Origin of the sequence: Desulfobulbus oligotrophicus, from assembly GCF_016446285.1 — a bacterium.
Classification (GTDB): Bacteria; Desulfobacterota; Desulfobulbia; order Desulfobulbales; family Desulfobulbaceae; genus Desulfobulbus; species Desulfobulbus oligotrophicus.
The window spans coordinates 339,549-397,219 of the sequence record NZ_CP054140.1; the positions used below are offsets into that span (position 1 = coordinate 339,549).

Here is a 57,671-nt window from a genome sequence, read left to right on the forward strand (position 1 = left end):
ACGCTCAAGAAACGAAGAAAACCCAGCAACGCAAACGGCTGCTCCGACCATAACGGTTGGGCAGCCGTTTTTTGTTTCCGTCTTAACGGGTCAAGAAAGGCAAGAAACAGGGCCTTCGGCAAGAAAGAAGAAACGGCGTGATGGAAGAAACGAAGAAACAGGTTGCTGAAGACAAGGTCTCCTGGAGATATCATGAAAAACGGTGGGCCTCAGGTACACGAGCGCAGTGAGTGTCCATCTACAGATCATGGTTGGTCACCCGACTCGGGTTCCCAGTAAGGGAGCGTGGATTTCCCTGGTTTGTCAATAATGAACGCTACACTTTGTGCAGCCCTAGTCACCGCCACATATAACTTCGCTGCCGGGATCGGATCCAGGTATGTGCCGGTCTGCACGAAATACGTGATGCCAGAGGTCGGTGCGATCAAAACTCGATTGAAGGTCATCCCCTTCGCGAGTCGGAAATTTATGTACTCAAGGTCGAAAGCCTTCCCAGAGTTAGCACTGTCCCGCAGGCACTGCGGACGGAATCGCCTCAAATACTCGCCGACATGTGCGTGACGGAGGAGGAATACGCCGTCATGCCCGGTTACTTTCTCATTCACCGACTTTGTACATGGAAATGACCAACTGGCGTCGAAGATTGTGTCAGAGAACTCTGCGATCTTGGGATGGCAACGCCACGTGGTTGTATTCTCGGTGATCGACAGCACGCCGAGCGCCTCGCGTTCCCGAAACCAATTCACGGCCTCAGCATATGCGTACTTTTTGTTCTTGCCGCTTCGTGGATTTGTGGAGAGCACTGCCTGTCGGATATCCCCGACCATCCGTACCTCCGCCGCCGAGCTGAGAAGTACATCTACAATTTCCCAATCGTGGCCACTCAGGTCTTGAACTTCGTCGATGAGAATTTCGTCGTAAATACACTCAATCCTGCGCAAGAGCGCGCCCTTGCTGGCTCCGACCAATTCATGCGCCAAGCGTCCCAGCTCGGATCTGTAGACACACCCGTGCGCGTCAAGAAAACGATTTCGACCCTTGGCCATCCGGTGTGGTTCGCCTTCAAAGTTAAAGCCGCAAACCCTCTCGCCGGCGAACATAAAGGGCAAAAATGGCCGCGCAAACTCGCGCAGCAGAAAAGTAAACCAACCCATGACGACAATGTTTGGGCGATCACCCGCGTACTTCGCAAGACGGCTGCGCAATTCGGACTGGTTGGCTTGCGTGTACGTTAAGACCAGTGCACGTCGATCGTGTGGTAGTGAGGCACAGTGTTCGACGATGCCCTGCGTCTTGCGAGACCCAGCAACTGCGAGCATGATGAAGTTAGCCATGGATAAACGTCGCCGCGTCGTCCATATACTTTGGAGGAATTATTTGCTGTTGAGCGCTGGCGATGCGAAGTGCTGTCTCCGTCTTTTCTCGCTTCATCCATACTGCCAAGTTGGCCGCATCGCTAACGCCAAGAACCCTCCTGAGCACCTCCTCTTCATTATGGTAGAGCAACTGCGGTTCGAGGGTGTGCCCACGAGACGGGACGCCAATGAAGAGTTCGCGTCTCCCTGCGACCAACCATGTCTGAAGTGAGGTACGCAAATCATCCGGTTCAGCGCCGTCATTGTCCCGAATGGCTGCTACAGTCTTGTCGAGCGCAGCACACAGCTCCAAGCAACGGCCTAGCGACAGTCCGCGCATACTGAGCACATCGATGCCCAGCGCCATCGGGCGCTTTCCGTATTTGTCTTCAAAGATACGCTCAAAAAGGATCTCGTCGGAAGGGCCTTCGACTAGCACGATCTTGTTCGCCAAGACCATTCGAAGTGTGTCGTATCCGGGAAGTTTCTGAAAATAGCCGACCGTGCCTGAATCCAATTCTGACAGCTTGCGGGGGATATCGCCTCCGAGCAACTGGAGGAAGTCTAGCCCGAGGCGATTGAGCACGAATGAACTGTGGGTTGTAACAAATAGTTGCTGATGTTCGCCGGCAAGCGACTCGATGCGAGAGAGGAGAGTCGTGAGGCTCGTATGGGACAGATGGTTTTCGGGCTCCTCGACCATGACGAAGGACGCGCGCTCGGAATGACGGCTCATGGCTAGAGAAATCTTGATTGCCGCCTGCTGACCCTGCCCTGACATCGAAAACGGCACGTTGCTAACGTGTGGTATTATCGCCCCTTCCCAGGATGTTCGCGTGCTTTGATCCATCTCGAGGGTGATCGGCTGGTTATGCAGACCTGCGTGCGTTTTAGTCATTCGATCGTTGACACTCTTCAAAGCACCAGCGGACATTGACGCCTTGATTTCGCGATATGCGACGGATATCGCGGCGCGTTCGTCTGGCTGAAGGCCATCGTTTAGAATGTGTCTCATGTGGTAGTCGACACCGCTAGATGATCGAACCGTCCGCGAGTCTATTATCGCTGTCGCTAACTGCTTTGGCCGACTTGTAATGACGCAATCGGCGAACGAGCGCCAATCGATCATGTAGTACTCAACAGGCAGGATATTTGACGCCCTCTTTATCCATTCTTCAAGTTCAGCACCATAGTCAGGGTTTGGCAGCACGCGCATCGTTATGCCTGGGCATGCGTTAGTTGGCACTTCGCTATTGATCGCACCGCATAACTGCTGCAGTTCATTACGATTATCAAGGTACAGTTCAATGCGAATCTCAGGCCACGGAGCTCGTTTACCAGCGGCCCGATTCCGGACGAAGTCCTTGATTAGTTCAGTGTTGAACCAATACGGGTTGAGCTCTTCGGTGGCTGTACGCCCATTAATGCGCCCAGTCAAGGCAAGGGCGATTGCCTCCATCAAAGTTGACTTGCCGCTCTCATTGGCGCCAACAATGAGATTAAGGCGTTGATTTGGCTCGAAGATGAGATTCTTGTATATCCGGTAGCCTTGAATCTTTACTTTTGTAATCAAGGTATACCTCCAATGTCTAGATCCACTACTTGAATCTGAAGTTAATAGTTATGGGGCAAAACCGGCCCAAGTGATGTTCGACCAACTTTCCGAACATTTGACCAGCAGGAGCCAACAAAAAAATAATATAATATCAAAATGATGTCTGGTTGAGAAACAAGGATTCCGCCTAAATGACAAAGTCAAAAGACAAACCGCTCTTTTCTGCCGAGCGGTGAGCTGCGTTTCGGAGTCTAGTCCCTCGACGAGCTGCTCGAGATCCGCTGTGGTCATGGGTTTTATCCGAGCTCCTTCCGCATCATCGCTTTTCGCGTTGTTGCTCCTGGTTACTCCACCAATTCATGGACAAAGACACCCTTCTCCGTCCCAAGAGCACGGGCGGCCTGTGCAACCATCGAGTGATGGGTAAAGACCAACACCTGAGTTTTCTGCGCAAAGTCGGCGAGGACCTCGAGACAGGCCTTGCTGCGCTTGTCATCGAAACCGACCATGATGTCATCGACCACGAAAGGCACAGGATCCTGATGGTCCCGTTGCAGTTCCATGGTGGCGAGTCGCAAGGCCAGGAAGAGCTGGTCACGGGTGCCATCGCTCATGCCATCGACACTCACCTCGGCCTTGTCGGCGCGAACGCCGAGTAGCACTGGCTTGCCGTTGTCATCGACCTCATCGCGAAGGCGCGAAAAGGAGCCCAGGGTGAGCTTTGCGAACAACTCGCCGGCTCGCCTGAGAACCGGCGTTTGATTATTCTGGCGGTGGCGTTCCATCTGCTCCTCGAGAATGAGGCGAGCTATAGTGAGCCGCAGATACTGCTCCGCATTGGGGACGATACCGGCTAGCAACTGCTCGGCTCGTTCCGCGGCCTCGGCAGCTTTCGACGAGCCATCCAGAGCCTGGATCTGGACGAGCAGAGCCTGCCTCTGGTCCCGCTTGGCATCTCGCCGGCTCGCCAGGTCGGACAGTCTGGCATCGAGCTGCGACAGATCGTCGCCCACCTGGTCCACGTCTAATTCTTGGGCTTCTTTTTCCAACTCATCGATGCTGTGCCCCTCACCTGACTGATGGAGCTGCTGCTGAAGAGTCTCGAGACGAGAGATCAGCTGGCGTTTCTGGCACGAGTGCTCCTCGACTGGAGCCAACTCCTCATCGGACGAAACTCCTGCTTCGATCCGCAGGGCGGCAAGATTCTGCTCGGCAAGCAGGATGTCCTGGTGAGCCTCGGCGACCTCCTCTTCCAGCTCGCTAATCTGAGCTCGAAGTTTCTGCAAGCTGGCGGCATCGGCCTGAGCCTTGCCAAGTCGCTTGACCAGACTCTGGGTTAATTCCGCTGGAGTTTGTTTTCCCACCTCGAGGCAAATCCGCTGCACAAGCTGGGCCACTGCTGCAGTAAAGCGCTCCTCGTCTTTGTCCATGCCATAGATTCGCTTGTGGGCGGTGTCGGCATCTTTGAGCTCCCTGAACAGCTCCTCGAGCTTCTCAATTGTCGCGAGGGCAAGCTCAGGATGAGGTTTTGTCCCAAGCCCCAGCCCTTCGACAGCCTCGGCCCAAGTTGCTCCCCAGCTTTGCAGGTCGTCATCGGCAAGGCGCAGAGTATCCGTCGCACCCTTGAGCTGTACCTCGAGCTTTTGCAACGAAGCCTTGAGTTCACCTTTACGCCTAATTGCAGTTTCCTGCTGGCTGACGAACTGCTCGCATCGGGCAAGGAGCGACTCGAGTTCGTCCGCCTTAGATTCTTGCTGCTGGCCGAGCTTCTCAAGTTCGGCAGAGAGTGCCTCGATGTGTGAAGTCAGAATGGCTTCCAGCGACCGGACTTCTGCCCTTGCCCTGTCAAGCTGTTCAGCCTTCTGCAGAAGCTGCTCCACACGCTGCAGCCACTCCTTCATTTCCTTGGGAGTACCGACCTTGTCTGCGATCCCGCTCCACACAGCTTGCCAGGCGTTCTCGAGCTGGGCACGGGCGGTTACCAATTCACTCAGCTTGCCGTTGAGCCCGGAAAGAACCTCTGTCCTGGTTTGGATTTGGGTCTCCAGCGATGCCCGTTCGTGAACTCTCTGGGCATCATGTCGAAGCCTGTCACCGACGTCGTCGGCTGCCAACACGGCCTGCTCGTAGGCGTCTGGGAGATTCTTGCTCCCCGCGTACTTCACAGCAGCATCCCCCGGGTCCACCACCCCGTCCACGTACGTACCTCGAATGAGCCTCCATCCCTGCTCCCGGTGACCGCGGGCTGCAAGGAGATCTTCGAGGGAGGGGACTTCGCTTGAGCGAAGCAATATCTTCAGACTCTCCTGGTGATGGTCTAGCTCCTGTTCGGCCTCGACCTTCCGACGGGTGGTCTCGCGAGTCTGCTCGTCCAGTTGATCGAACTTTTTCTCGAAACTATCCAAAACAGCCTTCTCAGGCATGGCTCGCCTGGCCAGCGCTTCGAGAGTGCCGTCGAACCTGCCCAAACGGGACAGCTCGACGGAGCAAGCATCTTCCTGCTGATCCGCCGCATCGCGGGCCTTGCGGAGCATCTGCGCCAGATCACCTGACTTGCGGGCAGCCAGGACAGCGGCCTTGAGCGAGGCCACGTCCTTGCCAGCTCCGGGCACGGCCTCGAGTTGCTGCAGAAGACTGGTCTTTTCATCGGCCAGCTCGCGCTGCTTGGCCACGATCTGGCTAGCCTTTTGCTTCAAAAGGCTCCATTCCTGCGCAAGCCCAACGATCAATTTCTTTTTGTTGAGAAGTGGTTTCATGGTCTCGACGGATTCGAGGTCGAGGTCTGGGCGGATGCTCGTGAGCATGGCTTGGGCCGCGTTGCGGTGCTCGCGACGCTTGGCATCCTGTACTGGTTTGTCTTTGACCGACTTTTGAAAAGCGCCAAGCTGAAGCTGCAGATCCTCGATGGCCTCTTGATTCTCTAGCAATCCCTGAGGAACTTCAAGCCCTTCAGCCTCCTGTCTCACCCTGTCGAGCTTGGAGCTCGCCTTCTGTAGCCGCTCCCTGGCCAGGGACCGCTTATCCAGGGATGCTTGTCGACGGGAAGCGAAGTCTTCGGGGAGCAGCACCACGTCACCCAGGGCGGCCTGGCGATCGAGCAAATCGCGGCGCTCGGCCAGGGGACCAGTCACCCTTCTGAAGCGCTCGAGCTTGCTCTTGCTGCGTCGTGCCTCGGCGATCTCTTCGTCGATATTGGCAACGATCTCCTCTGCTTCCTTCAAAGACTTCTGAAGTTCCTTCCACTCCCTCACAGAGACCGATTCGTGCTTTTCCTCTCGCCTGGCTTCCTTCAGCTTCACGGCGGCGTCGTTGATGATCTGGTTCTGGCCCCTGGATTTGAACAGTTTGTCCGCTTCGGAAGCCAGTTCGCCGAGCAGGTCGGTCTTCCCCTGGGTGCCCAGCGCGGCACCGAACAGGGACTTTCCGAGATCGCCGCTCTGTTCGAGGATGGCCTGGCCACCCTGCACGAGCCCAGCGTGATCGATGCCGTGAAGCTGAGAGAAGAGTTTCTCATCAAGCCCCGGCAACAGCCTGCTCAAAGTATCGTCGCCAATGGGCTGTTCGGTATCGGCACTGAGCAGGGTACCCTTGTTGCCCTTGCGCCTCACGCAGGCGATTTCCTTACCGTCCGAGGTCTCGAGTACACCGCCCACCCGAAGCTGCTTGTGGTCGTGAACAAAATTATCCGTAGAACGGGCGTCGATGCCAAATAGCCAGGCCTTGAGCGCCCGCAGTGTTGAGCTCTTGCCCGCCTCGTTGGGGCCATGAACCACGTGCAGACCGGGCTTGCCGTCGCTCAGGTCGAGGGACTTTTTCGTGAATGGACCAAAGGCCAGCAAGTCGAGGCGCTTAATTTTCATGATTCACTCCCTGTCTCCAGAAGTTTGCCAAGGAGCAACTCCTTAGCTTCTTGGATAAGCCTCGCAATGACCTCCTGGTCGTCAATTCGCAGCCCGTCCTCCGCGAGAAACACCTCTGCAGGGAGCTTTTCCCTGAAAGCGGTCAGGACTGTGTCGAGACCTCGCACTGCGCTTGGCACCTCCTTGACCTCCATAATGCTCTTCGCCAGCCCTCCCAGGGCTCCGTCTCCCGTGAGCACTGCCTCCCGGTCCAGCTTACTGATGGTGGCCACCACCACTTTTTCGATCCACAGACCCTCTCCATGCACTTCGGCGAAAAGCTCCATGAGCTTCTGCCGCAACCATTGGGTCCTACCTTGGAGTTCTGCGTGAACCGGACTTGATCCCACGAAGCGTATCCGGGTGGCAACAATACGATCTTCGGCACTATCAAGAACCTCCTGCAGGGCCTTGCTGGCGCTATCCAGCACGCCCTGCATGCTGCTCACTGTGCCAAGGTCCACATCACAGTTTGCCCAGCGAACCACGTCCAGCGTCCGATGCTCGACGCTTTTGACCCGACCGTCCTCGACGGAAACCAGGCAGCAACCCTTGGGGCCGGTCTCACGAACATGACGCCCTTGAAGGCTACCAGGAAAGACAATCCAAGGTTCTGTCGAAACCTCCTCGCGTGCGTGTACGTGGCCGAGAGCCCAATACTGGTAATCCCTGGCCCGCAGATCGTCGAGTTTGCACGGGGCGTAGGCCGCATGGCCCTCGCGGCCATCGAGGCTCGTGTGCAAGAGGCCGATGTTGAACATCCCTGGCTTTGCCGCGGGGAAGCCAACGGCAAGGTTCTCTTCGACGTGCTGCTGGCTAAAACTTTGGCCGTGTATGGCGACCTCGAGGTCGTCAAGAAATTCTGTTTGGGGTTTGTTCGCCGGAAACAGGGTCAGGTTCTTCGGTTTCTCTAACGCTTTGGTGAGCTTGCTCTGGGCGTCGTGATTACCGAGGACGCCAAAGACCCGGATGCCTGCCCGGTCCAGCTCGCCCAGCTTCGTTGCCAAGAAGATCGCGGTGCTGAAGTCCTGCCAGGTGCCGTCGTAAAGGTCGCCTGCGAGTAGCACGAAGGCCACTTTCTCTTCGATGGCCAGTTCCACCAAGTTGTTGAAGGCCGCGCGGGTGGCGCCTCGGAGATCGTTGACGGGTGCTTCTTCATACCTGGCCAGCCCCCGCAAGGGACTGTCGAGGTGTAGGTCGGCGGCGTGCAGGAATTTCATATTGGGCTCCGTTTTATTACTTGATTACGTCCATATCTGGTCTCGCACATATCAACCATGAGCCAGCCTGCCTGCATTTCCGCGGTTCGTTTGGCCCTCAAGAGCAGTCTGGCCGAGAATATTCTTCGGAACAAACCCTGTGATGCTCCGCTGGATGGCCCATTCGATAGTTTTCGGGTCCCTCGCCGCCTCGGTGCAGAGAAATCTCGGGTCTGGTATTTTGCCAACGCGAGCGAGATCAAGCCGATCCCCGTCAAAACAGGTTTGCACCGTGCTGTCGACGTGAGTTTTGGCTTGGGTGTGCAGGCTGCACGCCGTGAAGAGCAGGTCGAACTCGTCATCCGGCAGTTGGTAGTATTTTCCCCGGTACAACTTGGCCAGTTGCGCGCCTCGAGGACCATGTTCCAGATCCTGTCCTTCGGAGAACCTTCGGCTATCATGAAACACCGCAAAGAGCCGTACCACCTGTTTGTTCGCACCTGTGGATTCCGCTAGATGGAGGCCATTTTCGTAGACCCTGGCCCAATGGCTGACGCCGTGGATACCGTTCCAATCCACCTGGAACTGATACTGCACCGCTGTGATGAGTTCGTTTGAGACAATATTGACCATGGAAATCAGACCTGTTGAAGGATGTTGATGGCAATTGGTTAACCAGTCCTGGGGATCTTCCCCTGGTGAAGATGTTTCAGAGAAGTTGCGCCACAAAATAGATGCCTGCGATTGGCAGTATAAATAAAGCCACCATACCCAGGCAGCCTGGATGATTGCCCGGCCTCGTACTCTCCCTTTTCATTTCCTCAAAAAGGATGCAATCCAAGGCAGGGTCGTCATCGAGTAGCCCGTTTGGCTCCTCATACTCATCGTTCATCGAATCCTCCGTGGCAGTTTTGGAATGGCAACCTATCAATTCCCGGTGAAATCATGCTGGGGGTCTGCCGATAACATTTCCCGGTTCAGTGCCCTTCAAATACGCGCTGCGGCCATCATCGCCCATTGCTATCCAGGAGCATGGTCGTGTCGGGCCTCCAAAGAGTGATTCTATCACACAACAATCTTTCCAGAAAAGCTGCCCATCAGTTTTCTCGGTTGGCTCAAACCCCAAGGCAGTCCACTCTTCCAAGAGGGACTTGATATCCAAGGGGTTCATGGCGCCGTCCCGGAAGAGGTGGGCATCGAACCAGACCCGACCGCCGATCAATTGCCGGTGATCCTTCAGGCACTGCTCCCAACCTTCCGGATATTTTTCCCTGATAACAGAAATCGGCACAACAAAATCGATGAATTCAAGGGCGATGGCCATAATCCCTCCCTAACCCGTTATGCAATGCTCAAAATCAGACGCCCGCTTTTTCCTGCGCGTCATAATCTGACTCCTCATAACACATATCCACCTTTTTCCCGCGTCTGAAGGAAGCCAGGTTGGTGGACAGGGAACACAAGGCTTCGCTTAACCCTGCTGCATTGTTGGCATATTTCATGGCTCTGTCCCGCCTTATGCCAATATCGGCGGCGACGCTGACCGCATCGATATTCGCGCCAAGAAAAACAAACTCCCAGGAATACACTTCCTGCTGGTCCCTGATCATCGATTTGATTGTGCTCAAGGAAAACTCCTTGGAGGCGTTTTCTTCGCCATCGGTTTGAATCAGGAAAATAACCTTTTCGGGTCGATCCGATTCGGCCATGGCGCTTAAGCGTTTGCCGGTAGACAGAATAGCTTTGCCAACCGCGTCGAATAAAGCCGTCATGCCACGGGGCACATAGGTGGTCTCGTCCAGATGGCTGACCTCCTGGATGTTGATCGCTTCGCAGTCAACCTCGTAACGGTCGTCAAACTGAACAAGGGTAAAGGTTGCCTCCTCTTCAACTTGTTTTTGTTCATCGACAAAGGTATTGAAGGCTCCGATGACTTCGCTGGTCAGCACTCCCATGGAACCGGATCTATCGAGCACCACGGTGATGTCGCTATAGTTGTATTTCATGCCACCCTCCAGATTCAAATTGTTTTTGGAACTTGCCTGGACAAACGATGCCATGGCCGGTAGGACAAAAAGCAACCCGTGTTGATTTGCTGCCTGCCGATGAGCATTCACCAAGTGCTGGTTCCTGGTTGCGATCAAGCGTTCGTTGCCCTCGATCACTGCGGCTCTCGCTCTCCCGGCCCGATCAGTTGATCCCGGCATCATCTACATCCGCTTTCAATAATGATGTGGTCGCATGTGAGAAGGCACTATCCGTGCCAGATGTGTCACTTCGTTTACATTTACCCCTAACGCTATAAATTTATGTGAAAAATACCCATGCATTCGCCGGCTGCGCGAGTAGTTGCCGCCATAACTCCGAGCTCATCTTTCAAACGTGAAGCACAAAAAAATTGTTATTTCGCAAGAATCTTTGTAGTTCTTGGTGGCTATGAACAATCGACTTCTATTTTGCTGGTTAGGGGCCACAGATCTGAGGGCTGCAAGTGGGCAGGCGGATATTGGGTTGGGGCCAGTCGGCCAGGCTGCACGCTCCAGAGACTACCAGGAAATCATACTGCTGAATAATTGGAACAGGTCTGAGGCCGAGAACTATGTTAACTGGCTGCAAGGCCTGACCTCTTCTCCCATTTCGCTGATCCATGTTGAGCTGTCCGGGCCAACAAAATTCGGTGAAATCTATCAGGCAGCCTCGAAAGCGGTTTCTGCAAAGATTGGTGAGGGTGCCGAGGCGCAATTGGTGTTTCACCTGAGTCCAGGAACCCCGGCTATGGCTGCGGTCTGGATACTGCTGGCCAAGGCCAGGTTCTCAGCCGAACTCATCGAGTCCTCAAAAGACCATGGTGTTCGCGCCGCCTCTGTGCCTTTTGATATTGCCGCCGATTTCCTCCCTGATCTTTTTAGAAAACCGGACAAGCATCTTGAGCGCCTCGCCTCTGGTCTCCCTGAGACCGCTCCAGAATTCGACGATATCATCCACCGTAGCGAGGTGATGCAGCGGATTATTCTCAAAGCTCGCCGTGTAGCGCCACGCTCCATTCCTGTGTTGATCGAAGGCGAATCCGGAACCGGCAAGGAGCTGTTCGCTCGTGCCATTCACGACGCCGGTCCTCGCAAGCATAAACCTTTCGTGGCCATCAACTGCGGGGCTATCCCCTCTGAGTTGGTCGAATCCGAACTGTTTGGTCACGAAAAAGGAGCCTTTACCGGAGCCGTCACTGCACGTGTCGGCCATTTTGAGGCCGCGCACACCGGCACCATTTTTCTTGATGAGATCGGTGAGTTGCCAAAAGAAATGCAGGTCAAATTGCTCCGCACTCTGCAAGAAGGCGAGGTCAGACGGATTGGCGCAGCCCAGCCCAGGAATGTTGATGTGCGCATTATTGCAGCCACCAATCGAAATCTTATCGACGAGGTAGCCGCCGGCTCCTTCCGCGAGGATCTTTTCTTCCGACTGGCAGTAGCAGTAATCAACCTGCCACCTTTAAGGGAGCGCGAAGGCGATCTCAGTCTGTTGATCGATCGTTTCCTGGAGAGAATCAATCGGGAAAGTGAAAGTGAGCCCGGATATAAACACAAAAAAATTTCTGCATCAGCAAGAAATCTTCTCTTGAGACATCCCTGGCCGGGCAATATCCGCGAGTTGCAGAATACGCTCACCAGGGCGGCGGTATGGTCAATGGATGAAGAACTGGTCGAGCAGGATATCCGTGAGGCCTTGCTGCCTGTTCCGGCGAAAGGCCGGATGACTGGCGAAGAAACCATTCTCAACCGCCCATTCACGCTTGGTTTCAGCCTGCCGGAGGTGATGAAGACCGTAGCTGTCCACTACCTCGAAAGAGGCCTCGCCGAACACGATGGCAATAAAACAATCGCTGCGAAAACCCTAGGTCTGCCGAGCTACCAAACCTTGACCAACTGGCTCAAGAAATACGGTCTCGAATAAGTTGGCACGACCGTTGCTTTGAAGGAGGGCATGAAGATCATGGACTCGATAAATTTTGAGATGCTGCGCAAGCAATGGCCAGAGCTGGCCACTTTGGGCGGCTTTGCCGAGCTGTATGTCCGCACCGATGCTTCGAGCGCGCTGATCAAACTGCGCACCTTTGCCGAGCAGATGGTGGCCGGCATCTATCAGTTCCACAATCTTGCCCTGCCGTATCAGCAAAACCTCTTCGATCTGCTCGCCGAGGAACCCTTCAAGCAAGCCGTACCCAAGGTGGTTCTGGACAAACTGCATCAAATTCGGCTGGACGGCAACAAAGCGGCGCACGGCAAGCCGGTGGACAGTCCGGCCGCCCTGGCCTGCCTGCGTGAGGCGTGGGGTCTTGGCTGGTGGTATTTTGCCACCTATGGCGGCGGCAAAGCCGACGAATGTTTTGCCTTTCAGGAGCCTCCCGAAGACATCAAGGCCAAACTCAAGAAGGAGAAGAAAGCGGCCCTGGAGAAGCTCGCCGCCCAGGAGGCGCAACTTCAAGAATTGCTCCAGCAGGTCGATGCCCTACGCGCCCAGGCAAAAGCCGCCGAGAAATCCGAGGCCGAACTGCATGCGCTCAAGACCGCCGGCCAGGCTGCCGCCGACGCCCTCAAGTTTGATGAGGCAACCACCAGAAAGCGCCTCATCGACAAACAACTGATCGCTGTTGGCTGGAATATCGATCCCAACGGCGGCAACACCGCTGAAGTGTCCCTGGAGGAGGCTGTTGCCCATCAACCCACCACCACCGGCACGGGTTATGCCGATTATGTCCTCTGGGATGATACCGGCAAGCCGCTGGCAGTCATCGAGGCCAAAAAAACCTCCGCCAGCCCCGAGAACGGCCGCACCCAGGCGAAGCTCTATGCGGATGGGCTGGAAAAGAAGCACGGTCAGCGACCGGTGATCTTCTACACCAATGGCTTTGATATCACCATCTGGGACGACGCCCAAGGGTATCCTCCCCGCCAGATATTCGGCTTTTACTCCAAGGACAGCCTGCAATACCTGATCCGCCAGCGCCAGACCAAGCAACCCCTCGCCAAGGTGGAGCCGAAAAAAGAAATCATCGGCACCCGCATGTACCAGATTCAGGCCATCCAAGCGGTCTGCGAACGCTTCAGCGCCAAGCAGCGCAAGGCCCTCATTGTCCAGGCCACCGGCACTGGCAAGACCAGGGTCGCAACCGCCATCATTGATGCACTGGTCCGCGCAAACTGGGGCATCCGGGTGCTTTTTCTCTGCGATCGCCTAGAACTACGTAAGCAGGCCAAGAACACCATCACCGATTTCATCAAGGAGCCATGGACCTACGTCACTTCGCAAACCGCGCAGGACAGGACCAAGCGGCTGTATTTCGCCACCTATCCGGCAATGATGAAGATTTTTCAGACCTTTGACACCGGTTTTTTTGATCTGATCATCGCCGACGAGTCGCACCGCTCCATCTACAACCGCTACAGCGACCTGTTCAAATGGTTCGACAGCCTGCAGGTCGGCTTGACTGCCACACCGGTGGACAAGATCAACCGCAACACATTCCGGTTGTTCAACTGCCAGGATAAGTACCCCACCGTCTACTACCCGCTGGAGCAGGCAATCAAAGAACACTACTTGGTCCCCTACGAGGTGTACACCCACACCACCGGCTTTTTACGCGATGGAATCAAATTCAACCAACTCTCCGAAGACCAGCGGGAAGAGCTGGAGGATGCCGGCGAGAATCCGGAGCTGTTTAACTTCGATCCCCAGGATATCGACAAGAAGATCTTCAACCGCGATACCAACCGCCAAATCATCCGCAACCTGATGGAGCACGGTATCCGCGACGGGATGGGCCAGTTACCCGGTAAGACCATCATCTTTGCCCGCAACCACAACCATGCCGTGCTGCTGGCCCAGGTGTTCGACGAGCTGTATCCCCAATACGGCGGCACCTTCTGCCAGGTGATCGACAATTACGACCCGCGTGCCGAGCAGTTGATCGATGACTTCAAGGATCCGGCCAATCCGCTGACCATCGCTGTTTCCGTGGATATGCTCGACACCGGCATCGACGTGCCCGAGGTGGTCAATCTTGTCTTTGCCAAGCCGATCTTTTCCTGGGTCAAATTCTGGCAGATGATCGGCCGGGGCACCCGCCTCTGCGAAAATCTGTTCGGACCGGGCAAGGATAAGAAAAATTTCCGCATCTTCGACCACTGGGGCAACTTCGAGCGCTTCGAGATCGACCGTCCCGAAGCCGACCCGGCTCCGTCCAAGTCAATCATGCAACTGGTTTTCGAGGCGCGAATCAGTCTCGCGGAAACCGCTCTGGCCAAAGGCGAGCTGGACACCGTCCGCGATACCGTCGAGCTGATCCGCAAAGACCTCAACGCCCTACCTGAGGAGACCATCGCTGTGCGGGAGCGGTGGCGGGAGAGAAGCGGCCTGCTTGCCCAGGGCGTGCTCGACCAGTTTGCCCCTGCCACGGTGGCCGCGCTCCGCAACGAGATGGCGCCGCTCATGCAGTGGGTCTATACCCGCGACCATAGCGATGCCTATGCCTTTGACCTGCTGACCGTCAATGCCCAGGTGGAATTGCTGCGTCAGTCCGGGCGTTTTACCGACTGCAAGGATCAGATCCAGGAACGGGTGAACGGATTGCTTAAACATCTCAATCCGGTACAGGCCAAGATTGATCTGATCAAGCAGGTAGCGTCCAGCGAGTTTTGGGATATGATTAATGTTGCCACGCTGGAGACACTGCGACAGGAGCTGCGGGGCATCATGCACCACCGGCAGAAACCGACCGTGAATCCGTTGCCGCCCAAGACAATTGACGTTGCCGATGGCGAAGTGGAACTGAACCGCCGCACCAGCAACGTCAAGTCCATCGACATGCAGCTTTACCGCCAACTGGTGGAAGAGACCCTGGAGCAGTTGTTCGTCACCAACCCGGCCCTGCAGAAGATCAGGCGGGGCGAGCCGGTTTCGCAGCAGGATCTGAACTCGCTCGTCTCCCTGGTCCTGACCCAGAATCCGGACGTCAATCTGGAGTTGCTGCGCGAATTTTTTCCGGATTCGACTCCGCCGCTGGATTTCATCATCCGCACCATCATCGGTATGGAGCCCGAGGCCGTGGAAGAGCGCTTTGCCGCCTTTGCCCGCAGGTTTGCGGATAACTCCCGCCAAACCCTGTTCCTGCGCCTGCTCAAGAACCACATCCAGAAATACGGGGCGATCACGGTGGAAAAACTCTACGAGGAACCCTTTACCACCATCGCCAGCGACGGCCTCGACGGCGTATTTACCAGCGAAGACCAGGTGGACGAACTGATCACCATCCTTGAAACCTTTCAACCCAAAACAGGAGCACCAACGGCATGATTACCGGCCAACTGAAAAGCGATATCGACAAACTCTGGGACGATTTCTGGAGCGGCGGCATCGCCAACCCGCTCTCGGTCATCGAGCAGATCTCCTTTCTCATGTTCGCCCGCCTGCTCGACATCCGGGAGATTCGGGAAGAGAAGAAGGCCAGTCGCACCGGCAAACCCTTCCGTCGCCTGTTTAGCGACAAACCCCTTGCCGACGAGGTGCGCGGCAAAATGCTGGGCGACCTGGTTAAAACTGAACAGGATCTGCGCTGGTCCCATTTCAAGCATCTGAACGGCGAGGATATGCTCCGGGTGGTTCGTGACGGCGTCTTTCCCCATTTCAAGACCGTGGCTGTCGATGGCGCCCGATTCGGCGAATACATGAAGGATGCCCAGTTGCTGATCCAGAAAACCAACCTGCTGGTCACCGCGGTCAATACCATCGACCAGTTGCCGCTCACCAAAGGCGACACCAAGGGCGATCTGTACGAATACATGCTGGGCAAACTCACCACTGCCGGCATTGCCGGGCAGTTCCGCACCCCGCGCCATATCATCGCCAAAATGGTGGAAATGCTGGCCCCCAAGCCGGATGAAATTATTGGCGACCCTGCCTGCGGTACGGGCGGTTTCCTGGTGCAGACCATGCACTACCTGCTGAAAACCAACACCACCCCGGGCATGGAATATCAGGACGAGGATGGCAGCCTGGTCTACCCTGGCGACCGATTGGAACCGTTCCGGGCGCATATCCAGTCCGGACTGCTGCACGGCTTTGACTTTGACGCCACCATGCTGCGCATCGCCGCCATGAACCTGCTGCTGCACAACATCGAGGCCCCGAATATCCACTACATGGATACCCTCTCCAACCGCTTCCCTGAAGGTTTCCCGGCCGAGGCGGAAGGATTTTTTGACATTATCCTGGCCAATCCACCCTTCAAGGGCAGCCTGGACTATGAGGATGTTCATCCGGTTCTCCTGAAAAAGGTCAAAACCAAGAAGACCGAACTGCTCTTTGTGACCCTGATCCTCAAGATGCTCAAAATTGGTGGCCGTTCCGCCACCATTGTGCCGGAGGGCGTGCTGTTCGGCTCTTCCAAGGCGCACCAGGCCCTGCGCCGGATGCTGGTGGACGACAACCAGTTGGAGGCGGTTATTTCCCTGCCTTCAGGCGTGTTTAAGCCCTATGCCGGCGTTTCCACGGCAGTCATTGTTTTTACCAAGGGCGGGCGAACAGATCAGGTCTTTTTCTACGATGTCCAGGCCGATGGCTTTTCCCTGGATGATAAACGCATTGAGGTTGCAGAAAACGACCTGCCGGATTTGCTCGAACGCTGGCAGCAGCGCAACCCCAAACAGGACACTGACCGCACCCAAAGGCATTTTTTTGTGGCTGCTGATGATATACGGGCCAACAAGTACGACCTCTCTATCAACCGCTACAAGGAAACAGTCTACCAGGAGGAGCAGTATGAACCGCCCAGGGAGATTCTGGCGCGAATGATGGACTTGGAGAAGGAGATCATGGCGGACATGGAAGAGCTGCGGGGGATGTTGGGATGATGAAGTACGTTCCTTTGAGTGAAGTAGTTCATGTTGCAATGGGTTCCGCTCCACCTGGTGAATCGTATAATGAAAACGGTCGAGGTGTTCCAATGATTGCGGGTGCTGGTGACTATGGAGCACAATATCCTCAGCCCAAAAAATGGACGACAGCTCCGTCTCGTGTAACTGAAATTGGCGATCTGATTGTATGCGTCAGAGCAACAATTGGAGATTTGAATTGGGCGGACAAAATTTATTGTCTTGGTCGTGGTGTCGCAGGGTTAAGAGCAAAAAAAGGAAAAGTCGATATCAAATATGCGGCACATTATATCAATTCAAAAAAGGAAGAATTGTCCAAGTTGGGTACAGGATCAACATTTCTTGCGATCCGCAGGAATGATTTAGAAGAATTTCCTATCCCCCTCCCCCCGTTGGCGGAGCAGAAGCGGATTGCGGCCATCCTGGACAAGGCCGACGCCATCCGCCGCAAACGGCAAGCCGCCATTGAACTCGCCGACGACTTCCTCCGCGCCACCTTCCTCGACATGTTCGGAGACCCCGTTTCCAACCCTAAGGGGTGGGGTGTAAAAAAATTCGCTGAAATTGGAACGCTCGACCGTGGTATCTCAAAACATCGCCCTCGAAATGCCCCTGAGCTTCTCGGGGGGCCATACCCATTGATCCAAACCGGGGATGTGGCAAACTCGAATGGATATATCAGCAATTACAAAAGCACATATTCAGAGATTGGCTTGAAGCAGAGCAAATTGTGGCCATCTGGCACCTTATGCATAACCATCGCGGCAAATATTGCTAAAACAGGAATTTTGACTTTTGATGCATGTTTTCCTGATAGTGTGGTTGGTTTTTTTCCGAATGGTCTCTCGACCACAGTGTATGTTCAACATTGGCTTGGATTTCTTCAGAAAATTCTGGAAGAGAGCGCCCCTGAATCAGCTCAAAAAAACATTAATCTGGAAATCTTAAGAAACCTTAACACCCCTTTACCTCCGGTCGATTTACAGCGAGAATTTGCCGAGCGTGTTGCTATTGTTCAGGTATTACTGGCAAAACAAAACACAGAAATACTTGAGCTGGAGAATCTATTCAATTCCCTCAACCAACGCGCCTTTCGTGGAGAACTATAACAGCTAACCCTGATATCTTTATGCCCTATACGGCCAGCCAAACTGACAACCTCAATCTCCATGTCATCACCTGTGCCGGCTCTGGCAATACCCAGGTGATGGCGGCACGGGTGGCTCATTCGCTCAAGACCAAAGCAACGGAAGGGTTCACCCTGACGAGCATCGTGGCCTTCACATTCACCCAGAAGGCCGCCGCCGAACGTAAGGATCAGCCCCACTATTGCTGACCTGAACTGTTGGCATCGACTCCATCAAGATCTGAACGATATCCGCCTTGAAACCTTTCGCTGCTGCTTTCCCCCAGCTCTCCGCTCCACACCTCTGCACCGGGCCGATTGGCGAGCGCCCTTCGTCCGCAAGATTTCTTGCGTTACACAAATAATTTTATCACCTGCGTAACGCTCTTTGGCTGAAGCCGTTCCAATCATCATCTGCAATTCTCGGCCGTTCAATACCGGCGGTACGAGCCTTCACAAACAACTTTGCCCAGCTTGAATACCATCCCCACAGAGTCGGCCTCGCAACGATCGCTCGGCCAGATCATCCTGTTTTTTTGAGAAAAATATTCTCACCATCAGTTTACAAACAAAAAGGAACAGGTACAATTGAAGTAGTTTGAGCAGTTGGCATGCAGCCTGCAATTAAAGGGCATGACAACAACACATACCTTCCCAACCACTTCTCGTTTCATACGGCCAATTGGCATGGAATCATTCCTGGACCCATCAAAGACTGCATCGAAGAAAGAAATCGACGATGTGTTTGATGCCAATGAACTAGCCTTTCTCTTCGCCAATCATCAATCCATTCTCACGAAACGTCAACACTTCGAAATCGATGAGCATGAGGCGCGCAAGATTGCTGGTCAGCAGGATCGTCCTTCACTTGATCAATCTGCAGGTTTGGCTCGTTCTGGTGATTGCCCGAGTAAAGGACATTCCATAGATGAAGGCTTGGATCAGGCTGAAATCAGTAAGAGTGTCACAGAACCAGGGGTAAATGTTGACCTTGAGGATGTGGTGGAGAAAGTTGAAGATAACGAACTCTTCGTCGATGATTCAGCATGCGCCCAAAGTGAGGAGGAGGAACTTGAGGATCTCCAGTTAGACCAATATCTCGATGAGGAGGAGCTGTTCGAGCTGGAGGGCGAGCAACTTGAGATTATTTCTGCTGTTGAGGAAGAGTTTGATGTTGAAAGCTTGGTGCCGGAAACAAGTAAAGAATTCTTGGAGAATGAGCCCGGGTCGGATGCAACCGAAGAAGAGGATGCCGTTGATTGGGCGTTGCTGCTTGATGCGGAAGACGAATTTGATCCTGAACTGCTCGGCCTGCTCGATGAAACCGAAGTCGAAACAGGAGGCCAGCTGACCGATGAGGAGCGCGCCCTGCAAATGGCCTCCTTCCTTGGCGATCAATGTGAACTCGACCGGGAAGAAGTATCGCTTATCGCAGAAATTTTTACGGTCAACGGCTGGGCCGCCTGCAAAACGGCGATTCTCCGCGAGCTTGCTGAAGGGACGTCTGTGGAGGAATTGTACCTGGCCTCGCAAGTGAAAGAGATATGGAAGGAGCATTATGAGTTCTACAGCGGCCAAGCAAGTAACTATCGCGTTCTGACCTGGCCGACGGCGCTTTGCATCATCAGGTCTTTCGCTGGATACCCTGATCCGGAAGAGGTCGAGCAGATGTTGGTCCGTCTACATGACCATTGGCGATACGACGACATCCAGCGGAGAATTTCAAAGACATTTAACGAATATATCATTGGAAAATTCAGCCATGGCGCGGAAGTCTCCGAATTTTACAGAGAAGCAATAGTCGACAGGCATTCGTTTTTGGTTGACCTGGAACTGCTCCCTCCAAGCAGCGAGGATATTCCGGAACTCACCTTTGATAAACGTGGTCATATTCTAAAAAAAGTTAGAAATTTATACAGATAATAACTGAAGGTGCTTCATAATGCCAAGGGCGAGACTAACACCAATTGCCGGTTGCTGGGTCAGGAAAAAAGGCAATAACGAGGTTGGCAGGGTTGTTGAATCCGATCTGAAAAATGATCCATCAAGCTGCCGGGTGCAATGGCTGCAAAACCGTCAGAAGGAGTGTGTTTCTCGGCAGCAGCTGGTTTGCGGATTTCCTTTGGGTGTGGAGGTACAGGATGCTCCGCCCTCGAGAACCCGGCGGTCGCTGGGGGAAGGGGTAATCCTGGAAACGAGGCGGATTGGCCGACGCGAGCAGGTGTTGGTTGACTTTCTTGAGCGCGGAGAAAGGCATTGGCTTCCCTTTGAGAACCTACGGGCAATTAAAGGGGTCTGGCAACGATTTGAGTTGTCCCAGACAGGGGAAGCCGGCAATGCCGAACGGTTTCGCCTGCGTAGCCTGGCGCACGCCATTGAAATGTGGCACGAGAATACCGGCGCCTTATCCCGGCTTGATATCGATCCGCTGCCGCACCAGATTCATCTGGTGCACCATATTCTCGCCTCCGGTAATCTCAACTGGATGATCGCCGATGACGTGGGCCTCGGCAAAACCATTGAGGTCGGCATGCTGCTCTCCGCCTTGATCCGGCGGGGAACGCACCGGAAAATTTTGTTGGTGGTGCCGTCCGGGCTGGTCAATCAATGGAAGGAAGAACTGCACCACAAATTCGCGCTCAGCGATTTTCAGATCTATGGAGAAGATTTTGAAATCCATGATGCCCGGCACTGGAAATTGTATGATTTTGTGATTGGATCGCTGGACTTGTTGAAATCAGAGAATCATCTGCCCAAACTGTTGCAGGCCGATAATTGGGATCTGATTGTCTTTGATGAGGCGCATCGGTTGAGCCGCATGCAATACGGCATGAAATTTCAAAGCTCGGAACGCTTCCGGCTCGCCGCCGCACTGAGGAAAAAATCGGATGCCCTGCTTTTACTGACCGCCACCCCGCACCAAGGAAAAAACGACAAGTTCCAGGGCTTGCTGGAGTTGATCAGGCCGAGCTTCAAAAACCACATCCGCAACTTATCACTGCATCCTGAAATTCTTCGGGAGATGGTGATCAGAAACAACAAGTCGGACGCGACCGATGCAGAAGGAAATTTCATTTTTCAGGGAAAAACCACCTCATCGATAGCTGTGGATCAAAATGAAGCAGAGCGCTCCTTTGACAGACATTTAAAAAAATATCTGCAGGAAGGGTATAACTCCCAGGGCAGAGGATCGGAGATCAGAGACCGGGCGATCGGTTTCGTTATGGCGACCTACCGGAAATTGGCTGCCTCAAGCATTGCATCCATTGAGAGGGCGCTGAGAAAACGGCTTGAACGGCTGCTGGGTGATATCGCCGCCGAGGCCTCATCGATGGTTGATATCGAAGCGGTGGACGAGCGGTTCGTCGGGGAATGGGAAGAAACTGATTATGGGCCAAGATTGGAGTTTTTCCATGGCGAAATCGATCTGCTCAATGATCTGCTGCGACAGGCGGAACTTGTCTTCAACCACGACAGCAAACTTTCAGTCTTGCTCAACCAGCTGATCCCAGCCATTCGCGGGGAGAATCTCAAGGAAAAGGTGGTGATCTTCACGGAATACCGTGGGACACAGGATTATCTGTCGCGAGCGCTCTCGGAACGGTACGGCGAGCAATCCGTGGCTGTCATTCACGGAGGGCAGGACAGAAGCGAACGGGAACAGGCGATTATCCAGTTCGAGGACGAGGGCGGACAGTTTCTCGTTTCCACCGAGGCGGGGGGAGAAGGGATCAACCTGCAGCGGCAATGCCATGTAATGGTGAACTACGATCTGCCCTGGAATCCGATGCGCTTGGTGCAAAGAGTCGGACGCCTCTACAGATATGGGCAGCAAAAGAAGGTCTTAGTTTTCAATGTCAGCGTGTCGGAGTCAATGGATGGCAGCATTCTTAACATCCTCTACAATAGAATAGAAAATGTCGTTTCCGATATGTCGGTCCTGGGCGGAGAATACCGTCCCGGATTTGAGGCTGAAATCCTGGGAGAGCTGGTTGAGGTACTCGATGTTGCTGATATCATAAACAAGTCAAACCAGGAACCGATCGTCCGCACTCAAGAAAAAATTGAGGAAGCATTGAAAGTAGCACGGCTGGCTGTCGAGAAACAACGAGAATTGATGCAGTACGCTGCCGGCTACGACCCGCATGAAGGCGCAGGTGAATTATCGATAGGACTTGAGCATGTCCAAGCATTTCTTGAAGGGGTTTTTGCCGCATTTCACATTGAGATACTAGAGAGGACTCATCAAGGAAAAGTGATGCGAATAAAGCTGCCGCAAGAAATAGCTGAGGAGATCGGAATATTGGGATTGCAGATGCAAATAACCCTGGACAGAACTATTGCATCACGCCGCCGGGAAATTTTGATGATGGACCTTGATGCCCCGCTTTTTAATTATCTTTTGAAAAAGGTGAAAAAATACTCGTTCGATGGGCGGGTGGCAAATCTGCAAGGATTGGAATCTGACGCCGTAATTACTACAATGCTTCGATGGCAAAATGATCAAGGGGTACGGATGCGCCAAGAGTTTGCGGCTTTTCTTATCACGGATGGAAGTTGCACAAGGAACCCGAAAGCATTTTCCGAGTGGTTGAAACAACCGGCGCTCGACGGGCATTCACCTGACGTCGAAAGGGGCAAAGTGAAAAAATACTACCAAATTGCCGTCGAAGCTATGGACGCTAGACTCGATGAAATGAGCAACAGGGATTTGCATCCCGAAAACAGACAACTGGTCACCGGCGGCTTTGTCGCTTGAAATAAACCAATAACGTTCGAGGTCCTCTAGTGAGGAAAGGAAAAGGGAATGGCCAGCCAGAAATATTCCGTCAATCAGCACCTAATCGAGACCCTAATGGCCTGGGTCAAGTCCGGCGAAATTGCCATCCCGGAGATTCAGCGTCCATTTGTCTGGGATGCCACCCAGGTTCGGGATCTGCTCGACAGCCTCTATCAAGGGTATCCGGTCGGCTACATCATTGTTTGGAAAAATCCGGATGTGCAGTTGAAGGATGGATCGCTTTCAGGGGGCAAGAAGATCCTCATTGACGGACAACAACGGATTACCGCACTGTCGGCGGCCCTTGTGGGCAACGAGGTGATAAACAAGGAATATCGAAAAGTTCGCATACGCATTGCCTTCAACCCCAAAGAGGAACGGTTTGAAGTGAGTAATCCGGCTATCGTGCGCGATAAGTCCTGGATTCCCGACATTGCGCCGATCATGCAGGGGGAAATTGGCTTGCTCAAACTGGTACGCCAATACACCGAGGCCAATTCTGAGATGGACGAGGACCATCTGGAGAGAGTGTTAACTCAATTAATTGGCATTACCAAAAAACAGATTGGCATGATCGAGTTGGCCGCTGAACTTGACATCGAAATGGTCACCGAAATTTTCATCCGCATCAATCGTGAAGGGGTGACATTGAGTCAGGCCGACTTCGCCATGAGCAAGATTGCAGCCAACGAAATCTATGGCGGCAACCTCCTCCGCAAGGCTATCGACTATTTCTGCCACCTAGCAGTAGCGCCTGAGTTCTATTTCTTTATCAAGGAGAACGATCCAGAATTTACTGCCACCGACTTCTTCAAAAAAATGGAGTGGCTGCGCAACGAAAATGAGGATCTTTACGACCCGACCTATAGCGATATGCTACGTGTGGCCTTTGTAGCCCATTTTGCACGTGGAAAGTTAGGCGATCTGGTAGGCCTGCTCTCGGGACGCGACTTTGTGACCCGTACTTATAAGGATGAGATTGCTGAACAATCCTTTGCACGCTTGAAGGATGGCGTCATGGCGTTCATGAAAGAGAACCATTTCAAACGGTTCCTGATGATCCTGAAGTCAGCAGGTTTCGTGGATAGTTCTCAGCTCCAAAACCGGCAAGGTCCACTCAACTTTGCCTATGCACTTTATCTCAAGCTGCGCCGGGACGACTACCCAGCAGACAAGATCGAACACTACGTCCGGCGATGGTTCGTGCTCTCGATTCTCACAGGTCGTTACTCCGGTCCACTGGAAACTTTGTTTGAAAAGGATATTCGGAGCATTGACCAGGGTGATTTCGGCGCATTCCTGGTGAATATTGAAGCGGCTGAGCTTTCTGATACCTTCTGGAACGTGGGCCTTGTCCAGGCCATGAATACCTCGAGCAGCAATCATCCTGCATACAAGGCGTTCCTTGCTGCCCAGGTGAAGAACAATCACCGAGGTTTTCTCTCCCGGAACATTACCGTGCGTTCCATGCTTGAGCATCGGGGTGATGTGCATCACATTTTCCCCAAGAATTACCTGCAACGTGAGTTTGGTCTCAAGCGTTCCGAGTACAACCAAATCGCCAACTATGTTTACACCCAACAAGAAATCAACATTGCAGTCAGCAACCAGGCACCTGGCCAATATCTGGCCAAGGTAATAGAGCAATGTGCTACCAACCAGCCAGTTTACGGCGGCATTGTTGACTTAGACGATCTGAAATACAACTTTGAGGAAAATGCCGTGCCCATAGCCCTCCTAGACAACCCGGAATTGAGCTATGGCCAATTTTTGACTGAACGAAGGCGGCTTATAGCACATCAACTTCAATCTTATTATTTCAGCTTGTAAGGGACTCGCATGTCAATCACCGCCATCACTATCCAAAACTTCAAGGGTATTCGCGAACCTATCCGAATCGAGATTAAGCCAATCACCCTGCTTTTTGGCCCTAACTCTGCGGGCAAGTCCACTATTGTTCAGGCCCTGCACTATGCCCGGGAGGTCTTCGAACGCTATAATCTCAACCCGGACCGGACATTATTAGGTGGTGAATCCATCGATCTTGGTGGATTCGAGAGCCTTGTCCATCAGCATGACAAATCGTTGCCTGTGAAAATGTCGTTTGAACTCGATCTTTCCAGAGAGGACCTACCAACCTACGCAGACGGAGAAGTTCGTTATATTGGTACCGATATGCTGGATAATGCCGGCAGTGGTTATCTACTTGAAGTTCTCCCTCGCATCTCCAAGGCTACTATTGGAATAACCATCCGGTGGAGTGAACTAACTGCCAGCCCGTATGCTGCGGTTTATAACGTTTCGGTAAACGATTCTGAGTTGGTAACGATTGAAGCATCCGCTGACGGACAACAGATCTATATTTCAAAAATCAACCCGTATAATGCAATTTTACTCGAGGAAGGTGTTGCTCCCGAGGACGCCCGTAATAATGCGGCTAGATTGTTTACCGAAACGAATGAGTTCTTTTCTCCAGAGTCGGGAGATTTCTGGGGGGATCTTGCAATAAGCGATTTAGGGGCAATGCTTACTCCTCTTTTTCAGTATATGAATTTTAAAAATGGGATTCCCGGCCTTTCTAAACCAATTAATTTATTGAGACAAAACTCGGCTATCCCCCATTGGGAGAAAAATCTTTCACTGGATAATAGTATATGGGCCGAAGATATTGAGTTTGAAGATCGACCTAATTTTACCCGTCTGCTTAGTAGCTTGATCGTAGGACCTGGCGAGTTAGTTAGGGACGGACTGCGAAAGCTTTGCTATGTCGGACCATTGCGTAATATTCCTGGACGAAACCATAAGCCTGCTACTTCACCAGATAACTCTCGCTGGTCGAATGGCCTTGCTGCTTATGATACTCTTTTTTTCAGTGATGAGGCATTTATCGACCAGGTGAACGAGTGGCTGACCGACGAGGGGCGGCTTAATTCCGGCTACCGTGTCGAGGTGAAAAAATACCGGGAACTGGAAAACGACCACCCACTGATGTTGGCCATACTTCAAGGACGTATCCTTGACGAGGACAAGGATCTACGCGATCAGCTACTGGCCTTGCCAGTCCTGCGTCGGCTCCTGATTCGGGACGAGGCGCGTAACATCGAACTCGCGCCCCAGGATATAGGCGTCGGTATTTCCCAGGTTCTCCCTGTGGTGGTGGCTGCTCTGTACCATAAGACGGGAATAGTGGCCATTGAACAGCCAGAACTGCATATTCACCCTGCCTTTCAGGTGGCTCTAGGCGATCTCTTCATCGAACAGATCCGGCAGCGTCCGGACCTCACCTTTATCCTTGAGACCCACTCCGAGCACCTGATGCTCCGATTCCTGCGGCGGATCCGGGAAACCGGCGAAAATGACGCCCTGGAAAACCGGACACTCTCTCCGGAGGAACTCTCCATCTATTTCATCGAGCAGGGGGACTCCGGAATCTCCTGTCTATCCATCAGAGTGGACGAAGACGGCGACTTCATTGACCGCTGGCCCCGCGGCTTTTTTACCGAACGTGCAGGGGAGCTGTTCTGATGATCTTCGAATACGCCCTCGAACCGGAAATGGTGGCAGCCTGGGGTGACCGCGTCAACCACCGCTATTTTATCCGCGAGTTCGGCAGCGGCCAAGGGCGGCTGGTTTCTCGCTACCCGAAGAAATGGGCAAGAAAGGTGTGGGATGCCTGTGCCGGTGGCAGTGATATGGATAAGGCCAGATTGACCGAGCTGCTGGTGAGGCTCCAGGAAACCATGATCAAACGGAAAGACTACGTCTGGGACGAGGGCGCGACCTGGCTTGACAATGCCGGGCAAGAACACGCCCGCCACCCATTCCGCGCCGTTCTGGCCCATAACAACCCGGCAGGCAGGCCGGAAATCCTCTGCGAGGATGGTCTTGCTGCCTCTCCTTGTCCTGGCTGGGACAACCCGCATGGAATCACGGTCAACCGAAAGGCCTCGGAGATGGTTGCGGCCGTGCGGCAGATGCTCACCTGCTGCCAGTGGGTCAAGTTCATCGACCCGCATCTCTGGCCAGGGGAAAGCCGCTATAACAATTCACTGCGGGCTTTTATGATGGTTTTGGCCGGCCCCCGGCCTATTGTCCCCCCGGAATCCATAGAGATCCACACTAAGCGGATAGATGTAGAGGATCATATTATTCTAAAGCGGTTTCAGGAAGTTATTCCCAATGCCCTGCAGGTCTCCCTCTACCAGTGGCAGGAACGGCCAAGAGGGCAGGGGCTTCACAACCGTTATATCCTGACCGATCTCGGTGGGGTCTCCTTTCACCACGGCCTCGATACCGGCGCGGATGGTGAAACCGACGACCTCACCCGTCTTGATATGGATCAGTATCTTTTCCGCTGCAAACAATACGACCCGGCAGCCCCGGCCTTTGACCAGGCCGCAGATCCACTAAAAATTACCGGCACCCTTGGAAGATGAGCATGGAGGAAAAAGCGGCTGTCCAGTTCGTTAAAGCCACAAAGGAAAGCGTCCTTGCTTTTCTCAAAGAGGCCAGGAAAAGGGTTGTCATTGCCAAGGCCGGCTATTTTGTTGACGAGATTGAGACGTTGCTGGAGCTGAGAAAAAAGGATGTGCGGTGTGACCTATATGTGGACACCGATGAAAATTCAGTCCGCTATGGATTCGGCGAACAAACAGCCCTTGAACGGATCAATCAAAATTTTGAGCTGCTGAACGTCCGGAGCGCCAACTATATCCGGATGGCCATCATCATCGTGGACGAAACGGTCATGGTGTATTCGCCGGTGGCCTTGTCCTGGGAAGAGGTGCCGGAACAGATTGATTTCCCCAATGGTTTTATTGGCGGGAGTGACGTGGCCAACAGTTTGTTGCGGCAGATTGAGGGGGAACCGATTGAACTCAACATAGAAGGGATGAATATTGCCATCCAGACTTGCCCTGTCATTCAGAAAGCCCCGGAAGAAATTAAACGGGAGATTGAGACAACCATCTCCGTGCTCAAGGAAAATCCGCCGGTTGATCTGGCCGAACTGCGTAAGACCACATTTTACCGGCATAAATATAAACTGCTGAAAATGACCCTGCACGGTGTCAGGATCAAAAACAAGTCCATCTCCCTGCGGCCATTCAATAATATGTTTGCGAAAACCAATCTGCGCCTGAAAAGCAGCTGGAATGTTCTGACCCGCGAAGATGTGGAGAAACTGGTGGCGATCAACCTGTTCCTCGAAGTAGTGGAGTCAATAGCAGGCGAGTACACACTAGCAGGCTGTTGAAAAACTCATAAACAACGGGACATGTAAAACAATACCGTGTATTATTCAACCAATTGGAATAACTGACAAACAGGTGGGAATATGCGCGGACCTGACATTCAGCAACAGAAATTGTTCAGCTATCTCTCCCCCGAATCCCGGGTTCCACAAACGCATCCCCTGCGCCCCATCCGAATCATAGCTGATAAAGCGCTGAAAGAACTCTCCCCTGTGTTTCGGGAACTCTACTCACGAACAGGACGACCATCGATTCCGCCCGAGCAACTGCTTCGCTCCCTGCTGCTGCAAATCCTTTATTCGATCCGGAGCGAGCGGATGTTGGTGGAACAGCTTGATTACAATCTTCTTTTTCGCTGGTTTGTCGGCCTGTCCATGGATGAAGCAATTTGGGATCACTCCGTCTATTCCAAAAACAGGGAGCGCATTCTGCACAGTGATCTTGCGGTGATGTTCTTGCGATCCATCTGTTCCCAAGCCGAGGCAGCCGGACTCTTGTCTGACGACCATTTCACCGTTGACGGCACACTGATCGAAACGTGGGCATCGCTGAAGAGCTTTCGGCCCAAAGATGAGGAGCCTCCGGTCTCTACCGGCGGCAACCGCAATCCGGCAGTGGATTTCCACGGGAAAAAGCGTCGCAATGACACGCACGCATCGGTCACCGATCCAGAATCCCGGCTGTTCAGAAAAGGAAAAGGCAAGGAGGCCAGGCTCTGCTTCATGGGGCATGTGCTGATGGAAAATCGGAACGGTTTGGTCGTCGATACCCGCCTGACCCAGGCAACCGGGACGGCGGAGCGCGAGGCCGCCCTTTCCATGGCTTCGGATATTCCGGGCACACATCGAGTCACCATCGGCGCGGACAAAGGGTATGACTGCAAGGAGTTCGTCGATGACCTGCGCATCCTGACCGTTACTCCACATGTAGCGCAGAAAGTCAAAGGCTCCGCCATCGATGGCCGCACCACCCGTCATCAAGGTTATGCTGTGAGCCGGAAAAAACGCAAACGGGTGGAAGAGATATTTGGCTGGATGAAAACCGTCGCCTGGTTACGCAAAGCCAGGTACAAAGGTGTGGAAAAGATTGACTGGCTGTTCACGCTCTCAGCGGCAGCCTACAACATGGTCCGCATGCGCAATCTGGGGATAGTTGCCTCCGGGTAGGAGGGAAAACCCTATCAGAACGGCTTGAAGCGCCTTGGAAGATGAAAACCGGCAACGCATCATGACAAACAAACGGCCAAGGGCCTCTGCAAAAGAGCTATCGAAGGGCAAATAAAGAACCCTTGTCTCATGTTTTCCTGTTTTTCAACAGCCTGCTAGACGCGAAACGCTATGGGGTGATGCTTGAAACCAAGAACAAGAAGGAACTCGAAGAAGAGATTGGCATTGCTGTGGACTGTTTGAAGAGTTCGCTCGGGAATGCCTTACCTGCTGTGACGAATTCTTCTTCCGTGAAGAATGATTCGGGAGGGATCTCGGATTCAGCGAATTCCACCGGGGAGTCTGCCGTTTCTCAAGTTAAGAGCCTGGCATGCATTCTGAAGGAAAGCCGGACAGACCTCATTGATCACTTGTATCATCAGGCCAGGGAAGAAAAGGGTTGTTGGGGCCAACTCTTTGCGTATGACCAGACTCTGTATCGCCAAATGCAGGACGGGAAAATCACGGAAAACGAAGCTGTCAAACAGGCTGTTGAGACCTATGTCGATCACCGACTGAATTTCCCAAAGGCTTAGGAGATGATCGACCTGATTCGCGTTGAATTTGATTATTACGACATCTCTGACGAACTGTTGGCAAAAGAGGATTTTGTCAAGATCGTTGCGAGATTTGACATAGAAATTCGCGACTATCAGGAAGGATTTGAAAAAAATAGGCAGATGAGCCTGTTTGATATTTCTGATTAGAAATCAGAGAATTTAAATTGGGTTAAGATCACCTGCAATTTCGGTAAGACTGATAATTGTCGAGAACCTTGGCGATGTAAATCCTGGTTTCAATGATATTCGGGATGCGTCCTTTAACCTTGCCAGGCCCGGCATTGTAGGCGGCCAGGCTTAACACCACGTCCCCATCATAGTTGTCGAGCAGGGAACGAAGGTATTTGGTGCCACCGGTAATATTTTCCTGCGGGTCAAAGGGATCGTCTACCTGGAGATCCCTAGCCGTAGCCGGCATGAGTTGCATCAAGCCCTGAGCCCCCTTGGGCGAAACAGCGGCAGGGTCAAAATTCGATTCCGCTTTGATGATGGCCTTGATCAGGTAGGGATCAACCCCATGTTCGGTGGCGGCCGCTTGGATGAATGCGTTGATTGTTTGATAGGAGAGATCTCGCGATGATCGTGGGACAGGTCGTTCGATGGCGATCTTTTTGTCCGTTCGACTGCTCTTACCCCGCATATAATGGAGATTTCCTTGAACATCTATATAGGCAGCAACTGTTGCCCAGGCGGTAAATGGCGACGAAAAACTCAATGCGAAAAAGAGCAGTAAACCGGCTAGGAGCGGGAACAATACAAAGGGTTTTCGTTCTTTTTGAACCACCTCAATCCTCATATCTGTCACTTTCCAAGCTATTTCCGATGGTTTGACTTTTCTCGAAAACATGATAAGGGTTAGCGTGGAACGTAATCTTTCGCACACGAATCGGTACTGATCATTCCGCAAACCAGTACACCGGAGAACAATCATGTCTGACCAGACCAATTGGACCACCATTTGCCCCCATTGCGGGTATGAGTCCGAAGACAGCGCGATGTGTCGGTCCTGTGGCCGATTGATGGATGAGTCGATACCGGTGCGGCCTTTTTCCGCAAGCGGGTTGGTGGCAAAAGTCGTGGAGTCGTGGCAGCCTTGCAGCGACTTGGAGGCATTGTCGCCTATCAAGGAAGAACCCGAGTTCTGCCCCAGTTGGCGCATGTACCAGGGTAATATTTACCATTGGGATGACAAATAAAATTTTCTGGTATACTGCCCTGACCGTATCGATCTATTTTCTTTTATGAATTTCCACTACAACTCCGGGTTTTCCTTCACCCGGAGTTAATTTGTTCTCTGGTGGCGCCTGAAAGTACCCTTCAGAAGTCGGTCGATTCCCCTGGCTGTCCACCACTCCTTTGAACACCTTGCCGATTCCCTCGGTGGCCATCCCTTTCATATCGGTGCGGATTCGACCTTGTCCAGACTCTTCATGTCGATTGACACTCCGCAGATTATCAGCATTAGTAATGGTTCGCGTCCCGTCCGGTTTTTGTAACGGGAGGGGACTTTCGGGAGGCTGAAGACTTCCCTCGGTAATGCCGGCAGTGTTGGAGCGAACTGATCCGGCCGTCTGATCGACATAACTCTTCATCAACCCCTGATCATGGATTCGATTCCGGGTGTTGTGGATGGTTCCTTGCACCTCTGCTTGGGTACTGCCCCAGCCGTATCCGTGCCCGCTGACAAAGCCACTGACAATATCACGCATATTGTTGACACCGGCTGGACCGTGTTGGGTAACATAGCTGTTGAAATCGCTGATGGTTTTGCGGATCGTCTCAGGGGTTTCCTCGCCATACCGCTCTCGGGCGTAATTCTTCACCAGTGCCGTGGTCAGATCTGCACCATAGGACTCCTGCGATCTGCTGATTGACCGGGCCTCATCAATGATAGAATAGGCTTCTGTGGCTCCAATACGTTTGGCAACATTGGCCAGGTAATCCAACCCACGGCCATCGCTGAATGTCTGAGCGACTGCTTCAGAGCGCACTTTGGCTTCGTCTCGGGAAAAGGCTTTGGCAGTGTCTTCGGAAACTTGAAAGCTCACCCGTTCTCCATCACCTCCTACTACTGATAATTGGCCATTCGCACCCATGCTGGCACCAACGATTCTTCCTCCTGCGCCCAGCATCCCTTGCAGTTGAGTTCTCTGTATTTCATCTAATGAGTGGATAAAACTCGATTGATCATTAAAGGCCCGCTTCCAACTGTTGTGGAGTGCGTTATTGAGCGTGTCGGAGTAACTTCTGTTTTCTCCGCCGGAAAGGCTATCCCTTTGCACCTGCTGCCAGAGCATTCCCCAGTTGCTGTCGCTCCCCATAGTCTTGGCAGCTCCGGCCACCTTCTGCTGCACTGCCATGGCTCCGACCTTGACCGGATCAAGGCCATGAATTGAGGCTTGAGTGGTGGTTCTGATTCCATCACTATCCACCACGTAAGAGGCCTTGCCGGCTGCAAGGATGTCGTCCTGGGTACCGGTGCCACCTGGACCAAGGGTGACGACACTGGAAGAACCGTCCGGGTTGACTGATTCAGAGCGCATCCGGGTCGCAGTGCCATCCGGCCCGGTGGAGACGGTCACCGGTCCGGAGGCGGTGCCGACACTTTGGTTGGCCGAGGCCATCATGGTGGCGAAGTCACCCTGTGAGGTCATGGGTGGAATTTGCCCTGATTTTTGTAAACTCCTGCGGGCATTCATGGCTGCGGTATTCCCGCCCACCGATTTGTGCAGGCTCCAGGATTCAGCGGCAGCCAAGTTGGCGAACCGATGCTCGGCCATCCCGTCCAACAGGCCGGCAGCCTTGGTTTGTTGACGCATGGCGGATGAAAGCCCATCCGGGGTCAACAAGGCTCCGGCATGACTGCCGGCTCCCTGGACAAGACTGCTCAAGTTGCCGGCCAACATGGCCAGGGCATGGCCACCGAAGCGGATCAGCATCATCGAGAACAGGCTCGCCAGCATGATGCCGGCGGAGCGGATGACTCCAAACATAGCCAGCATCTTGGTGGAAACCGAAGGCAGGGCCGCCATGGCATAGACGCCGAGATTCGATTGCCGGACCTCCTCGAAGTTGCGGGCGGCATAATCCATGGCCGCGCCATGGATTACCGCATCGGTCACGCCCCAGGTGGAGAGAAAGACAAAAAAGCCGAGCATCACCGAGGCCGCCTTGCCGACAATCGGGGTGGGAAGAAAAAGCACCAAAAAGGGAATCACCCCAATGGCAATGGCGGTCATCACCGCCCGGATGATTGGTATCCACTCGTTCATGGTCAGACCGATCCCCAGCCCGGAGGTGGTGATCTTACGGTCGCTCTCCATCAGCATCGAGGTCTCGACATCATCCTGGAAGTAGAAGTTGTAGAGGATCTCGGCAATCTGCCGCTGCTGGATGATCCGCTCCGGCGTCACTGCTGTGCCGGTGGTGAAGTTGAGGGTATTTGAGATCTGGTTGCGGCAGGTGGCCAACTCGGTGGCGCTGCTTGGATCGTAGTAGGACTTGCTGCACACCTTGCGGATCGACTCGCTGTAGTTGGCGGCGGTGGCATAGATCGGCTGCAAGTTGGTCCAGGCCTGGGTACAGCTCATGGCGGTGCCGGCCGGACTCGCGGCATCGTAGTAGACGGTGTAGACCGATGGATTAACCGCCTGGGCGAGATTGACCAGGAAATCGGTGCTGATGTTGCGCAGATCATCCAGGGACAGGGTGGTGCCCGGCCGCATCAGCTCGAAGGTGACACAGTCCTTGACGTAGCGGATCATGGAGGTGCGGGCATAGTTGTCCTTGGGCGAGGAACCCTTGACCGACTCCAGGGTCTTGAATCCAATGCCGCCTGCGGTCTGAGTATAGGCAGCATCCGGAGCCGCCGAAGTATCGATGATGTCCACCAGGCCACGCTCGATCAGGTTGAGGGTGCCTGCAGTGAAGACGATGGCATCCGGGATATCGCCCACCGTCTGGAACCGGTTGAGCACTGGATCATAAACGGTGATGTTGCCCTTAGGCACAAAGACGGCCAGGTAGACGATGGCCCCGAATACCACCGGCACGGTCCAGGTCAGCGGGATGATCCGGGCGCCGGTGGTGGCTCGGGCAATCCAGGCCGCTGCCCCGGCCATGATACCGATGACGGTCATCACAAAGATGAGCCCCTGATAACCGGCATCGCTGAAGATCAGGGCAATGCGGATGAATGCCTGAACAATGGGGTTGAATCCCCCGTAGGTGTAATACTCCATATCCAGGGCCAGGGCAGACCCGGCCGAAAGGAGAATAGCGCTCAAGGCCAGAGGGAACAAACCCCACTTCGTCATGTTTTTCCTGTTCATCACAACTGCATCCTCGCGGCCAGGTCCTTGCCGTAGCGTCGGGTGATCTCGGCGGCCATCTGGATCTCCATCCGCTGCATGTGGTTGAGATAGGCAACCGTGGTGTTCATCTCGTTGGCGGCCGCGACATAACTGGTCTTGGCCGACTCCTTGAGCGCACGAATCCGGGTCAGCATGGCAGTGATACTCTGGTCGGCATGCTCGGCAAAGAGCACAGCCGCACACTTCTCCGGTCCCTGACCGGTGGAGGGACCGGCCTTCTTCTCCAACACCTCCTTGGCTTTGGCGGCAATGGATTCACCCCGGAGGTAGAGATCAGAGAGCATCTGCAGGCTGTAGGCCTTGGCAGTGATATCCGCCAAACCGGGAATGATCGATTCCCTGGTGTTAGTCCCCACCGCTGTCTTGAGGATTGGCAGGGCGGAAAGAGGGTTGGACTCAAGAAAGGTCTGCTCGGCGGTGGTGAGCGTGCCCTTGTTTTCCACCTTATCGGCAATGCTGTTCAGGGTAGTGCTGATATAGGCGACCAGGTCCCGGTTGGCATCGCTGATCCGGCTGCAGGCGCCGGTCATACTCTTGATATAGACCGCGCCTTCGGTGAAGGCCTTGATGTCATCCGGGTTGTTCTGCGGGCAAGGCGGAATGGCCGAGATGCGGTAGGCATTGGCAGGGCCTTCCAACTGCACATCACCCACCAGTCCCCGAATCAGATCAATATGGCTGGATGGGATACTCATCTTTGATCCGACATTGGCCAGTAGCGAGCCACCGACAAGGAAGATGTTGGTCATGTCGGCATTACAGCCGCTGGTCACAGCTGCCACGTCAGCCGACTGGGGCTGATTATTGTTGGCCCGGTCCTGTTTGGTAAGGATATCCCACATCTCGGCGGTACCGCTGACCAGCTTGTTCTCCTTGATGGCGGTACCGAGTTTCTCCCGCATCACCTCTGAGGAGTGAAAGCCGTTTTCATTGGCCACGATCCCCACCAGCTCCTTGGAGGCGGAACACTCATCCAACTGCATGGAGTTGAGTTTATCGGCCAGGGCTTCGAAGTTTTTGATAGTATTGGAGCACTGCTCGCAGAGGGTCTTCAGGGCCAGGTCAAAGGCTACCGCCGGGGCCCCCGAGAGGATGGCTTGGAGTTTATTGACCAGGTAATCGGTGTTCATGAAGCTGAAACCGCCCATGAACACATCGATACCACCGCAGCCGCTCTTAATTCGGGGCACCTCTACGGTGACCGGATATTCGGCGGTGCTGTGCCAGCGGCCCGAGAAGCTGCCACCGGAGTAATAGCCGCGTTGCTGGCCACTGAAGTAGTTGGGCGTGCTGCCGGCATGCTGCTGCAGCCAGTCGTCGACCCAGCCGGCCTGCGCCGTTTGGGCGGAGATGGTCATGGCGACAATGGCGGAAAGGAATGCTGTTTTCATGGTGAGGGCCTCGTAGGTGACTGGTTGATTAGGCCGTTAGCCTGCCAGGGTGTCTGGATCTTCAGGATCGAGGTTGGATCCAGGGCGCTGCCCTTCTGGAAATCATAGGTGGTGAACGACTCCATGGAGGTGTCCCCCCGCATGGAGCGAATTGCCTGATAGAGGTTACGCTCGATCTCCGGCAGGGTGGCTACACCGGTGGCGATCCGCATCGAGGCCTCCCTGTCCTGCCTGATCAGCAACAAGGTCGGCGTGGTGGTGATGTTGAAGCGCAGAGCGATATCGGGTTCGCGCTCAATAACCATCGGTTTGACCTGCCAGCCGTATTTGTCGACAAAGTAGGTCAGGATCTGGGCCTGTTTCTCACAGAAGCCGCAGCCGGCTGCGGCAAAGAACAGCAGTGCATGATTTTTCCCAGCTTCACGGATCGTTCCCGCGATTTCCTCCTGCTGCATCTGTACCCGGGCCAGAGTGCCTGGGCTGGAGGTAGGATAGACCTGATTGATGTTGAACAGGTCGGCACGTTTCTGGGTGACATACTGGGCGGCATTGGCGTAGGCCAGGGCCTTGCGCCGGGCAATATCCTGGATGGAGAGATACTCAAGGATGTTCTGTTCGGTCGGGTACTGGACCGCCTTTTTCTGCAGGCCGTTCAGCAACTGCTGAAAATCATCCGGATGCATGTTCCACAGGGTTTCCGTGGAATAGTGGGCCAGGGACACCTCACGAGATAAAGGGGCGGCCTTGGACTCAGTTGCTGGTATCTCCCGCTCCCCCTCCTCAACAACAGGAGTTGGATCCTCATACCAGAACCAGCCGTGCTTGCTCTCCTGGTAGAAGCTGTTGGTCGCCGAGGGCGCGGTGATCCCGGCCCAGACCGGCGTGGCCAGCAGCGCCAGGCATAACCCAACACTACCAAAGCGGTAGCGCTTGATGGCTGATCTCGTGAACATCAATGAACCCATAGTATTTGCTGTCATAACTGCGGGGATGAGTGCCAACCATGAACAGTTTGTCTGCCGGGACCGGACCGTTGAAGAAGAATCGGGGCAAGGGCCTGCCCTTACTATCCGTTTCCAATGCCTGCCCCAATAGCCTGCCATTGCAGAAAAAATGGTGGGTTTCGTCGGTGGTCAGTTGATCGCCTGGAAGACAGCCGACCTTCTTGAGCATCTGGTCATGATCTGCACGTAGTCCTGACTGCACCTGCGAGAGATCCTGGCGACCGAAGACCAGGTAATCGCCCAGTTCCACCTTGGCGGGTGCAGGGAGCAGAAAGAAAACCCGATGATTGAGCGAACCACTGGTGGCCACGGTAATGCGGCCGGGCAACCAGGAGCCGGCAAGGATGAAGGCGAGAAAGACGATCGCTACAGTCTGTTCCCGCCGGTTCAATCGCCACCATGGTCTACTTGAGCTTGATTTCAGTATCCGGATCATGATGGAGCACCACATCCTTGAGGATGATCAGGTGATGAGGAGGTTGCTCCTGGAACACCTGTTCCAGTGTGTCGAGATTTCGTTTCCACTGCTCTTCGGTGATGGTCCCAGCAGCGAGCAAGGTCTTCTGTTCCTGCAGGTAGCCTTTCAAATCTGCTACCTTTACCTTGGGCACCAGGAACCGGTCGTAGGCAAAGAGCACTCCCAGAACGATGACCAGGACGATGCCGATTACCTCCAAGTAGCCGGGGGAAGCCATCACTCTGCTTTCTTTGTCTTGCACTTCGATCGATTCGTTCACTGGCCACCTCGCAATCGGGCACTGATGCCGGCAAGCGCGGGACTGTTCGCCGCCTTGCCGACCTTTTCCAACAGGTAAGCCAGCTCAGTCTCTCCTTGGATCGACCAGGAGTCCTGACCGTTGTCATAGACCAGCACCGGCACTTCGTTGATGTTGTACCTTGCAAACAACTCCGGGTTGACCTTGAACGGCACTGCCAGTCGCCGGCAGGGAGCATCGGGAGTATCCCGGCATTCCGGTGCAGCCTGCATCACCCGGCTGAAATAGTCGGCATTGAGGCGTTTGCCTGCCAATCCCTGCGGCAGGCCAAACAGGAGCGGCACAATCCGTTGTTCAGCAGTTCGATTCACATCAATCAAGTACCGGTTCACCGTCGCCTCGGGCAGCGAACTGGAAAGGAAGAGATAGACCGACTCCTGAGCGGAAAGTGCCCCTTGCACCTGCACTGTCCTTGCCTGTTCCTGTGGTGTCCCGCTGTGTTGAATCCTTTCCATCTGGCAGCCCAACTGCTCCCGAAACGCAGGTGCGTTCAACTTTTCCACTGTTTGTCGAGCTGCTTCCTGTCCCTTGTCGTTATGAGCATTCTCAGGCAGGTGCATGGTCTCACTGAGTTTACGGGCCTTCTCGACCGCCTTCTCCACCACTTCTCCGGCTTCCTTGCGTTCTTCTGCCAAAACGCCCTGAAAAAGGGTGATGATCAACGCCACCGCCGGCAGCCTCCAACTCACTCGCAGCATGTGCAGCACCGTTGTTTGCGGTAAACCACCCAGAGAAACTCGTCATTGGAACCCAGGGCCCCCATATAGGGCGGATTGAGTCCGGAGTCATAGGTAGAGGTCGCCCGGCCGATAGGATACACGCCTCGAATGCCGGGCCGGGCTACGTTCATCTTGTAATGGCTCTTGATCCAGACCGGGGTATGCATGCAGCCACATTGCGGATAGGGATCACAGAGCATGCCGATGCGATTGAGCTTATAGAGCATCCGGTAGGCGGCGGTGGCATTGGCCTGAACGATGTTGTCGTTGTCGACATGGCCGGTCATGGGATAGGCCGAACCGCCGCTGCCGACGCACCAGGGCATGGCATCCAGCGGCCAGCCGGCATTGGCAGCGATGGCATCGGCCATACAGGCCATGACCACGGCCTTGTTGGCATAGAGTGAAACCTCGGGAGTGAGCAAGGTGGCCAACTCATCATTTTGCCACATAGGGTCATATTCGCTCCACCAGGTGCCGTAATCGTTGCGGGCACAAATCCAGGGCATCAGAGGGAGAAGGAAGGCGTGCGACTGGGCAAAGGTCGATTCGTTGGCTATATCAACCGCATCAGAGCTTTTGTTCTTGCCTCCAAGTTCATCGAGCGGAGATCCACCGACCGAGGTTCCTAATGTGGCTGAATAGAAGGCGACCGAGGAGGTGTCCATAAGAAGAAACGGCTCCCAGTAGCTGACAATCAGGCCAACCTCGACGCCCCAAACTCTGGGACAGAAGCAGACGCTCTCGATGGTGAAGTCAATCTCGGACCAATGGATGTCGGTGATCGGGTTGAAGGGAGTCCCCGACTTGGCCAAGGACTGTAATGGGGCCAGGAGAAGGCAGAGCACCAAAAATCTGCTAACGCTGTGTTGCAAGGCGCACCTCCCGAACGGTCAGCTTGTTGTCCTGCTCGACCACCACAGAAGGTGCGGCCTTGAGCTGGAGCCGGGCGGCAATATCGTGGGTCAGGTAATAGACCGGCCGCTTCAACTCTTGTTTCACCTCATTCGCATACCCACCGGAAAGCAAAAGAATGGCCCGGTGATTCTGAAAATAGGGAGAACCCCTAAACCACTCGACCTGTCCGGGATCACTGCCGTCGATGACCACCAGCCCACCGCTCAGCCCAGCATACTGCAAGGGGTTGAAGGTGAAGCCTTGGGGATAGAGCAGGTTGCCCTGGCTATCCTTGATGTCACGATCCAGGGTATGGGTCAGATCGACGGTGAATACCCGGTCGCCTGCTGCCCGAGGCAATGGGTGCAGGTTAGCCGGTTGATAGCGGTTGTGGGTGTTGAATAAGGCATCAAGGTCGATGCCGGTCGCCATTTGCTTAAACTCTTCCCGGATATCCCGCTCGACTATGGGATAGGTTTTTCCTACAGTCTCCAGCTGGGTGTGAGCTGCCAAGACCTGCGGGCCACAGGTGATGATCCACAGGATCGGGACAAGTTTAGAGTGCATCCTGCTCCCTCCGGGCTACCATCTCCAGGATGGCTTCGTGATAGCTGAGGCCGCTTTTGACCATGGCCTCGATGGCAGCAATCTCGGCGGGCTTGGAGGTGTAGATGAAGTAGTCGTAATTGTTGACCACCAGTCGGACCACACCGAGACCAAAGGGGGTATCGAAAAAGATCTCTGAGTATTTGGGTGGGTTGGATTTAACGCTTTTCAGTAACTGGAGGACAAAGTCGTCATGCTCGATCAATCCCTGCTTGCGGGCCTGGTCGAAATCCGAGGATTCGAGGTAGATCTTGAAGGCCGAGTTACCGTTGATTACCCGGCCCACCTCACCGAAATTGTCGAGATCAAGGATGGACTGGGTAATGATCATGAAGCTGCCGTTGTACTTGCGAGCACGCCGGTACCCCTCGTTGATCACCGGGCCAAGCATGGCTGCCTTGCCCATAAACTGCCAGGCCTCGTCAAAGATGATCAGCCGGGAGCGGGAGCGGTCGGAAAGATAGAGATCCTGGGTGACGGCGTTGAGTACCAACAGGGTGACCACGCGGTAGAGATCGGGCTGAATCTTGAGGTTCTCCAATTCCAGGACCACAAAGGCATCGCGGTGGATGTCAAAGGTTGAGGGACCGGTGAAGAACTTGCCGTGGAAGCCGTGGCTGGTGAACTCGCGGATATTGAAGGCCAGCTTCCTGGCCACCTCAACCAGGGCCGGGTTATCACTCATCGAGTCGAAATCAGCCGCCGGCACCTCAGGGAACTTGGTCAGGAATTCATAGACCGTATCGGCCTCGGCCCCTTGTCCTTTCTGCTGCCAGGCCCAGCGAACCGCATTGCGGATCATGTTCAACTCGGTGTCATCGCATTTGTTGGTATCCGAGTTGGAGTAGGCCATCTGGGCAAAGACAGCGGTCACTGACTTGAGTTCCTCCTCCGGTTCCTGGATGGAGGTGAAGGGGTTGAGGCAGACCGTGGTTCCCGGCTGGAAGTCGAGATAGCGGATACCGAGCATGTTGGCGATTTTCTTGTAGGATCCGCCGATGTCGATGATCCGCACCAGAGAGCCACAAGCGTAGTAATTGAACGCCAGGAAGTTGACCAGGAAGGACTTGCCCGATCCGGTGGTGGCACAACAGACGGTGTTGTGGTTAGGCGCTCCCTTGGCAAAGAAGTCCAGGCTGACCAGTTGGCCCTTGCGGCCGGTGAAGATCAGCTTGGGCACCCCGCCGGTGCCGGCAAAGTCGCCCTGGACCGGTAAGAGTGGAGTCACCGAAGGCACCGGGGCGATAAAATCCCGCTCCAGGTTGTCGACGTTTTTGCCGGTAGTGTAGAGACCAAAGGGTAAGGCCGAGAGAAAAAGAATCTTGAGGATGAAAGAATCCTGCTGCATGACATAGCCGTTGTCCTCCCAGATCCTTCTGGCCCGGGTGCAGGACTCGCGAGCCCCTTCCAGATCCCGGTCCCAGACCAGGAGAATGGGGATGATGCGAACGAACTTGACTCCATGCTCCAGGGCATCGGTCGCCTCCAGGTGCTCTTCCTGCTTTCTCCGAAGTAGTGGAGAGAGCGAGCCCACCGCCTGTTGATTGAGGAGCAGGTTGCACTTAGCGTGGATCCTGGTCTCCAGACCCTGCTCAAAAAGGATATTGAGGGTGTAAAGGAAGCCGGTCTTGATCTGATCCATATCCGAAACCAGACCCCAGATACCGCCAAAGAGCGTATTGGTCTGCAAGGGATCGACCTCGGTGGGGATGATCTTAGGGGTGGTGCAGCAGAAAAAGTTATCCCCCACCTGAAGATGGTCACCTGCTTCCCGAACCACGGTATCGGCGTTCAGGATCTGTTTGCGCAGGGGGATAGTGTCGTTGTAAGCGGTAAAGTTGTGCTCCGGATATTCAGTCGGATAATGGTTGAACAATCGCCGCGCCCATTCAAGCAGGTCGCCCGGCTGCAGAGAGCGCGGAGACAGCAGCGCCGCCTTCAAGGTTTCGTTGATCTGCCGCTTGATGTCCTGGAGGGGTTTGGCTCTCTCCCGGTCGATGAAGTCCTCGGGATTCGGCGCCTCCGGCATATCGCCGGGTAGCTTGACCGCCACGAACAGACGGAAGTTGCGCACCGGGATGTTGGAGCAGGCGGCCAGTCCGCGCCGTCCCTGTTCCATGAAGTCGACAATCTGATCGGTGCTGGTGCGGACAATGATGTCCGTCACCGTTCTGCTCTCGCGGTAGCTGGAGAGGATCGGGGCAATATGGGAATCCGCATGGAGGATCAGTTGAAGCACACTCCCCTTAGGTAAGCCGGCCCGAAACAACCCCTCCAATGAGGTCAGGGCCTTGGGGCCGGCAAAGGTCAGGGGTGTGCATTCCCAGAGCATGCCCAGGCTGCAATCCTGGTTGAGGTAGATATCGAGGTCGTAGTCGTAGGCCAGATAGTTCAGGTAGGCGGAGAACGGATGCCGGCTGGTCATCCGCTCAAGGTCCGCCTGCTTGAGGTAGGCACCAGAATTAAAACAGATCTTTTCCAGCAGAGAGATCATGGCTTCTTCTCGCTGACCTCGGTCAGCACCCACTGGGAGGGTTCAATCTCCAGGTAGGCGTACCGGGTCATGAACAGTTCGTTGTTTTCCCCTTTATAGGGGAGCAGCAATACCCGGAGGATCTTGGGCGGATTGAGCACCGGGGTTTCGGGAGCTTCCAGCAGATCGGTAAGCGCTTTGTAACGGCTGTTCTGGGCCTCGACTTGAGAGGTGTTTGATGCTGCCTCGCCCTCTTGACCGTCAGGAAGCCGGGCTTCTTTGTAAGCGGTCGGCGTATCCAGGCACTTGCCGTCACTATCCTTGGCCTTGCACCGAAAGTTCTCTTCATAGGGGTTCACCGCATCCTTGACCCCGGCACAGCCCGAGACTAGGGCAAGTACGGCGAGGCAAGCAAGTATTCGTCTCATGGCTGCTCCTTTTTTACTGTTGCGCAAACTCATTGTTCTTGATGTCCCTGATCGTAAGCTCCTTACCCTCGGAGATGATGACCGTGATCTTCTTGGCTGCACTGACCTCGATCACCGGGGTGGTCTGCTTGACCAGTTCGAGGTAGAAGTCGCTCATGGTCTGGGCACCTTGGGAAAGACCTGTTCCCAGGGCGGACTTGCCGACCTGGGAACCGTCGATGGTGGAGGTGGATCCCAAAGCCGAGGTCGAGGTAGTGGTGGTCGAGGCCTTGAGGGCATCGCCGGCGCCTTCAAACAGACCGGCGACAATGGCCCGGACCGTGGCCGCGCCCATGCGCGAGACCACCCGGCCGGAGAGTCCCACCTTGGAATCCGCATCAGTGACAAAACCCTTGACCTGGGTATCGATCACCGCCTTGCCCTCGTTGCTCAAGCAGGAAAGCGAGACCAGCCGTACATCGGCTCGTTCCTTGTCGAGTCGGCCCACCGCCTCGGCCACGACAAAGCAGCCGGAGAGTTCAGCCTTGATGTCATTGGGCAGGACCGCTGGTGTTTTGATGCGCAGCAGCAGCGGCTCCGGACTGTTCTTGCTGGTGCCAGAGGTAGCCGCGTCAAAGCCGGTCAGCAGGTTGGCCTCCATGAATGAGGGCGGCAAATAGACCGTGCGGCCCTTCTTCTTCGTATCCCCTTTGGGCAGGCTATCGTTCTTGACCACCGTGATCTTGCCGATCCGCTTTTTCTCTTTTGGGGCCCCGGCAGATGCGAAATGAGGTCCCTCTTCATCTCCAATCGCCAGCGGTTGCATGGGAGGTGGGAAGGCAGCTTTGCCGCGTTCGATCTCATCGACTTCGGGTATCTTGGGCAACTCTTTTTCCTGAGCAGGTTTCTGATTGCTCCTTTCAGTCGCTTCCAATTCCTTCCGGCCCCGCTCCAGCTCCCGCTGCATGGTGGAGACATGTCCTTCAAGCTCTTCCAGTTTGCGGCGATACTCGCGGACAATGGTCTTCTCCATCAGATCCGGTTCAAGCCGGGTATTCTGGACACGTTCGCCACTCTGTCCTGGTTGATGGGTCGATCTGGAGCTGTAGCCGGTCACCACAATTACCAGGAGGACAGCCCCTATCAGCGACCAGATAACGATCTTCTTGCGTGCCGCTGTGAGCCGATTGAACCGTTCCTTGATCTTCATCGTTCAAATCCGGCATCCAGAGTGGTCATGGTTGCGACAGGTAGATCCTTGCGCTCCACCACAAAGACCCGGGTCGACTGCTTGGGTTTGAGGGTGTGCTGTTCGATGGCCACCGCCAGGATCGGGTTGCCGACAGCTGCGGAAAGGAAGGTCTTTTCGGCCAGTTCCAGATCCATGCCTAGCCGCGAGGTGGCCTTGAAGGCTTTGAGCTGCAAGCCGACGCCTTCGATTTCAACCACTTGTTGCTGGACCAAGTCGAGATCCGGGCAGAGGTAAACCGGTTGTTTTTTGTCGATCACCTGATAGCTCGAAGGAAAAACCCCGTCGTAGGCCTCTTTGATCAGTTGCAGAGCCTGTTTTTCCAGGGGCATGTTCTTATAGCGGGTGATGTTCTTCTCCACGGTCTCGCTCTTAGGCAGGGCAAGCCGGACCGTGACTGCGTTGATTTCAGCCGGGACACCGATGATGGTGAAAACCGAACCGTTGCAGACCGCATAAATCTCGCTGGGCTCATTGTTGTACTTCAGCTTGCCGCCCACCTCCTCGGCAGTAAATTTGATGAAGGCATTGTTGCCGGAGAAATGGCCGGTCAGCCCCTTCTCTTCTGAGAAGATCAGATCGCTCATCTGCCCGGGACAGACGATGCGGTTGATCTCCCGGGCCGAAAGTTCCACCATGGTGGGGACCTCGGCGGGAACTCCCTCGCCGGCCACAGCATGGTCGGTGTTTAGCAACAAGCAGCAGATGGAAAAGCACAGTATCTTCATTTTTCACTCCTCTCTTCTCCGGATTTTTCCTTCTCCTTGAAGGACAGTAGGGAGAAACGGCCGTCCCTGATCTGATAGTCAAGGAAATAGGTCCGGGTGGTGTTTTCCAGTCGGGTATTACCGGTGTACTGCTTCAGGTCGCCAAACACCTCTATGCGGTTGTCTTTCATGCTTAGGGTCTGAGGATAAAACACCGAACTGACCTGAGACTCCTCGATCCGCCCAGCCAGCGAATACCAGAGGATGGAAGCCTCGGGGTAGGATTCGGGCGCGTAGTAGACCAACAACTCGTTGAACTGCTTGCGTGCCGTGCTCGGTGAGTAGGTGGTGGCCAGAGAAAGGATCCGCCGGCCGATGTCCTGGATGTAGGCCTCGGTCGGCTTGCCCTGGACGAACTCCACCGTGCCGGTCATCTGCGGCGGTATAAGGATCACCTTCTGATAGCGTACCGCCCGGTAGGCCATGAAGGAGGTGAACATCAGGCAAACCGCCAGAACGATCACCACAAACTGGAGCAACCGGTTACGGGCAAAGAGGTTACTGCTCTGTTGCACATAGGTGTTGAGTTTCACTCGTGGAACTCCTGTTCAAAGTAACCGGGATAGTTTTTCATTTGCAGCAAGGCGCAGGCATAAAGCAGGTGCTTGAGAAACCCCCGTGGTTTGCTCCGTTTGGTACGGATGTAGCCGTACTGGACACCTACAAAGACAAGCCAGGCCAGACCGCCATAGATCAGGGCAACGGTGAGGGTAAATAAAAAAATAGCCAGCTCATCGACTTCAAACCACAACACCTGGAAGGGTCGGGACAGATACTGGGGGAATTTGCGGGATGAGCCGGCCATGTTCCCCTCAGCTGATCAAAGCGCCGATGGTCTCGACTACGGTGTTGGCCCGGAGCAGGAAAGCCCCGCCCAACACCACGCCGGCCGCCGGCAGGATCATCTGCCGGATGGCCAGAATCGCAGCCACGCACATACAGGCCACTCCGCCGGTGAAGCCCACCGGGCCCAGCAGGATCTGGTTGACCCCGATATCGTAGAGGTCATAGGCAAAGGAGCCGGTTGCCGGTACGGTCATGGCCAAAACGTTGCCCGCCTGGAACAGGGTGAGCAGCACGGCGCCCATCCAGGTGGTCATGTTCAAACGTTTGCGGAAGTATTGCAGTCGGTTCATCTCGGTCTCCTCCAGAGAGTTTTTAAAATATCTGCCGTTCAGGCAGGTTATGGTCGAGTAAAGGCGAGTTCGACTCGCCGGTTGCCGGCCAGGTGCTTGTTGCCGGGTATGGGTTGCTGCGAGCCCATGGCTGTTACTTCGGAGATGCTGTAGCCATGAGCATGGAGCACTGCCGCCACCTGTTCTGCACGCTCTCGGGAGAGGATGCGGTTGCGCTTTTCCGTGCCCAGCGAACAGGTGTGTCCTATGACGATCAATCCGGTTTCGGGAACAATGCCACATTGGGGCAGAGTGGCAAGCAGAGCATTTTGCTCGGACAGAGACAACTCGGCGCTGCCAAGTTGGAAATGCACCACTGGAAGCTCACAACCATCCGTGGCCTTTACGGTCTTTTCCTCGCAGGCTGGCTGGCGGTGGTTGGGTGTGCTGGTGAGCAGGAAGGTCTCCCGATCCGTCACCCGCACAATCTCGCTCAGCAGGGAGAAGCGTTCCTGACGAATCTCCCTGGTCATGAGCGGCGAGGAGCTCAAGAGCAGGACGGTTATCAGGATGGGAATCAGGTGGGCGTTCATGATTTTCTTGTGCTCTCTTTTTGGGGCCGTTGAAGTCAGTTTTGTCATCATCAAGAAACGTTGTTTCTTACTTCTTAGTTTGCGCGATGTAAGAAATCTCCCGGGCCTTTTTTCTCATGTCTCGGTAGCGGGCGACCTGGGCTCTGGAGCGAATATTGCGGATCCGGCTGATCTGTTTCTTGGTCAGCTCAAAACGGAAGGTAGTCTGGATTTCTGCAATGACCTGCTGCAGGGAAAGACGAGCTCCCGGCTCCTGATTGAAGTACCGGGAGTAGGCGTAGCGCTCCCATTTGCTGCTCAAGGCCACGGTCCGGATGAACTTCTCTCTGGCGAGACGCGACATCCGGGAGATCTGCGGACGAAGCACATTCCTGTCCCCCCAGACCTGCTCCAAAACACGCAAGCCGATCTGATCCTCCTGAGTCAGAGGATCCTGGATGATCTCCTTGCGCTTCAGGAGCAGGAGGATTTTCCGGGGGAGTGGTGACTTACGGGAAAACTCGGTGATGGTCGGTAGTTTGGGCTGCATTTTTCGTTGGTGTTGAATGATGTGGTCAGTGGCGTTCTGAAGGATTCGACAGACTTGTCGCCGGCTGAGGTTGAAGTGGTAAGCCGTCTCCTCGGTGGAGACCGGGAATGGTTGCTCAAGGATCCACCGGCAAATCCGCCGGTCCCGATCCTTGACCCGTTGCATGGCCTGCTCGATCTCCTCGGGTTGCGGTTCAGGAAGGTATTCCTCCTCTTCCCGAGAAGCAGTGCAGAGCAGGTATTCGTAGGCAAACAGTGCTGGTCGGATACCAACGGCCATCTTCAGGCAATGGGTTCTGAAGATGGTCCGAAAATAGGTGATCAACCGCTGAGAGTCTTGATTTTGAACCTTCATCAGGGCCTTGAAAGCAGCTATGGTGGCCTCCTGGCACAGATCGTCGTTGTCCCCGGCTATGTAGGGAATAAAGGGGGTAGCCTCCCAGCGGACAATGTGCCTGTGGGCTCGAACCCATTCCATGGCGGTGAGCCAGGTGAGCCGGCTGGAGGTGATGTGGATGGCGCTCGGTTCTGTCATGGTGTTTGTGGAGCTGGTTCGCCCTTCTTTTAAGATTAAAAAAAGATTAAAGATGATTAGAGGGCTCGGAACCTCCTGAAAAAGCCTTTTATTTACAACTATTTGCGTGCGAAAAAAATTGAGCAACTGTGATTGCTATGCCCCCAAAACGTGAGTGCTATGCCCCCTGTTTTGTGAGTGCTATGCCCCCTGGTGTGAGTGCTATGCCCTCTGAGTGTGAGTGCTATGCCCCCCAAGTGTGAGTGCTATGCCCCCTCTTTCTTGAGGGCTTGAGGGTGGCGCACCACGTTCAACTTGTCTTCCGGATCAATGTTCCAACCCAGGACAGCTCCAGCTTGGACCAATTCGCTCATCGCAGATCGCAAACTCCGGCGAAAATCAACCAACCGAGAGCACTCCGACCCGCAAAGATGCTTCAATGTGGTAATTTTCACCGGATAAGGCGCTCGGTGACTCGCATAAAATCCATGCAGCCACTTGGCGAGATCGGTCTTGAGTTGGAGCCGCTGTTGCCACTGCACCTGGGTCCAGCCGACATCGAACAGGCCTACCAATTTGGGATTAATCCTGACGATGTAGGACTGATCTTCGTCGCTGAAATAGAATTCGTCGACCAGTGAGCCGGTATAGGAGAAACTCCCCCGGTACGCACTAAGATCGACCTTGATCTCCACGGCGGTGGCTGTCAGGCGTCGGAGTGAATCCTTGAGCCACTCCCGGCCTGATTTCCCACCTTGACGTCCGATGGCCGCAAGAAAGGGTTTTACCTTGATCCTGAGAAACTGTCGTTTCTCAGGATCGGGCTCACGGGATTGAAAATGGAGCGCTTGCGCCAACACGTCAAAATCACCTTGATCCAATCGCCAGCCGGTATATTGGATTGCCACACCTTTGAGCGATGCGATGAGTTCTTTTTTGACGGCCTTTCGTCGCCCTCTTTTGATCACCCCGAACAGAGCGGATCGCAGGCATATATTGGGGATACCGCGGGTCTTATCGGGCCAGTCGGGTAGCAGAGGGATTTGCTCGATAGCTTCAATCTTCTGGCGCATCTCAGGTGACAGAGAATCAAAACAACGGTGCTGAAGAAGGCCGCTCGCCTCTGGTTCTGCTGGAAAGAATTCGCGTGAAATAACAGCTTCCTTACTCGAAATTGTTTTCATAAAAGGAGCTACCGCTCATGAATCTGAATAGATCGACGAGGCCGGCCTGCTCTTACCGCTCGAATACGCTTGCTCTCAAACCAGGCACTCAGGTCGGCTTCCAGGATCAAAACGGTTTTCCCTGGCTTATAGGCTGCCAGATCACCTCGCTTGATTGCCCGATGAATGGTGTGGTAGCTGCACTTGGCGAGCTGGGCCGCTTCATCTATCGTGATGGATGTGTTTCGTATCATTGGCACATACCTTGTGAACTTCTGCGCGGATTTGCTCTGGAGTGCCCCAAACCCAGATCACTTTGCTGATGCCGGTGACCATTTCAAGGCGAACCGCCACTGCTTTCGGACAGGGGCGCTTGCCGTGGAGGATTTGACTGAGGAAATCTGGCGAGATCTCCGCCTCCAAGGCGATCTGTTTTTGGGTGATCCGCTCGTTCGTTGCGCTCATGGTCAACTATTTGGATGAAAACATGGATGTCGTCAAGGAAAAAATGTCGATAATATGTTGTTTTTATTCAATAAAATGAGCAATTGCTCAATAAATGAGCAGATGCTCATTTGTTCCACCGTGTTTCCGCACCATCATCGCCCCCAGTCGATACAGCGAACGGGTTGGTTGCAGGTGTGAAAAAATGTCCCTATGAGGAAGCGCGGAGTGGAGTTCGAGCCTGGTCGTTATCCTTGGCGAGATCGTAGGCCAATGTAGCGAACTTGCCTATGATGTCGTCTTTTGCGGGGTCATAACTGCTTGGAATGGGGAAGATTATGGCCTGGAACGCGTCCATCTTGATGTTTTGGCCATGAACAGGGACAAGGATGTATTTCCCCGGAACTATAGAGAAATCGTGAGGTGACGCGTCCATCTTTACAGCGGGTGTATCAGGCGGTGGCTGCGAGTCTTTTATCTTTTTCCGGTATTCTCGCCAGTACTCGGGATGGCTTTCCCGCCATCGCTTCTGACAATCGTTCTGGTTTTCTCGGTAATCAGGATCAGTGGCTCTTTTTTGTCGCTGCCATGCTCTTTTTCTGGCTCGTTGGCAGTCAGCACGGTTGCAGTATTCTTGGTTGGGGTTTCTTGGATTGACTGGGCGTGTTGCTCGACAAGCCTTGCAGCAGAAGGATTTCATGGCAACGGTTTCCTTAAACGCGATTGCGCTATAAGTTTAAAAAAACGAGCAAAATGAAGCTCGCGCCATGAGAGTTCAACCAAATGCCAATACTACAGATTATACAACCCCGTCACATTTTAGACCTGGCCGTATTCTCGGCTTTTATTTCTTGAGCAAATGCTCTATCGTTTGCGACATGAATAACCCTATCGCAGAGCAGTTCCGGGTCGCCTTGAATTATTTGCTTCAACAGGAGGGAAGAGGCGCACAAGTGCGTCTTGCCGTGGCCCAGAATATCGACCGGGGGTATCTCAATGCGGTGATCAAGGGGAGAAAGCCGGCAGCTGAGGAAATCCGGCTTAAAATTGCTGATCATTTTGGTATGACCTATGAAGCCATGCTCACTCTCGGCTGGGCGGTTCAAGAAGGAACAGTGGTTCAAGGCCAAGGAGTTTCGCGGCTTGGGTCTTTAGGGAATACGCAATCCAGTGCCGATATCCTTGGTCGACACTTGGACAAAACGAAATCCGAAACCTTGCATCAAGCCCTAGAAGTACTCAAATCTGAAACTGAGTACAGCGCAATCTTGAGTGGGGTAATCGATGGGCTTTATGGGGCCATGAAAGGAAAACGAGAGAATGTGGAGATGGTCAGGCGGTTGGAGATGCTGGAAGAAAGGTTGGGGGAATTGGAACGTGCTGGAGTTTTAAATCGCATCCAAAAAAAGAAAACTTCGCCAAAATGCGACTAAATTTGCGACTAATCGTTTCAACACATTGATATTATAGATACTCAACTATCTTGAGGGGGTAGCGGCCCACGGTCGTGCGAGTTCGAGTCTCGCCTTCGGCACCATCCTAATATCCGAACAAGTCCATGGATGTCTTGAAAGCCCAGTAAAAACTGGGCTTTTTCTTTTTCCGTTGTCCAGGGTTGTCCATTTTGATACGCTAATATCCAAAGACTATGGGGATATCTTTGGGGATACATCCCCATGTCCCAACGTGGCGTATCCCCAAAAAAGTGGAGCCAGCCATTATGCCTAAACGGATTGTCCACCCATTGACGTGCGGCCACCAGGTCAGCAAATCCGGTTATTGGGAAGGATGGGCGGTATTTACACGCGTACGGAACAAAGATTCAGAGTAGGCGTTATCGTTGGAGACGCGAGCACGGCTGTGCGATGGCGTGATGCCCAGCTCTTCGAGCTTGCCATAGATCGTCGAGCCCTTCATGGCTGAGCCGTTGTCGCCATGCAAGACAAGGGGTCGGTGCCCGCATTGCTCGCGCAGCACGGCTCGTTGAAGGACGTGCGAACTGTTGGCCATGTTCTCGGATTCAAAGACTTCATAACCCACAATCTTGCGTCTGTAGATATCGATAATCAGGTACAGGTAAAAGAACTGGCCACGAACCAAGGTCGGCAAACAGGTCACGCCCCAACTCCACACGGTGTCAGGATGGTCGGCACGATGACGGCGTGGCAGCCCTTCTTGTGTCGGGGCGCTGCCTGTTTCTTTTTTCACTCATCTCTTAGCCTCTTTCTTGCCGTTACCTTCGAGAGCCTCAGGCAACGGGCATTATTGTCGCTTCTTGCTGTTGCCTGAGGTTCTCGAAGGCAACAGGGTGTTTCCTCTCGCGGTGGCTGAGACTCTCGAAACCACTGCTAAATCACGATACGCCACTGCCAATTCCGGTAATAACTGGGTATCGCCCACAATAAGGGCCTCTTTCTTTTTTCTACTCCAACCCTGCACTTGTTTCTCACGATAAAAAGCTTCATCAACTCTCGAATACTCTTCCCAATAAACAAGAGTTACTGGCAGCCGTTTTTTGGTGTGGCTCGCCCCATTACCAGATTGATGCTGAATCAATCGAAACTCCAAATTCCTTGTACTTCCAGTGTAATAGCTACCATCAGAACACTTTAGAATGTACATAAAGCCACCACTCATCTCTTGGCCTCTTCCTTGCCGTTACCTTCGAGAACCTCAGGCAACGGAGTATTATTGTCGCTTCTTACTGTTGCCTGAGGCTCTCGAAGGCAACAGGCTGTTTCCTCTCGCGGTGGCTGAGACTCTCGAATACTCTTCCCAATAAACAAGAGTTACTGGCAGCCGTTAATAACACTGAAGATATGTTACGTAAGTTTGGTTTATTATGTTGCCACCTACATCATTTTCCCTGTTCACTGACGATGCACAGGCCAGCGCATATTGAAATATTTGCGGGCAACAGTTGGCAGCTCCTCATCACTGATAATGGTCACGGTCAGCGCGCCGTCCGGATCCCACACCCGCAGTTCATTGCCCATGATGGCCAGGCGGCTGCCATCGGCACCGGGACGGGCAATCCTTAGCTGGCTTGTGAAGGTGGCCTCCGGATGCGTACTGGTATACCAGTTGGCCACCATCAGATCGCTGGGATACACAAGCCGACCGTCAAACTCATAGAGATCGCGCCAATGGTCTGCCTGCCAGATCTGATAAAACCAGCGGCCGTCTTCCTTTACCAGGCGCCGCAGGTCAGCGGGTGTCTGTTGTTCCAGGCCGTCCTCCCAGAGCAGGGCAGCACTCAGGGCAAAACTGCCAAAGCCCACATCGGCCAGCCATTTTTTCCCATCCAGCTCAACCAGGATAGACAGATGGGTGCGGGGCGGCATTTCGCTGCGATCCTTGCATGGCAGCCGTACCCGCGCAAAGTGGGGATAGGCGGAGTAGCCAAGTGTATTGAGTATATGGATAAACAGACTGTTCTGCTCAAAGCAGTAGCCGCCCCGCTGCCGGTGCACCAGCTTGTCAAAAAGATCAGCAGGCTCCAGACTGATGGGCAGTCCGCGCAGCACATCGATATTTTCAAAGGGAATTGACTGCGCATGGGCACGGGTCAAAGCATGCAGATCCTCCAGGCTCGGTGCATTCTTCGGTTCATAGCCAATGCGGACAAAGTATTCGCTAAGATTCATAACAACCACTTTTTCAGATGTTTCCTTTTCTTGGCCCACACTGTCTTCTTGCCGACCGCCTTGCACCACTATCTGTTGGTCAGCTCATGGGCCAGGGTTATCTTCACACCCTGCTCCTTAAACACTTCCTGGGCAACCTTCAACGCATTCAGTGCCCTTGGGAAACCCACATAGGGGATCAGGTGTACAATGCAGCCGGCAATCTCATCGGCGGTCAGGCCTACGTTAAGACCGGTAATAACATGCATACCGATCTGCGGCGTACCCTGGGCCACCAGGGCAGAGATGGTGGTCAGCACCTTTTGCCTGTTGCTCAGGCCCGGACGTGCGTACACATCACCAAAAGCAAACTCAACGACCATACGGGTCAGGTCCGGCGCAATATCCTTGAAACTATCGCCAATCTCCATATGCCCGGTGGGGCTGTTCTCATCGGCAACACATAACTCTTTCAACTTCTCCATACCCTGCTGAAAACGTGGACTGCTCATATTTTCTCCTTCTTTACATAGATCAGATGCTAAAATTGCAGCGGATTGACTGCTTTCCTGATCAGAATCGTTTCTCATATCAAGCCTGTACGTTACACCGGCACACCCGGAGGAAAACACAAAACCGGTAACCGGCGAACAGATTATCATACGGAGCTTCCCATGAGAACCTGATACTCTCTGAGAATGCTTGACTTTCTCCACCTTAACTTTTAATAGTTCCTCGTCCAGGTGTTCAATAGAACATAATCGGGAACCCGGTGCAAATCCGGGACGGGCCCGCCGCTGTAACCGGGAACGAATGCTGCACGAAGTCACTGACCAGGAGGTTGGGAAGGCGCAGCAGGTAGGGTGATCCGGAAGTCAGAAGACCTGCCTGGATGGAAGTTTGGAGGCGACTGCGAGGACGGCATCGTACCTGGTTTTATTTCTGCGGATAAAAGGGCTATCCCGGATCGGTATCTATCGATTCGGGTTTTTTTATTGTTTTCGCAGTAATCCTAACCCCTTGACATCGACTCCCCCACCATATGCTGCGAGGAGCCTCATGCAAGGGATCTGTCTGTACTTTTTCTCCAATGTACTGCTGTTCGGGATAGCCTCTCTTTTCAGCGCAGTTCTCCCCATGCGTCGCTATTATCGCGGCCGGTTGTTTTCACTCTCCACTGCTTCTTCTCCTTTCCATACAATTACAAATTCCCTGGTGGCTTCCAGGGCCCGTTCTCGTCAGGCTATGTACCCTTGGTTCATCGACAGAATTTTCTGCTTTCCACCCTCAGTGGATCGGCATCTGTGTAAAGTTTTCTGTACAGCAGGCATGGCAATACCGTCTGCTCAAAGATTGAAGCAAAGAATGAATACACCACCTGAAAAGACCATGACCAAAGGAGCCTGCCATGAACATCCCGCCAAAAAATATCTGTGCCCACTGTTCACTGCCGATGCTGGCCGTTCTGGCGATGTGGATCTGTCAACCAGTGCCGGCCCACGCCAGGACCACGGTCGATACCAGCACACCGATGCACCATCTCTCGCTGGAAGAACTCATTGTCACCGAGAGTGCCGGCGATGAACAGGCCACTGTCATCGGCCACAAGGAGATTCAAAAAGGTCGCAGTACCACCGTACCCGATCTGCTGAAGAACGAACCCGACATTGCCGTCAACCGCAAGGCCCTGATGGGTGACACCGGCGATACCGTGCAGATTCGTGGTATGTCCGGTAACCGCATCCTGCTCAATATCGACGGCCGACCGGCCAATGCCGCCGGGTCCCATGGCGCCTACTTCATCGACTGGAGTACCGTTCCCCTGGACAACGTGGAAAAAATCGAGATCATCAAAGGCGGCAGCTCGGTCAAATACGGCAACAATGCCAGCGGCGGGGTGATCAACGTTGTCACCAAAAAACCCACCAAAGACCCGGTGACCACGCTCTTCGCCAGCCTGGCCGCTGCTGAAGATCTGGATCTGGTACAGAATTACCGTATCACCCACAGCAACAAGATCGGGGCTGTTGGGTTCTCCATCGGTGCCAGCTTCCAGGATGCGGATGAGTATCTGTGGAACAACGATTACCAGGCGAAAAACATCGGTACCAAACTCTACTTCGACACTCCCGGCGGTGGCGATCTGTCCCTGGGCGTGCAGTACACCGACACCACCCGGGGCTTTGCCATTATCAACCGCCGTTCCACCGATCCGGATTCACCGGGCTGGTCGCAACCATTCAACAGCGGATATCCCCTTTCTCTGGGCGACAGTTTTGCGCCCAGCCGGGGCAACGTCACTGTGGCCGGTCCCGGAGCCAGCTGGGATAAAACCAAATACCTTCTGGATATGCACCTTACCCAGCCCATTGGTGATACCAGGGTCATTTTCAAAGCTTATCAGAATCATGAAGATCGTGATGAAAAAAATTACTCGGCCAACTGGGTAAACCCGGCCTATGCGAACGGCCAGCTGGTACTGGACCGCACCGTCAAGTCCGACCGTTCCTACGGCGGCACCCTGGAAGCCATTGTGCCGATCGGCGCCAGCCACGAGCTGGATGGCGGCATTGACTATAAGGTGGCTAAAACCGGCGGTCAGGAGGTGCATTTTGTTGACCGGACCTATGGTCTGAGAGGGCCGATGAACGACTCTTCCGGCGGCTCGTCGCTGATGTGGGGCTACTTCCTTCAGGACAACTGGACCGTTACCGACAACCTGCTGCTCACCCCTGGTGTACGTTTTGATACCTACAAGTCACCGGAATGGGACGACCCGTCCAATATACGCACCGAAAGCCTGAAGGACGAGGGCCTGAGCCTGTCGCTGAGCGCCACCTACAACCTGACCGACCAGGATACCTTCACCGTTGCCGCCTATCGCAAAATCGTCACACCGTCTGACCCGGATGTCACCTGGTGGCACGACGGCATCGAGAGTTTCCTCTACGACGAGACGCTCAAGCTGGAGACCAATCAGGGTTTTGAGTTTGCCTACCAGCATGCCTTTACCTCAAAAACCGCTGTCAGGTTCAGCAGCTATTACTATGACATTAAAGACTATATCAGCCGCTTTTCACGCACTGTGGGCACCTCATCCGTCCGCGGCTGCTATAACATCGATGCGGTGAAAATTGCCGGTGCCGCCATCGACGGCACCCTGGCGCTGACCGATACCCTGATTCTACGCGCCAACGCCACCTACCTCACCTCCAAAAAGGAGGGTGATATCATGGATACCGCCAACCTGACCGACGAACTGGAGTACACGCCCAAGTGGAAGATCAATGCCGGATTTGACTGGCGCCTGCCCTACAACCTGACGCTCAGCTCAACCGCCCGCTATGTTGACGAGCAGTACACCATTGTCACCAACAGGCTGCGCACCGTGGACTCCTATATCACGGTGGATGCGGAACTGAACCTGGCGCTCAACAAAAACGCCCAGGTCGGCCTTTTTGTTGAGGACCTGTTTGACGAAGAGTACGAGGAACGCTACGGCTACGCGCTGCCGGGCCGAGTTATCGGTATGCAGATGCGCTATACGTTTTAAGAGGCGAGAAGACGAACAAAAAGACGAACGTATCCCTTTTGCCGGTCGGTTTTCCCGGAAAAAGCGGGCGTTCACTCCCAATGTGCCCTGGTGCGAAGCCCTATCCGCTCCGGGTACCTTCCCTGTAAAGAGGTCATCATGCCTAGCTGGACACACCGTATTATGCTCTGTCTGAGCTGCTGCCTGCTCCTGGCCGGACCAGGTACAGCCGCCCCATCACCGGCTGCTGGAACATCTGCAGAACCACCTGTCGCTGCTCTCGATCCTGCCGCCCTGCCGCCCAAGACCCCGACCAGCCGGACCATCACGGTCACTGATTGCAAGGGACGCGATGTACAGCTGCAGCTGCCGATCTCCCGCTACGCCATCAGCACCATGGATGTGATTGATTACCTCATCCCGCTGCTTGGTGCTGAGGCGTTTCATAAACTGGTGGGCTCGGGACAGTCCGGCGGCCATGGCATTGAAAAGTACCGGGATCTCTACACACCGATTGTTGGTCCCTACACCGCCCATCTCGGCCAGATCTCCGAACACAACGCCCCCTTTGATCTGGAGATGCTGCTCACGGTTGCTCCGGATGTGCTCATCGTCAACTCGGCCATGGGCGCCCACCGTTATGCCCTGGAAATTGAACCCCAGCTTGCCAGGGCGGGCATCGGACTGCTGCTCATCGACATTCCCGGCACATCGGTGACCAGCTCGATCCAGGATACCCTCCGCCTGCTTGGCCAGGTCTTTCAGAAGGAACAACGCGCCGCCGAAGTGATCGGATTTATCGACGCCCAGTTTGCACCGCTGCTTGCCGCCAGGCTCGACCAGCGACCTGACAGACCAACGGTGTATTACGAGATGAACCGTTTTGCCAACACCTTCGGCCCCACCCAGACCAGTGCTTCCAGCGGCTGGGGAGCGGTGATCGCCGCTGCCGGTGCCCGCAACATCGCCGACACGATACTGCTTAAAACAGCGGCAGCCAAAAGCGGGAGCAGCACCCTGGATCCTGAATACATCCTTAACCAGAATCCGCAGATTATTGTGCTCAGCGGCGGCGGGGGCTGGATGACACCGCAGCAACCGGCTCAGCCCCAGTCCTTTGACATTGTCAATCGCACCGGCTGGCACCGGTTACAGGCCGTAAAAAACGGCCAGGTGTATGCCCTGGCCCACGATCTGAGCCGCTCTGTCTTCGGGTTTTACGCCTGTCAGAAGCTGGCAACCATCTTTTTTCCTGATCTGCGTGCCACCATTCAACCCGAGGACAGCATGGATGAGTTCTTCAGGCGGTTCATGCTGGTTGACAGTTCAGTGACCAACTGGTGCTCCCGCTTGGGCGCGGAGAGTTGCCGGTGAACAGTGTTCAGGAATCTTCCCTGGCCTCGGTACCAGCGGTGTCCGGCCGTCTGCTCTATCAATCGATGATCAGAAAAAGGGTCCTGCTGAGCATGGCCCTGCTCATCGGCGTGGTGTTGCTGCTCCTGCTGAACATCTCCCTCGGCTCCACGGTCATCAGCCTGCCCTCGCTGCTGGGTGTGCTGGTGACCGGTGAGGGTCCCGGCAATCTGGCAACGATCGTCTTTGACATCCGCCTGCCCATGGCGCTGATGTCGTTGGC

54 protein-coding genes and 1 riboswitch (1 of these 55 only partly in view) are annotated in these 57,671 nt (G+C 54.3%); of the genes, 20 read left to right on the forward strand and 34 right to left on the reverse strand.

Features of this window, described 5'->3' with window-relative positions:
- Positions 1-245: 245 nt before the first annotated feature.
- The 8 genes from HP555_RS01545 to HP555_RS01580 all read right to left on the reverse strand — a co-directional run bounded on the left by HP555_RS01545 (position 246) and on the right by HP555_RS01580 (position 10,014).
- Entirely contained in the window at positions 246-1,334 is a 1,089-nt protein-coding gene (locus HP555_RS01545; protein WP_199263467.1) for a UvrD-helicase domain-containing protein, read from the reverse strand.
- A complete protein-coding gene (locus HP555_RS01550; protein WP_199263468.1) occupies positions 1,327-2,928 on the reverse strand; it encodes an ATP-dependent nuclease in 1,602 nt (533 codons plus the stop codon). The genes HP555_RS01545 and HP555_RS01550 overlap by 8 nt, the downstream gene beginning before the upstream one ends.
- Positions 2,929-3,254: 326 nt before the next feature.
- On the reverse strand, positions 3,255-6,770 hold the full coding sequence (locus HP555_RS01555; protein WP_199263469.1) for a YhaN family protein: 3,516 nt from the start codon (positions 6,768-6,770) through the stop codon (positions 3,255-3,257).
- Positions 6,767-8,029 (reverse strand): metallophosphoesterase family protein, encoded by a 1,263-nt coding sequence (locus HP555_RS01560; RefSeq protein WP_199263470.1) that lies wholly within the window; start codon positions 8,027-8,029, stop codon positions 6,767-6,769. Before HP555_RS01560 ends, HP555_RS01555 begins: the two co-directional genes overlap by 4 nt.
- A gap of 51 nt (positions 8,030-8,080) precedes the next feature.
- Entirely contained in the window at positions 8,081-8,641 is a 561-nt protein-coding gene (locus HP555_RS01565) for an HD domain-containing protein (protein ID WP_199263471.1), read from the reverse strand.
- Positions 8,642-8,717: 76 nt separating this feature from the next.
- Positions 8,718-8,900 carry a hypothetical protein gene (locus HP555_RS01570; protein ID WP_199263472.1) on the reverse strand — a complete coding sequence of 61 codons (183 nt, stop codon included), beginning with the start codon at positions 8,898-8,900 and terminating at the stop codon, positions 8,718-8,720.
- Between the two features lie 51 nt (positions 8,901-8,951).
- Positions 8,952-9,332, reverse strand: coding sequence for a hypothetical protein (locus tag HP555_RS01575; protein ID WP_199263473.1), 381 nt, complete (start codon positions 9,330-9,332; stop codon positions 8,952-8,954).
- 34 nt (positions 9,333-9,366) lie between these two features.
- On the reverse strand, positions 9,367-10,014 hold the full coding sequence (locus HP555_RS01580) for a vWA domain-containing protein (protein WP_199263474.1): 648 nt from the start codon (positions 10,012-10,014) through the stop codon (positions 9,367-9,369).
- Between the two features lie 430 nt (positions 10,015-10,444).
- On the opposite strand from HP555_RS01580, the gene HP555_RS01585 reads away from it, so the two are divergent.
- The 14 genes from HP555_RS01585 to HP555_RS01650 all read left to right on the forward strand — a co-directional run bounded on the left by HP555_RS01585 (position 10,445) and on the right by HP555_RS01650 (position 30,005).
- On the forward strand, positions 10,445-11,959 hold the full coding sequence (locus HP555_RS01585) for a sigma-54 interaction domain-containing protein (RefSeq protein ID WP_199264461.1): 1,515 nt from the start codon (positions 10,445-10,447) through the stop codon (positions 11,957-11,959).
- A gap of 30 nt (positions 11,960-11,989) precedes the next feature.
- Complete coding sequence (locus tag HP555_RS01590; protein WP_199263475.1) at positions 11,990-15,358, forward strand: DEAD/DEAH box helicase family protein; 3,369 nt, start codon at positions 11,990-11,992, stop codon at positions 15,356-15,358.
- Positions 15,355-16,914 carry a type I restriction-modification system subunit M gene (locus HP555_RS01595; protein WP_199263476.1) on the forward strand — a complete coding sequence of 520 codons (1,560 nt, stop codon included), beginning with the start codon at positions 15,355-15,357 and terminating at the stop codon, positions 16,912-16,914. Before HP555_RS01590 ends, HP555_RS01595 begins: the two co-directional genes overlap by 4 nt.
- Complete coding sequence (locus tag HP555_RS01600; protein ID WP_199263477.1) at positions 16,911-18,044, forward strand: restriction endonuclease subunit S; 1,134 nt, start codon at positions 16,911-16,913, stop codon at positions 18,042-18,044. Before HP555_RS01595 ends, HP555_RS01600 begins: the two co-directional genes overlap by 4 nt.
- A gap of 20 nt (positions 18,045-18,064) precedes the next feature.
- Positions 18,065-18,271: a UvrD-helicase domain-containing protein gene (locus HP555_RS01605; protein WP_199263478.1), complete on the forward strand. Its 207-nt coding sequence runs from the start codon at positions 18,065-18,067 to the stop codon at positions 18,269-18,271.
- Positions 18,272-18,748: 477 nt separating this feature from the next.
- Positions 18,749-19,984 carry a hypothetical protein gene (locus tag HP555_RS01610; RefSeq protein ID WP_199263479.1) on the forward strand — a complete coding sequence of 412 codons (1,236 nt, stop codon included), beginning with the start codon at positions 18,749-18,751 and terminating at the stop codon, positions 19,982-19,984.
- 133 nt (positions 19,985-20,117) lie between these two features.
- On the forward strand, positions 20,118-22,820 hold the full coding sequence (locus HP555_RS01615) for a DEAD/DEAH box helicase (RefSeq protein WP_199263480.1): 2,703 nt from the start codon (positions 20,118-20,120) through the stop codon (positions 22,818-22,820).
- A gap of 48 nt (positions 22,821-22,868) precedes the next feature.
- Positions 22,869-24,671, forward strand: coding sequence for a GmrSD restriction endonuclease domain-containing protein (locus HP555_RS01620; protein WP_199263481.1), 1,803 nt, complete (start codon positions 22,869-22,871; stop codon positions 24,669-24,671).
- Positions 24,672-24,680: 9 nt separating this feature from the next.
- Complete coding sequence (locus tag HP555_RS01625) at positions 24,681-26,366, forward strand: DUF3696 domain-containing protein (protein WP_199263482.1); 1,686 nt, start codon at positions 24,681-24,683, stop codon at positions 26,364-26,366.
- The gene (locus HP555_RS01630; protein WP_199263483.1) at positions 26,366-27,277 is read left to right on the forward strand and encodes a hypothetical protein; all 912 of its coding nucleotides are present in this window, start codon (positions 26,366-26,368) and stop codon (positions 27,275-27,277) included. Before HP555_RS01625 ends, HP555_RS01630 begins: the two co-directional genes overlap by 1 nt.
- A gap of 2 nt (positions 27,278-27,279) precedes the next feature.
- Complete coding sequence (locus HP555_RS01635) at positions 27,280-28,095, forward strand: phospholipase D-like domain-containing protein (protein ID WP_199263484.1); 816 nt, start codon at positions 27,280-27,282, stop codon at positions 28,093-28,095.
- Positions 28,096-28,176: 81 nt separating this feature from the next.
- Entirely contained in the window at positions 28,177-29,259 is a 1,083-nt protein-coding gene (locus tag HP555_RS01640) for an IS5 family transposase (protein ID WP_199263485.1), read from the forward strand.
- A 179-nt stretch (positions 29,260-29,438) separates the two neighbouring features.
- Positions 29,439-29,834 carry a hypothetical protein gene (locus HP555_RS01645; protein WP_233249223.1) on the forward strand — a complete coding sequence of 132 codons (396 nt, stop codon included), beginning with the start codon at positions 29,439-29,441 and terminating at the stop codon, positions 29,832-29,834.
- A 3-nt stretch (positions 29,835-29,837) separates the two neighbouring features.
- Positions 29,838-30,005, forward strand: coding sequence for a hypothetical protein (locus HP555_RS01650; protein WP_199263487.1), 168 nt, complete (start codon positions 29,838-29,840; stop codon positions 30,003-30,005).
- A 28-nt stretch (positions 30,006-30,033) separates the two neighbouring features.
- Here HP555_RS01650 and HP555_RS01655 read toward each other — a convergent pair whose 3' ends face one another.
- Complete coding sequence (locus tag HP555_RS01655; protein ID WP_199263488.1) at positions 30,034-30,654, reverse strand: lytic transglycosylase domain-containing protein; 621 nt, start codon at positions 30,652-30,654, stop codon at positions 30,034-30,036.
- A gap of 133 nt (positions 30,655-30,787) precedes the next feature.
- On the opposite strand from HP555_RS01655, the gene HP555_RS01660 reads away from it, so the two are divergent.
- Positions 30,788-31,054 carry a hypothetical protein gene (locus tag HP555_RS01660; protein ID WP_199263489.1) on the forward strand — a complete coding sequence of 89 codons (267 nt, stop codon included), beginning with the start codon at positions 30,788-30,790 and terminating at the stop codon, positions 31,052-31,054.
- A gap of 33 nt (positions 31,055-31,087) precedes the next feature.
- Here HP555_RS01660 and HP555_RS01665 read toward each other — a convergent pair whose 3' ends face one another.
- The 21 genes from HP555_RS01665 to HP555_RS01765 form a co-directional block, all read right to left on the reverse strand.
- A complete protein-coding gene (locus HP555_RS01665) occupies positions 31,088-34,189 on the reverse strand; it encodes a conjugal transfer protein TraG N-terminal domain-containing protein (RefSeq protein WP_199263490.1) in 3,102 nt (1,033 codons plus the stop codon).
- Entirely contained in the window at positions 34,189-35,622 is a 1,434-nt protein-coding gene (locus HP555_RS01670) for a conjugal transfer protein TraH (RefSeq protein WP_199263491.1), read from the reverse strand. The genes HP555_RS01665 and HP555_RS01670 overlap by 1 nt, the downstream gene beginning before the upstream one ends.
- Complete coding sequence (locus HP555_RS01675) at positions 35,619-36,587, reverse strand: conjugal transfer protein TraF (protein ID WP_199263492.1); 969 nt, start codon at positions 36,585-36,587, stop codon at positions 35,619-35,621. Before HP555_RS01675 ends, HP555_RS01670 begins: the two co-directional genes overlap by 4 nt.
- Entirely contained in the window at positions 36,535-37,062 is a 528-nt protein-coding gene (locus HP555_RS01680) for a S26 family signal peptidase (RefSeq protein WP_199263493.1), read from the reverse strand. Before HP555_RS01680 ends, HP555_RS01675 begins: the two co-directional genes overlap by 53 nt.
- The gene (locus tag HP555_RS01685) at positions 37,031-37,363 is read right to left on the reverse strand and encodes a hypothetical protein (protein ID WP_199263494.1); all 333 of its coding nucleotides are present in this window, start codon (positions 37,361-37,363) and stop codon (positions 37,031-37,033) included. The genes HP555_RS01680 and HP555_RS01685 overlap by 32 nt, the downstream gene beginning before the upstream one ends.
- Positions 37,360-38,100: a TrbC family F-type conjugative pilus assembly protein gene (locus tag HP555_RS01690; RefSeq protein WP_199263495.1), complete on the reverse strand. Its 741-nt coding sequence runs from the start codon at positions 38,098-38,100 to the stop codon at positions 37,360-37,362. The genes HP555_RS01685 and HP555_RS01690 overlap by 4 nt, the downstream gene beginning before the upstream one ends.
- Positions 38,088-38,969, reverse strand: coding sequence for a TraU family protein (locus tag HP555_RS01695; RefSeq protein WP_199263496.1), 882 nt, complete (start codon positions 38,967-38,969; stop codon positions 38,088-38,090). Before HP555_RS01695 ends, HP555_RS01690 begins: the two co-directional genes overlap by 13 nt.
- Positions 38,970-38,979: 10 nt before the next feature.
- On the reverse strand, positions 38,980-39,585 hold the full coding sequence (locus tag HP555_RS01700) for a hypothetical protein (protein WP_199263497.1): 606 nt from the start codon (positions 39,583-39,585) through the stop codon (positions 38,980-38,982).
- Positions 39,575-42,118, reverse strand: coding sequence for a TraC family protein (locus HP555_RS01705; protein ID WP_199263498.1), 2,544 nt, complete (start codon positions 42,116-42,118; stop codon positions 39,575-39,577). Before HP555_RS01705 ends, HP555_RS01700 begins: the two co-directional genes overlap by 11 nt.
- The gene (locus tag HP555_RS01710) at positions 42,115-42,525 is read right to left on the reverse strand and encodes a TraV family lipoprotein (protein ID WP_199263499.1); all 411 of its coding nucleotides are present in this window, start codon (positions 42,523-42,525) and stop codon (positions 42,115-42,117) included. Before HP555_RS01710 ends, HP555_RS01705 begins: the two co-directional genes overlap by 4 nt.
- A 13-nt stretch (positions 42,526-42,538) precedes the next feature.
- Positions 42,539-43,714 (reverse strand): TraB/VirB10 family protein, encoded by a 1,176-nt coding sequence (locus HP555_RS01715; RefSeq protein WP_199263500.1) that lies wholly within the window; start codon positions 43,712-43,714, stop codon positions 42,539-42,541.
- Entirely contained in the window at positions 43,711-44,481 is a 771-nt protein-coding gene (locus HP555_RS01720; protein ID WP_199263501.1) for a TraK domain-containing protein, read from the reverse strand. The genes HP555_RS01715 and HP555_RS01720 overlap by 4 nt, the downstream gene beginning before the upstream one ends.
- The gene (locus HP555_RS01725; RefSeq protein ID WP_199263502.1) at positions 44,478-45,053 is read right to left on the reverse strand and encodes a type IV conjugative transfer system protein TraE; all 576 of its coding nucleotides are present in this window, start codon (positions 45,051-45,053) and stop codon (positions 44,478-44,480) included. Before HP555_RS01725 ends, HP555_RS01720 begins: the two co-directional genes overlap by 4 nt.
- Positions 45,050-45,325, reverse strand: a complete 276-nt coding sequence (locus tag HP555_RS01730; RefSeq protein WP_199263503.1) for a type IV conjugative transfer system protein TraL — start codon at positions 45,323-45,325, stop codon at positions 45,050-45,052. Before HP555_RS01730 ends, HP555_RS01725 begins: the two co-directional genes overlap by 4 nt.
- A 7-nt stretch (positions 45,326-45,332) precedes the next feature.
- Positions 45,333-45,656, reverse strand: a complete 324-nt coding sequence (locus tag HP555_RS01735) for a hypothetical protein (RefSeq protein ID WP_199263504.1) — start codon at positions 45,654-45,656, stop codon at positions 45,333-45,335.
- 47 nt (positions 45,657-45,703) lie between these two features.
- Positions 45,704-46,228, reverse strand: a complete 525-nt coding sequence (locus HP555_RS01740) for an OmpA family protein (RefSeq protein ID WP_199263505.1) — start codon at positions 46,226-46,228, stop codon at positions 45,704-45,706.
- Positions 46,229-46,295: 67 nt separating this feature from the next.
- Entirely contained in the window at positions 46,296-47,291 is a 996-nt protein-coding gene (locus tag HP555_RS01745) for a sigma-70 family RNA polymerase sigma factor (protein ID WP_199263506.1), read from the reverse strand.
- Positions 47,292-47,536: 245 nt separating this feature from the next.
- Complete coding sequence (gene trfA, locus HP555_RS01750) at positions 47,537-48,454, reverse strand: plasmid replication initiator TrfA (protein WP_199263507.1); 918 nt, start codon at positions 48,452-48,454, stop codon at positions 47,537-47,539.
- Between the two features lie 8 nt (positions 48,455-48,462).
- Entirely contained in the window at positions 48,463-48,687 is a 225-nt protein-coding gene (locus tag HP555_RS01755; RefSeq protein WP_199263508.1) for a helix-turn-helix domain-containing protein, read from the reverse strand.
- Positions 48,656-48,898 (reverse strand): helix-turn-helix domain-containing protein, encoded by a 243-nt coding sequence (locus tag HP555_RS01760; protein WP_199263509.1) that lies wholly within the window; start codon positions 48,896-48,898, stop codon positions 48,656-48,658. Before HP555_RS01760 ends, HP555_RS01755 begins: the two co-directional genes overlap by 32 nt.
- 190 nt (positions 48,899-49,088) lie before the next feature.
- The gene (locus tag HP555_RS01765; protein ID WP_199263510.1) at positions 49,089-49,313 is read right to left on the reverse strand and encodes a hypothetical protein; all 225 of its coding nucleotides are present in this window, start codon (positions 49,311-49,313) and stop codon (positions 49,089-49,091) included.
- On the opposite strand from HP555_RS01765, the gene HP555_RS01770 reads away from it, so the two are divergent.
- Both HP555_RS01770 and HP555_RS01775 read left to right on the forward strand, forming a co-directional pair.
- Positions 49,301-49,534, forward strand: coding sequence for a hypothetical protein (locus HP555_RS01770; protein WP_199263511.1), 234 nt, complete (start codon positions 49,301-49,303; stop codon positions 49,532-49,534). The genes HP555_RS01765 and HP555_RS01770 overlap by 13 nt on opposite strands.
- A gap of 110 nt (positions 49,535-49,644) precedes the next feature.
- Positions 49,645-50,310, forward strand: a complete 666-nt coding sequence (locus HP555_RS01775) for a hypothetical protein (protein WP_199263512.1) — start codon at positions 49,645-49,647, stop codon at positions 50,308-50,310.
- A 343-nt stretch (positions 50,311-50,653) separates the two neighbouring features.
- Here HP555_RS01775 and HP555_RS01780 read toward each other — a convergent pair whose 3' ends face one another.
- The 4 genes from HP555_RS01780 to HP555_RS01795 form a co-directional block, all read right to left on the reverse strand.
- Positions 50,654-51,085: a DDE-type integrase/transposase/recombinase gene (locus HP555_RS01780; protein ID WP_199263513.1), complete on the reverse strand. Its 432-nt coding sequence runs from the start codon at positions 51,083-51,085 to the stop codon at positions 50,654-50,656.
- A 54-nt stretch (positions 51,086-51,139) separates the two neighbouring features.
- On the reverse strand, positions 51,140-51,514 hold the full coding sequence (locus HP555_RS01785) for a GIY-YIG nuclease family protein (RefSeq protein ID WP_199263514.1): 375 nt from the start codon (positions 51,512-51,514) through the stop codon (positions 51,140-51,142).
- Between the two features lie 233 nt (positions 51,515-51,747).
- Positions 51,748-52,524, reverse strand: coding sequence for an arylamine N-acetyltransferase family protein (locus HP555_RS01790; RefSeq protein ID WP_199263515.1), 777 nt, complete (start codon positions 52,522-52,524; stop codon positions 51,748-51,750).
- A 68-nt stretch (positions 52,525-52,592) separates the two neighbouring features.
- Positions 52,593-53,015 (reverse strand): carboxymuconolactone decarboxylase family protein, encoded by a 423-nt coding sequence (locus tag HP555_RS01795; protein WP_199263516.1) that lies wholly within the window; start codon positions 53,013-53,015, stop codon positions 52,593-52,595.
- 212 nt (positions 53,016-53,227) lie between these two features.
- A riboswitch (cobalamin riboswitch) is annotated at positions 53,228-53,409 on the forward strand.
- A 502-nt stretch (positions 53,410-53,911) separates the two neighbouring features.
- Between HP555_RS01795 and HP555_RS01800 the strand changes: the two genes are divergently transcribed.
- From HP555_RS01800 to HP555_RS01810, 3 genes are all read left to right on the forward strand, one after another.
- Positions 53,912-56,056: a TonB-dependent receptor plug domain-containing protein gene (locus HP555_RS01800; protein ID WP_199263517.1), complete on the forward strand. Its 2,145-nt coding sequence runs from the start codon at positions 53,912-53,914 to the stop codon at positions 56,054-56,056.
- A 138-nt stretch (positions 56,057-56,194) separates the two neighbouring features.
- Entirely contained in the window at positions 56,195-57,409 is a 1,215-nt protein-coding gene (locus HP555_RS01805) for an ABC transporter substrate-binding protein (RefSeq protein WP_199263518.1), read from the forward strand.
- Between the two features lie 65 nt (positions 57,410-57,474).
- A protein-coding gene (locus tag HP555_RS01810) for a FecCD family ABC transporter permease (RefSeq protein WP_199264462.1) crosses the window boundary here: on the forward strand, positions 57,475-57,671 show its 5' end (the start). Its footprint extends 808 nt past the window's final position; 197 of the gene's 1,005 nt are visible here — the first part of the coding sequence; its start codon is at positions 57,475-57,477; its stop codon lies off the right edge, out of view.

What these genes read in the sequence shown, in the direction of transcription:
- HP555_RS01740 (WP_199263505.1), bottom strand. Translation starts at nt 46,228, where the DNA reads ATGAACGCCCACCTGATTCCCATCCTGATAACCGTCCTGCTCTTGAGC.
- HP555_RS01645 (WP_233249223.1), top strand. Translation starts at nt 29,439, where the DNA reads ATGCTTGAAACCAAGAACAAGAAGGAACTCGAAGAAGAGATTGGCATT.
- HP555_RS01570 (WP_199263472.1), bottom strand. Translation starts at nt 8,900, where the DNA reads ATGAACGATGAGTATGAGGAGCCAAACGGGCTACTCGATGACGACCCT.
- HP555_RS01565 (WP_199263471.1), bottom strand. Translation starts at nt 8,641, where the DNA reads ATGGTCAATATTGTCTCAAACGAACTCATCACAGCGGTGCAGTATCAG.
- HP555_RS01555 (WP_199263469.1), bottom strand. Translation starts at nt 6,770, where the DNA reads ATGAAAATTAAGCGCCTCGACTTGCTGGCCTTTGGTCCATTCACGAAA.
- HP555_RS01785 (WP_199263514.1), bottom strand. Translation starts at nt 51,514, where the DNA reads ATGAGTGGTGGCTTTATGTACATTCTAAAGTGTTCTGATGGTAGCTAT.
- HP555_RS01640 (WP_199263485.1), top strand. Translation starts at nt 28,177, where the DNA reads ATGCGCGGACCTGACATTCAGCAACAGAAATTGTTCAGCTATCTCTCC.
- HP555_RS01650 (WP_199263487.1), top strand. Translation starts at nt 29,838, where the DNA reads ATGATCGACCTGATTCGCGTTGAATTTGATTATTACGACATCTCTGAC.
- HP555_RS01655 (WP_199263488.1), bottom strand. Translation starts at nt 30,654, where the DNA reads ATGAGGATTGAGGTGGTTCAAAAAGAACGAAAACCCTTTGTATTGTTC.
- HP555_RS01600 (WP_199263477.1), top strand. Translation starts at nt 16,911, where the DNA reads ATGATGAAGTACGTTCCTTTGAGTGAAGTAGTTCATGTTGCAATGGGT.
- HP555_RS01800 (WP_199263517.1), top strand. Translation starts at nt 53,912, where the DNA reads ATGAACATCCCGCCAAAAAATATCTGTGCCCACTGTTCACTGCCGATG.
- HP555_RS01730 (WP_199263503.1), bottom strand. Translation starts at nt 45,325, where the DNA reads ATGGCCGGCTCATCCCGCAAATTCCCCCAGTATCTGTCCCGACCCTTC.
- trfA (WP_199263507.1), bottom strand. Translation starts at nt 48,454, where the DNA reads ATGAAAACAATTTCGAGTAAGGAAGCTGTTATTTCACGCGAATTCTTT.
- HP555_RS01670 (WP_199263491.1), bottom strand. Translation starts at nt 35,622, where the DNA reads ATGAAAACAGCATTCCTTTCCGCCATTGTCGCCATGACCATCTCCGCC.
- HP555_RS01720 (WP_199263501.1), bottom strand. Translation starts at nt 44,481, where the DNA reads ATGAAGATACTGTGCTTTTCCATCTGCTGCTTGTTGCTAAACACCGAC.
- HP555_RS01620 (WP_199263481.1), top strand. Translation starts at nt 22,869, where the DNA reads ATGGCCAGCCAGAAATATTCCGTCAATCAGCACCTAATCGAGACCCTA.
- HP555_RS01625 (WP_199263482.1), top strand. Translation starts at nt 24,681, where the DNA reads ATGTCAATCACCGCCATCACTATCCAAAACTTCAAGGGTATTCGCGAA.
- HP555_RS01765 (WP_199263510.1), bottom strand. Translation starts at nt 49,313, where the DNA reads ATGGACGCGTCACCTCACGATTTCTCTATAGTTCCGGGGAAATACATC.
- HP555_RS01560 (WP_199263470.1), bottom strand. Translation starts at nt 8,029, where the DNA reads ATGAAATTCCTGCACGCCGCCGACCTACACCTCGACAGTCCCTTGCGG.
- HP555_RS01660 (WP_199263489.1), top strand. Translation starts at nt 30,788, where the DNA reads ATGTCTGACCAGACCAATTGGACCACCATTTGCCCCCATTGCGGGTAT.
- HP555_RS01805 (WP_199263518.1), top strand. Translation starts at nt 56,195, where the DNA reads ATGCCTAGCTGGACACACCGTATTATGCTCTGTCTGAGCTGCTGCCTG.
- HP555_RS01690 (WP_199263495.1), bottom strand. Translation starts at nt 38,100, where the DNA reads ATGCTGCGAGTGAGTTGGAGGCTGCCGGCGGTGGCGTTGATCATCACC.
- HP555_RS01585 (WP_199264461.1), top strand. Translation starts at nt 10,445, where the DNA reads ATGAACAATCGACTTCTATTTTGCTGGTTAGGGGCCACAGATCTGAGG.
- HP555_RS01595 (WP_199263476.1), top strand. Translation starts at nt 15,355, where the DNA reads ATGATTACCGGCCAACTGAAAAGCGATATCGACAAACTCTGGGACGAT.
- HP555_RS01580 (WP_199263474.1), bottom strand. Translation starts at nt 10,014, where the DNA reads ATGAAATACAACTATAGCGACATCACCGTGGTGCTCGATAGATCCGGT.
- HP555_RS01735 (WP_199263504.1), bottom strand. Translation starts at nt 45,656, where the DNA reads ATGAACCGACTGCAATACTTCCGCAAACGTTTGAACATGACCACCTGG.
- HP555_RS01665 (WP_199263490.1), bottom strand. Translation starts at nt 34,189, where the DNA reads ATGAACAGGAAAAACATGACGAAGTGGGGTTTGTTCCCTCTGGCCTTG.
- HP555_RS01715 (WP_199263500.1), bottom strand. Translation starts at nt 43,714, where the DNA reads ATGAAGATCAAGGAACGGTTCAATCGGCTCACAGCGGCACGCAAGAAG.
- HP555_RS01605 (WP_199263478.1), top strand. Translation starts at nt 18,065, where the DNA reads ATGCCCTATACGGCCAGCCAAACTGACAACCTCAATCTCCATGTCATC.
- HP555_RS01795 (WP_199263516.1), bottom strand. Translation starts at nt 53,015, where the DNA reads ATGAGCAGTCCACGTTTTCAGCAGGGTATGGAGAAGTTGAAAGAGTTA.
- HP555_RS01700 (WP_199263497.1), bottom strand. Translation starts at nt 39,585, where the DNA reads ATGCACTCTAAACTTGTCCCGATCCTGTGGATCATCACCTGTGGCCCG.
- HP555_RS01575 (WP_199263473.1), bottom strand. Translation starts at nt 9,332, where the DNA reads ATGGCCATCGCCCTTGAATTCATCGATTTTGTTGTGCCGATTTCTGTT.
- HP555_RS01760 (WP_199263509.1), bottom strand. Translation starts at nt 48,898, where the DNA reads ATGAGCGCAACGAACGAGCGGATCACCCAAAAACAGATCGCCTTGGAG.
- HP555_RS01790 (WP_199263515.1), bottom strand. Translation starts at nt 52,524, where the DNA reads ATGAATCTTAGCGAATACTTTGTCCGCATTGGCTATGAACCGAAGAAT.
- HP555_RS01705 (WP_199263498.1), bottom strand. Translation starts at nt 42,118, where the DNA reads ATGATCTCTCTGCTGGAAAAGATCTGTTTTAATTCTGGTGCCTACCTC.
- HP555_RS01545 (WP_199263467.1), bottom strand. Translation starts at nt 1,334, where the DNA reads ATGGCTAACTTCATCATGCTCGCAGTTGCTGGGTCTCGCAAGACGCAG.
- HP555_RS01590 (WP_199263475.1), top strand. Translation starts at nt 11,990, where the DNA reads ATGAAGATCATGGACTCGATAAATTTTGAGATGCTGCGCAAGCAATGG.
- HP555_RS01745 (WP_199263506.1), bottom strand. Translation starts at nt 47,291, where the DNA reads ATGACAGAACCGAGCGCCATCCACATCACCTCCAGCCGGCTCACCTGG.
- HP555_RS01710 (WP_199263499.1), bottom strand. Translation starts at nt 42,525, where the DNA reads ATGAGACGAATACTTGCTTGCCTCGCCGTACTTGCCCTAGTCTCGGGC.
- HP555_RS01775 (WP_199263512.1), top strand. Translation starts at nt 49,645, where the DNA reads ATGAGAGTTCAACCAAATGCCAATACTACAGATTATACAACCCCGTCA.
- HP555_RS01630 (WP_199263483.1), top strand. Translation starts at nt 26,366, where the DNA reads ATGATCTTCGAATACGCCCTCGAACCGGAAATGGTGGCAGCCTGGGGT.
- HP555_RS01610 (WP_199263479.1), top strand. Translation starts at nt 18,749, where the DNA reads ATGGAATCATTCCTGGACCCATCAAAGACTGCATCGAAGAAAGAAATC.
- HP555_RS01755 (WP_199263508.1), bottom strand. Translation starts at nt 48,687, where the DNA reads ATGATACGAAACACATCCATCACGATAGATGAAGCGGCCCAGCTCGCC.
- HP555_RS01635 (WP_199263484.1), top strand. Translation starts at nt 27,280, where the DNA reads ATGGAGGAAAAAGCGGCTGTCCAGTTCGTTAAAGCCACAAAGGAAAGC.
- HP555_RS01680 (WP_199263493.1), bottom strand. Translation starts at nt 37,062, where the DNA reads ATGATCCGGATACTGAAATCAAGCTCAAGTAGACCATGGTGGCGATTG.
- HP555_RS01675 (WP_199263492.1), bottom strand. Translation starts at nt 36,587, where the DNA reads ATGGGTTCATTGATGTTCACGAGATCAGCCATCAAGCGCTACCGCTTT.